This is a genomic window from Cryobacterium sp. TMT2-4, assembly GCF_004402575.1.
Lineage (GTDB): Bacteria > Actinomycetota > Actinomycetes > Actinomycetales > Microbacteriaceae > Cryobacterium > Cryobacterium sandaracinum.
The window spans coordinates 1-44,023 of sequence record NZ_SOGE01000018.1 but is presented as its reverse complement, the minus strand read 5'-3'; the positions used below and the strand labels follow the sequence as shown (position 1 = coordinate 44,023).

Here is a 44,023-nt window from a genome sequence, read left to right as displayed (position 1 = left end):
ACGCCCTCATCGCCCTCGCCATGCTCAGCCTCGGCGGCCACAAACCAGTGCTCCCCGGCCGGGTTTAACCCACAGAAGCAGCAGGAGAGCCGAGATTTTACCGATTTCGAGCCCAAACGGATGTTCTGGGCCGGTTCTGAACAAAATCTCCGTCGAATTCGTTCGGCCGGGGGCCGGCGGCGGATGCTTCGCGATGGGTCGGGAGGTTGGGGCGCCTTCAGGCTGAGCCAGCAGCAGCCCCAGCAACAGCAACAGCAACCTCAGCCTGCAGCGGAAGCGCCCGGACGCTCTCGAAGCGGCGCAACTCCCCGTCGATCGGATCGGTGAAGGTCACCTCGCTCGCCAGGAGCTGCAGCGGGCGGGTGAAATCGTCGAGTGCGACATCCTGAACGACCGGGTACACCGGGTCATCGATGATGGGGATCCCTAGGCCCAGCATGTGCATTCGCAGCTGATGGGTTTTTCCGGTGCGCGGCGTCAGCCGGTAGACGCCCGTGTGCTGCAGAACGGTCTCCAGTTCGATCAGCGACTCGGCATTGGCCGGGTCGTCGGTCACCTCGGCTTGCCAGTGGCCGCGCCTGCTCGTGAGGTGGTTGCGCACGGTGACGGGCAAATCCAGATCCGGCCGCAGCGGGGCCAGCGCCCGGTAGGTCTTTTCGACCTCGCCGCGTTGGAACATCGATTGATACTCCCCACGCCAGCGCCGCTCCGTCGCCAGAACCACGAGGCCCGATGTCACCCGATCCAGGCGATGCAACGGCGAGAGCTCGGGAAGTCCCAACTCGGCGCGCAAGCGCACCACCACACTCTGTACAACGTGTCGGCCGCGCGGAATGGTCGAGAGGAAGGCCGGCTTGTCGATCACGACGAGTCGAGCATCCCGATGCACCACGTGGATGGTCCCGGGCACGACTGTCTCATCGGCGAGATCGCGATGAAACCAGACAAAGGTACGCGGGCCATAGAGGTCGCTGCCCACGACCAGCGCGCCCGACTGATAGGCGAAGCGTTCCCCGGCCAGAAACCCGGCGACATCGACGAACTCGGCGAGTCGCTCGAGCAACCACGCACCCATGGTCGGCCACGGATGCGGCCCGGCCCGGCCCCCATCCGGCGTGCATACCCAGGCAGCGTCAAGCCCGTGGCGCTGTGGCAACGGGGAGGGCGGTGGCATTCACCGATCGTACGCCGCCCGGCAACCGCCCCACCAACTCGGAGACACCGGCGGCGAGCCGAAGCACATGACTGCGAAACCCTACAGGTAGTATGTGAATCGCACCCCAACTACTAGATGTGGTTCTTTCGCCCGACTCAGCGTCCCGCCCGATTGCCGTGGGTACCGACCCAAGGAGATGGCAGCGCGTGCTGAAAATGGAAAATCCCGGCGCAGGAAACCTCACTACCGAGCATGCTCTGGGCGCGCTCATGGTGGCCAAACGGGACGGCCGCCTGCTCGCCTTCGACAACGCCCGCATCTACGCGGCACTGGCCAAGAGCTTCACCGAGGTGAACGGCGAGTTGACCCCGCTCACGCACCGCACCATCCGTGACCTGGTCGCTCGCGTCGACCGCGAGATCGCCTCGCGCTTCGCGGTCGACATCAAGATCTACGAGGTGCAGAACATCGTGGAACACGCCCTGCTGGACAGCAAGGAGTACGACGCCGCCGAGGCCTACATCAACTACCGCATCCAGCGGGACTTCGCCCGCAGCAAGGCCACCGACATCAACCACTCGATCATAAAACTGATCAGCAAAGACGAGTCGGTCGTCAACGAGAACGCCAACAAGGACAGCGACGTCTTCAACACCCAGCGCGACCTGACCGCCGGCGCGGTGGGCAAGGCCATCGGCCTGAAGATGCTGCCCCCGCACGTCGCCAACGCCCACCAGAAGGGCGACCTGCACTTCCACGACCTCGACTACCACCCCTACGCGCCGATGACGAACTGCTGCCTGATCGACTTCACGACGATGCTGAGCCAGGGCTTCCGAATCGGCAACGCCGACGTCAACCCGCCCCGGTCGATCCAGACGGCGACGGCCCAGATCTCGCAGATCATCGCCAACGTGTCGTCGAGCCAGTACGGCGGATGCTCGGGGAACCGCATCGACGAAGTTCTCGCCCCCTACGCCGAGAAGAACCTCGAAAAGCACCTGGTCGACGCAGGCAAGTGGATCGCGGATAAGTCGCAGCACCGGTCCTATGCCGAGGAGAAGACCCTCAAGGACATCTACGACGCGATGCAGAGCCTCGAATACGAGATCAACACCCTGTTCACCTCGAACGGGCAGACCCCCTTCACCTCCCTGGGCTTCGGCCTCGGCACCAGCTGGTTCGAGCGAGAAATCCAGAAGGCGATCCTACAGATCCGGATCGAGGGGCTCGGCAGCGAGAAGCGCACGGCAATTTTCCCGAAACTGATCTTCACCATCAAGCGCGGCCTCAACCTTGCACCGAACGACCCGAATTACGACATCAAGCAGCTTGCGCTGGAATGTTCCACCAAACGCATGTACCCCGACATCCTCAACTACGACAAGATCGTCGAACTCACCGGCAGCTTCAAGGTGCCGATGGGCTGCCGCTCGTTCCTGCAGGGCTGGACCGACGAGCAGGGCAACGACGTCTCCGAGGGTCGGATGAATCTCGGAGTCGTGACGCTCAACCTGCCCCGGATCGCCCTCGAGGCCGCCGGTGACAAGGACAAGTTCTGGAGCATCCTTGCCGAACGGGTGAGCACGGCGCGCGACGCCCTGCTCTTCAGAATCGACCGGTGCAAGGAAGCGACCCCGGAGAACGCCCCGATCCTCTACATCTACGGCGCCTTCGGCCAACACCTGAATACCGGTCAGCCCGTCGACACCCTCTTCAAGAACAAGCGCGCCACCGTTTCCCTCGGCTACATCGGCCTCTACGAGGTGGCCGCGGCCTTTTACGGCGGTGACTGGGAGTCCAATCCCGAGGCGAAGGACTTCACCGTCGAGATCCTGCGCACGCTCCATGGGCGCACCCAGGAGTGGAGCACCGAGTACGGCTACCAGTTCAGCGTGTACTCGACGCCGAGCGAGAGCCTGACCGACCGGTTCTGCCGACTCGACACCGCGAAGTTCGGCGCGGTGGCAAACCTCACCGACAAGGACTACTACACCAACAGCTTCCACTACGACGTGCGCAAGAGCCCGACGCCGTTCGAGAAGCTGGACTTCGAGAAGGTCTACCCGGCGTACTCCTCCGGCGGGTTCATCCACTACTGCGAATACCCGATCCTGCAGCAGAACCCCAAGGCACTCGAGGCGGTATGGGACTACTCCTACGATCGCGTCGGCTATCTGGGCACCAACACTCCGATCGACCGGTGCTACGCCTGTGGCTTCTCGGGCGACTTCGACGCCACCCCGCGTGGGTTCGAGTGCCCCGAGTGCCACAACGCCGACCCGATGACCTGCGATGTCGTCAAGCGCACCTGTGGCTACCTCGGCAACCCGCAGGCCCGCCCGATGGTGCACGGCCGGCACACCGAGATCACCTCCCGGGTCAAGCACATGCCGGGCGCCACCGGCATCCGTGGGGCGGATGCCGCGGCATCCGTCGCCGTGGATGCGTAACCCCCGGCCCGGCGAGTGGCTGTCGGAGAAACTGAGCCAGCGGTACGTCGGCGACTACAAGCCCTTCGTCTTCGTCGACGGCGAGGGGGTGCGGTGCAGCCTGTACCTGTCCGGCTGCCTGTTCGCCTGTGAGGGCTGTTTCAACGAGGCCACCTGGAGTTTTCGCTACGGGCAGCCGTACACCCAGGAACTTGAGGATCGGATCCTGGCCGATCTCGGCCAGGAGTACGTACAGGGCCTCACCCTCCTCGGCGGGGAGCCGTTCCTCAACACAGGGGTGTGCCTGGCCCTCCTCGACCGCGTGCGCCGGGAGTTCGGCACGTCGAAGGATGTGTGGTGCTGGACCGGCTACACGTTCGAAGAACTGTTGCGGGAGAGTGCGGACAAGCTGGCCCTTCTCGGCACGATCGACGTTCTGGTCGACGGTCGGTTCGAACTGGCCAAACGCGACCTCAAACTGCAGTTCCGGGGCAGCAGCAACCAGCGGATCATCGACGTTCAGGAGTCCCTGGCCAGTGGACAGGTGACGCTGTGGGGCGGGCTCACGGACGCGACCGGCACCTTCGAACAGATCGAGAAACGGAACCTGATCTAGGTCAGAACAGCGGCCAGGGCACCGCGGGCATGTCGCCGCGCGGCGCCGGGAACCGCCCTTCAGAGCGCAACCGGTCGCAGCGTGCAGCCAGTGCGGCGATCTCGGCGTCGGTGAGCAACCCGGCGAGGATGTCGCCGAGCTCGCCGGTCAGCTGCGCACTGACCCGGTCGATCCCGTCCAGCTCGTCGGCGATGAGCTCGTCGCCCAGCCAGCCCCAGAGCACGGTGCGCAACTTATGGTCGACGTGAAAGGTGAGGCCGTGGTCGATGCCGTGACGGTGCCCGTCCGGCATCGCCAGGATGTGGTCGCCCTTGCGATCGGCGTTGTTCACGATTATGTCGAACACGGCCATGCGTCGCATCGCGGCCGAGTCCTCATGGATGAGGGTCACCGCACGATTGTGCTCGTCCCGGCCGTCGAAGACGCGACGCCAGCCCGGGGTCGGCGCGGCTTCCCACGGGACGAGGTCGACGGCATCCTGATCGGGATCGGTATGCTGCCACAGCTGCACCATCCCCTGGCCCATCGGGCCACCCCGCAGCCAGGTCCGAGGCACGACGTTCCAGCCGAAGGCCTGCGAGACCAGGTAGGCCGCGGCCTCGCGGTTGGCGAGGTTGCCGTCGGGAAAGTCCCACAACGGATTCTCGCCGGCGATGGGCTTGTAGACCACCGTGAATCCGCCGATAGTGCCGAGGAAGGTCGCGTTCGAGGCCGTCGTGATGCGTCCCGTGAGCTCGAGCTCACCGTCGAGCTCACCGTCGAGCTCACCGTCGAGGGCGGCATCGTGCATCAGGGGCTGCCGGGGAGGGTGCAGGTGTGTCCGTCGGCGTCGATGGGGTTGCCGCAGAGCGGGCAGAGGGGGCGGCCGGCCCCCACCACCTCGCGCGTGCGCTTGGCGAAGGCCCGGGCGGTACCGACGGGCATCCGTACCAGGAGCATCTCCGCCGGCTCCTGCATGATCGCGTCGAGCAGATCCTCGTCGGGCACGTCGTCACTGGCCGGATCGACTTCCACGAGCGGATAGGCCTCAAGCACAACCTGCACGGTCGAGGGGTCCCAGCCCAGGCTCATTCCGCCGGTGCGGAATTCCTCCGCGACGGGCTGATCCAGCGGCTCGTTGTCAACGAGTTCGACGGGGGTAGTGCTTGGGATGCTGAACGGGTTGCCCTCATGGCTCATCAGCTGGTCGAGCATCTCATCGATTTTCTCGGCGAGCAGCGCGGATTGTTGTTTCTCCAGGGCGATGCTCACAATCTGAGCTCCGGTGCGCACCTGCAGGTAGAACGTGCGAGAACCAGGCGGACCGACGGTGCCGATGACGACACGATCCGGCCAGGCAAACTCATGGACGATTGTGGGCATGTGGGTATTTTAGGCGACCGTCGTGTGCGGCGCCTGACCAGCCCCGCCACCCACCGGCGCGTCGGCCAGAGGGGCGCTGGCGCCGAGCCAGGCGAGGTCGCCGGCATCCGTGTTGATGGCGTGCACGCTCGGCCGGCTGGTGCCGAAGCGCACGATCGAAACGGATGCCGGACCCACGTTGATGCGCTGAAAGAGGTCGAGGTGCATGCCGAGCGCATCGGCCAGAACGGACTTGATGATGTCGCCGTGGCTGACCGCCACCCACACCGCGCCCGGACCGTGCTCGGCCTCGAACGCCGCATCGTGACGACGGATGGCCGCGACCGACCGGGCCTGCATGGTCGCCATCGACTCTCCGCCGGGAAAGGTGACGGCCGACGGCTGAGACTGCACTGACGACCAGAGCTTCTCCTTGGCGAGATCGCCGAGGGCTTGGCCCTGCCACTCACCGTAATCGCATTCGGTGATGTCCTCCTCCACCGGCGTCACGAGCGAGCCGGCCTGCTGATCCAGGATGAACTGAGATGTCTGCCGGCAGCGCTCCAGAGGACTCGACACCACGCCGACCAGCGGCACCACGGCCAGGCGCTTGGCCGTGAGGGCGGCCTGGTCCTGCCCGATCTGGTCGAGTCGAACGCCGGCAGCGCGGCCGGCCAGCATTCCGGTGGCATTTGCAGTGGTGCGGCCGTGCCGCACGAGGATGACTGTGGCCATGGGTACAGCCTAGACAGGCAGGGTGGGAACGGAGCCCGGCCAGACGATCTGATGCTTGAGGAAGCCGGATGTCACGTCGCGTCCTCCAAGCTGACCGCCGACACCGTCCACGCGGTGCAGTCAGCTGGTCTCTCCGTGATTCAGTCGGTCGGGTCGGTGATGAACCCCTCGTCGATCATCCAGGCATAGGCCACATCAGCGGGTTCCTTCCCGTCGACGTCAACCTGACGGTTCATGCCGCGCAGAACCTCGTCGGTGAGCTTGGGCGAAATACGAGCGAAGATCTCTTCCAGGCCGGGGGTGGCCTCGATCGACTCGGTGAAGAAGACCGGCGCGACGTTGTACGCAGGGAAAAACGCGAGATCGTCGATCAGGACTGTGAGGTCGAGCGCGTCGAGTCGACCGTCGGTCGTGAAAACCTCGCCGAAGTTGCAGGCGCCGTCGTCGGTCGCGCTGTAGATCGCACCGGTGTCGTAGATTCCGATGTTGCCATTGGGCACCCCGTCAGCGGCGCCACGTTCGAGTCCGTAGTGGGCGAGCATGGGGTTCATGCCGTCCGGCCGGGAGTTGAATTCGGATTCGACGCAGAAAGTGCGATCCTCCACCGGCAACGCGGCGAGTTCGGACATGGTCGTGATGCCGCCGAGCTCGGCGACCGCCTCACTGCGCACAGCCAGGGCATAGGTGTTATTCATCGGGGCCGGTGCGCCCCAGGTGATGCCGTTCTGGATGTCGATGTCATACACGGCTTGCCACATTTTGTCTTGGTCGGCGATCGACTCATCCTGACCGAGGTAGGTCAGCCACGCGGTTCCGGTGTATTCCCAGAGCATGTCGGCCTGACCAGAAAGAATCAGCTCGCGGGTCGGCTGGCTGCCGGGCAGATTGCTGAGGTCTGTGACGTCGAATCCCGCGGCGGTCCCGGCGAGCACCGCGATCTTGCCGAGCAGTAGCTGCTCCGTGAAGTTCTTGGACGTGACCGTGAGGTCGACGCCCTCGGCGCCCTCGAGCGGGATGATCGACCCAGGTCCGACCGCGGGAACGTACGAGGTTGCCGGCTTCAGGCCGCAACCGGTCAGAGCGACTGCGGACAGGGTGAGGAGACCGGCTACCACCCCCCAGCGGCCGAGGGACGAGAGGCGGGTGCGAGAAGACGAGCGATACATCTAGAGTCCCTTCGGGCGGGCGATGTGTTCCACAACGCGGCCGACCCAGTCGATGAGCAGGGCGAGCAGAGCCACGAGCAGCGCTCCGGTGACGAGCACGGGGGTGAGGCTGAGATTGACGCCCGTGGTGATCAGGATGCCGAGTCCGCCGCCGTTGACGAACGTGGCCAGGGCCGCGGTGCCCACCAGCAGAACGAGAGCGGTGCGCACGCCCGACAGCATGACCGGAACGGCGAGCGGGAGCTCCACCCGAAACAATACGGCGGCGGAGCTCATGCCCATGCCTCGTCCGGCCTCGATGAGGCGGGCGTCGACCTGCTGCAGGCCCACCATGGTGTTGCGCAGCACCGGAAGCGCGGCGTAGAGCACGAGACTCAGCGTCGCGGCCCAGAAGCCGAAGCCGACCCAGAACGCGAGCAGCACGACGACGCCGATCGCGGGGGCCGCCTGACCGAAGTTGGCGATGGCGAGCACCGGAGCGGTCAGAAACCGCAAGGGTCTGCGGGTCAGGGCGATTCCCAAGGGAATCGCGATGACCAACACGATCACCGCGGCGAGCAGGGTGAGCTGGATATGCTCCACCGTGTAGACCCAGAGCGCGCCGGGAGCGAGGGTGGTGAGCACGATCGGCGACAGGTTGGCCGTCAGCAGCCAGATCACGAGCGCCAGGAACGCGAGCAGGATGCCGGCCAGCTGGTAGACCAGTCCCCGCCAGGATCGCCACACCGTGCGCGCACGGCTGACCGGTACGCCGGTCGCAGTCGGGTCGCCCGGCGTTTCAACGGCGGAATCGCCGCCGGCAAGGCCCGCCTCTGTATGCGGGGTGCGGGTACTCACTGAACGGACCGCGCGTCAGCGCCGCTGGGATCGGTCTCGATCAGGTCTGCCTCGGCGGCAGACACCTGCGCCTGGAACAGGCCGGTGTTCAGCCCGACGGGGGCCTGGTCTGACTCAAGCACGGCAGCGGACTGTGACCGGGTGATGGCGTCCATCACGGTTTGAACGTCGATGACGCCCTTGAACATGTCGCGGCGGCCCGTGACGAGCGCGGCTCCGGCGCTCGAGACGAGCATCGTGTCGAGCGCGTCATTGAGCGTAGCCCGCTTGCCGACGAGCGGAAGTTTCGGGTCGGGAACGTCGCTGATGACCTCGAGGCGGCCGAGCTGGCGCGCGGAGAGCCACTGGATGGGTCGGCGACGCTCATCGACGATGACCGCGTGGCCGTGGCCGGTCTCGACGACGCGGGCCAGCACATCCGCTGCCCGTTCACCGGGTTTGCCCACGACGGCGTCGCTGAGGCTGACCTCCGCCACCCGGGTCAGGGTGAGCTGTTTGAGGCCGGCGCCGGACCCGATGAAGTTTTCGACGAACTCGTTGGCCGGGTCGCCGAGGATGCGTTCCGGAGTGTCGTACTGCACGAGCTGGGCACCCTCGTTGAAGATGGCGATCCAGTCGCCGAGCTTGACGGCCTCGTCGAAGTCGTGGGTCACGCAGACGATGGTCTTCTGCAATTCTTCCTGGATGTTGATCAGTTCGTCCTGCAGGCGCAGTCGGGTGATCGGGTCGACGGCGCCGAAGGGCTCGTCCATCAGAAGCACGGGCGGGTCGGCCGCGAGGGCGCGCGCCACGCCGACGCGTTGCTGCTGGCCGCCGGAGAGCTCCTTGGGGTATCGGTCGCGGTAAAGCGCCGGGTCGAGGGAAACAAGCTCGAGAAGCTCGTCGACGCGGGCCGCGATGCGGGCCTTGTCCCAGCCGAGCATCTTCGGCACGATGCCGATATTGGTGGCGACTGTCATGTGCGGGAAAAGTCCTCCGGCCTGAATGACATAGCCGATGCCTCGGCGCAGGGTGTCGCCGTTCATGTCGGTGACGTCGTCGCCATCGACGACGATGCGCCCCTCGGTCGGTTCGATAAGCCGGTTGATCATCTTGAGTGTCGTGGTCTTGCCGCAGCCCGAGGGACCGACGAGCATCACGATCTTGCCGGCCGGGATCTCCATGGTGAGACCGTCGACGGCGGGGCGCGCCTGGCCGGGGAACCGCTTGGTGACGTGGTCCAACAGGATGCTTGCACCGGTGATGCCGGTGGGGGTGACGGATTCTTCGGTGCTGCTGGATTCAGCAGGGTTGGATGCAATGTACTCAGACACGGATACCTCGAGGTGTGGTCAGGCGGCCGAGGCCGACGAGAAGGAGATCAAGAATAAGGGCGAGCACGACAACGCCGATGACGCCCGTCAGCACTGACTCGAGGGAGTTGGCGCCGCCGAGTCGGGATAGGCCGGAGAAGATGAATCCACCCAGGCCCGGGCCGAGGGAGTATGCGGCGATCGCGGCGACACCCATGACCATCTGAGCGGATACCCGAACGCCCGTGAGGATGATCGGCCAGGCGATCGGCAGTTCCACCTGCAGGAGCGTGCGAAACCGGCTCATGCCGATGCCGCGGGCGGATTCCACGATCGATGGAGCGATACCCGACAGGCCCACGACCGCGTTCCGCAAAATGGGCAGCGTGGCGAAGAACGCCACCACGACGACGGCCGGAAGGACACCGAAGCCGAGCGGCGCGATGAGCAGTCCGATGAAGGCAAACGACGGGATGGTCAGGCCGATGGCCGACACCGAGTTGGCGATCCCGGTGAGCGCGGAACTGCGGTAGACGAGTGAAGCCAGCACGACGGCAATGACGGTCGCCAGGATCAGGCACTGAACGACAAGACTGAAATGCTGCCAACTGCTGAATAGGATCTGCTCATACTGATCCCCTAGAAAGTCCAACACATCAAAACCTCTTCGAGTCGAGAACACACTGATTCACCGCCACCGGCACGGGCGCAATGGGAGGCGCGGATGCCGAACTGGATGGGGACGCAGGCTGTGAGCCTTCGGTGAGGGTTGCTGAGCATTCTCGCACGGCCACCCCCCTATTGCCGCAGCGAGATATAACGAACCGGTGTGCGCCTGACTGGCCGACTGGATGCTCCTCTAGGGTGTGAACACCGTTTACGTCAGGAAGCAGCTGAATGAATTTCGATCTCGCAGGCAAGACCGCCCTCATCACCGGCGCCAGCTCGGGCATCGGCAGTCACTTCGCCCGAGCCTTCGCCGCGACGGGGACGAGCCTCATTCTGGTGGCCCGCCGAACCGAGAAATTGGAGGCTCTCGCATCCGAATTGCGCAAGCAGAACGGGATCGACGTCCACGTCATTTCGCAGGACCTGAGCGAGCCCGGCGCGGCCGCCGCGGTCGAGCACCAACTCCTCGACCAGCAGATCACCGTTGATGTTCTCGTGAACAACGCCGGCTTTGGAACCAATGCGCGCCTGGTCGACGAAGACCGAGCCCGCCTTCACGCGGAAATCGCTCTGAACGTCAGCACGCTGGTCGACCTGACGGCTGCCTTCCTGCCGGGCATGGTGGCCCGAGACTCGGGCATCATCGTGAACATCGCCAGCACCTCGGCGTACCAGCCCGTGCCCGGGATGGCGGTCTACGCAGCCACGAAGGCGTTCGTCCTGTCGTTCACCGAGGCCGTCTGGGGCGAGACCCACAACACCGGAGTGCGGGTTTTCGCGGTGAGTCCGGGGTCCACCGACACTGAGTTTTTCGACATCGCCGGTTCGCAGTCACCCGGCAAGCGAGTGCCGGCCTCGAATGTCGTCGACGTGACCCTGGCTGCCATCAGCGCCAGAAAATCGGTGCCGTCCGTGATTGTCGGTGCGCGCAACAGAATCACCGCATCGCTCGTCACGTTCATCCCGCGCAGAACGGTGATCACACTTGCCGGTTCGATCTTCCTTCCCCGGGGCTAGCCGATCGGTCTGTGGCTTTCCGAAGGTCAGATCCAGTGCCAGGTCGAGAGCAAATTCGGCCAGGGCACCATCGGCCGGCTTTCGCCTCGCGGGGCACTTCTGACGCCGCCGCGGTGAAGTGAGCGACCGGGCGCGCGTCGTGACCTCGAGGCCGACGGCAACCCCGCATCCCGCTTTTCGTTCTGACCAGACATAGGCATTTCAGTAACCGAAATGGCGTTCCACGCAGTCGGGACTAGAGCAGCGGTCCGCGCCGCGCCGATAGCCCGGCGAAGAGGGCGTGCAACAGCGGGAGCGCGGACACGGCTACGAGCACCGTTCCGAGCACGACATCTTCGGCACGAAGCAGAATGCCGCCGATCAGCAGAGCGGCGAAGAGGATTGCCGAGACGATCTGACGTGCGGTTCGCTCGATGATGACCAAGCGACGCTCGATCCGGGGAGTCTGCACCGAGACGGTACCATCGTCGAATCGCGTCGTGAGGCTGTCGAGCCGCTGGGGAAGCCGCGCGATGATGGCCGCAACCGACGCCACTTGCTTCGCGGTCGCCTGCACCACGTTCCCGCCCTCGGCGCGGATCAATTGGGCGGAATATGGCTCGACGGAATTCCAGATATTGAAGGCGGGGTCGAGCGAACTGCACATTCCCGAGGTCAGCGACATCGCGCGCACGATGAGCAGAAAGTTCTCCGGAAGCTGAAACGGCAGCGAGCGCACCACATCACCGAACTCGATGGCGAAGGCGCGGAACTCGCGCGGGTCGACATCCTGCAACTCGGCGAAACCCATCCCGCCGAAACGGGCGAACAGCTTCGTCATCGCGCGCTCGAGTTCGGCGGTATCAGCGGACGGCAGGAGCACACCCACTTCGCGGATGCCGTCCACCATCCCCTTTCCGTCCCGTGACGCGGCGGCGATGAGCAGATTCACCAGGCCCCGACGCAGGACATCGGGCACGTCGCCCATCATCCCGAAGTCGATGAAGGTGAACTTCCAGGCCCGGCCGTGGTCCGCTCCGGGTACATCGGCGGCGAGCGGCGTGACGAAGATGTTTCCGGGGTGCGGGTCGGCGTGGAAGTAGCCATTGACGAAGAGCTGGTCGAACATGACCGCCGCGAAGTCCTCGGCAACTTCTGACGGGTCGATTCCGGCTGCCCTCAGCCCGTCGACGTCGTTGATCTTGATCGCGGTCACGTCTTGGAGGGTCAGCACGCGCCGCGTGGTGCGCTCCCACACCAATTCGGGAACGCTGACCCGGGGGTCGTCTGCGAAGTTCCGCTCGAACCGTTCGGCGCTTGCCGCCTCGTGCAGGTAGTCGATCTCCTCAAGACTCGTGATCGCGAACTCCTCGACCAGGGCGGGCATGTCGACGCGATCCGAAACGAGACGCACGTGGCTGAGCCAGCGGGCAACACGTCGGAGAGCGCCGAGGTCGACCTCGACGATCTCGCTGATGCCCGGCCGCTGAATCTTGACGACGACGTCGAGCAGGCCGGTCTCGGCGGCATCGAGTTCCGACAGCCGAGCGCGGTGCACCTGACCGAGGGATGCTGCGGCCAGCGGCGAGGGATCGATGTAAGAGAACGCACGCTCGAGCGTCACACCCAGCTCGGCTTCAGCGACGGCCTGGATCGCCGGAAAGGGCACCGGCGGAACCTCGTCTTGCAGACCTTCGAGCTCTTTCGTGATCTCCGGCGGCAGCACGTCGAGGCGCGACGACATGAACTGGCCGACCTTGATCATGAGGCCACCCAGGTCGACCGCGAGCACGTGGAAGCGCTGCGCGATGTGCTGCAGTCGCGCCGATCTGCTTCGTGCCGCGACCCGCGCGAGCCCGACCCGCGGGAGAAGGACCTCGTAACACCACGTCTGCGCCAAATACAGGGCGGCGAACCGCAAAATCCGGCGGTAGCGGGCACGCAAGTCCGCGACGTCGGTCATCTGATCTCCGTGATGCCGACGTGCTGAGGGCACTCGGTCAGTCCTGGGCGAGGATGGCGTACAGCTTGCGACGCGCCTCATCCAGGATGGCGACAGCCTGCTTCACCTGCTCCGGGTTGCCGGATCGCGCGACCTGCGCGGCGGCCTGAGCCAGGTCGATGCCGGCCTTGGGCAGCGCGGCCGCCCGCCCGGTGTCCCGAGCGCTCTGGGCCTCCCACGGGGCCGGCTGGTCGGCCATGGCATCCGCTACCCCGCGGCCTTCGTCCGTGAGCGAGTAGGTCTTGCGACCGTTGGACTCCTCGGCGTTGATGAGGCCCTCGTCCGCAAGCAGCTGAAGCGTGGGATACACCGAGCCGGGGCTCGGCTTCCAGGCGCCATTGCTGCGTTCCTCGATCTCATGAATGATCTGGTAGCCGTGCATCGGCTTCTCGGCGAGCAGCGCAAGCACCGCCGCACGCACGTTCCCGCGTGCCATTCTCGGACCGGCCTTGCGGTCGAACTGTCCGCGCAGCTGCTCCATGGCATCCCACATTCCGCTGGGCCAGCCCTCGCCAGCACCGCCCCGGCGTGCCCTGAACCCGTCACCCATAAATGAACCACTCATGATGTCCTCCTCAGCGCCGAAGCCATCCGGCTCGACGATAGTTAACGATATATCGTTCGCGACGTGATGGCGAAACCAGGATCAATCTTCTTTCCACCGTCTGGGAGGCGCCTGTGCCCACCCTGCCGCGCGGTAATGTTGACCCCATTGCCGTCGCCTTGCACCAGGACGACGCCCCTGAATCCGAGGAGAACCAGATGTCCGTCGGCCTGCTCGCCGTTGTCGATGACATACTCACCGCCGCTCTCAAAGCTAGCGCGAAGACCGCAGGCGTCGTGATCGACGATGCGGCCGTCACGCCTCAGTACGTTCAGGGACTGTCACCGGCGCGCGAGCTTCCCATCGTGTGGCGGATCGCTCTCGGTAGCCTGTTCAACAAATTCGTCATCATCATCCCGCTCGCACTACTCCTCTCCGCCTTTGCGCCGTGGGTGTTGCCGTGGCTGCTGATCATCGGCGGTACCTATCTGTGTTTCGAGGGTGCGGAGAAAGTCACCGAGTGGTTCGGAGTTCATCACGGCACTGACAACACTGAGATGCGAGATGAGCGAAAGCTCGTCTTCGGTGCTATTCGCACCGACCTCATCCTCAGCACAGAGATCATGCTCATCGCACTGGCGGGTCTCGATCCCGATTTTGGCATCTGGATGACGCTCGGCGCCTTGGTCGTGATCGGCCTGGGGATGACGGCGCTCGTCTACGGTGCGGTCGCCCTGCTGGTCAAGATCGACGACATCGGGCTGACGCTGATGAAGCACCCGGTACGACGGGTCAGACGCACCGGCGCGCGCATTGTGCGATCGATGCCGGCCGTGTTCCGAGTGATCAGCGTCATCGGCACGGTCGCCATGCTGTGGGTAGGAGGCCACCTGGTGATCGTGAACCTGAACGACACGATCTGGAGCGTTCCCTACGACGTTCTGCACGCCGTGACGCAGGCGGTCGAACCTGCCGGACCCATCATTGCCTGGGTCACCGACACCGCGATGTCGCTCGTTTTCGGGCTCATTCTCGGCCTGATCATTGTCGCGGCCCTGTCCGGGATCTCGCGCCTTCGCAAGCAGAATCGGTCCCACCGCGTAACGGCCTGACCCCGTCGCCGGCTGGCAAGCCGCAATCAGCATGAAACGAGGATGTCCCGGTGCAGTTCTCCCTGTGGGTGGCCCTTGTCGGCGCGGGCACTCTGATCAGCTTCACGCCCGGTGCGGGGGCGATCAACACCATGAGCAACGCTCTCAACGCGGGCTTTCGCCGCTCCATCTGGGGAATCCTCGGCCAGCAGGCCGCGCTTCTCATCCACATCGTGATCGTGGCACTCGGTGTCGGTCTGCTCGTGGCCGGTTCTCCGATCGCCTTCAACGTCATTCGCTACGCGGGTGCCGCCTACCTCGTCTACCTGGGCATCCGTCAGTTTCTGGCCAAGCCGGAACTCGATGGCGAGCGCACCCGGACCCTGAGCGATGAGCCCCGCTGGTCGATGTTCCGACGCGGGCTGTGGGTGAACATGCTCAACCCCAAAGCGATCGTGTTCTTCCTCGCGTTCCTGCCTCAGTTCATCCGGGTGGACAGGCCGATGCCGACCCAGTATCTGATCGTCGCGGCCACCGTCGTTGCGATCGACATTCTGGTGATGTGGTTCTTCTTCGCCGGAACAGCGCATTCATTCGCGCGATTCACCCGCGACGATCACGGCCAGCGCGTGTTGAACCGTGTCTTCGGTGTGCTCTTCGTGGCTGTCGGCGTGCTGCTCGCGGTCCTCCACTGAGGAGTCCAAACCACCGGTTGAAGGTGTTTTTCGCAGCCGGGTGAGCAGCCGAAAAATCACACACCAAGACCACTAGGCTGTTCGAAGATCGTCCCATTGGCACCTCGGACGTGATCGAGCGCAAGGAGCACAGATGACGCCTGCCGTGGACGCCGACCTCGTGATACTAGGTGGTGGACTCGCCGGTCTCACGCTGGCCGCCCGGCTGGCCCGAGTACGTTCTGGTTTGCGCGTCGTGGTGCTGGAACCCCGCACGGCCTATCAGGACGACCGCAGCTGGTGCTTCTGGCGACCGGAACAGCACGACCTGTCACACCTGGTCTCACGAAGCTGGAAGACCTGGACCTTTTCGGATGCGGCGGGCCTCACCGTTCGGCATCGGGTACCCGGGCTGGCCTACCAGTACATTCGGGGCAGCGATTTCTACGCGAGCGCGCAGGCCGACATCGCCGAGTCTGCGAACGTCGACCTGCGCCTCGGCGTGCACGCCCAGACGGTCGACGCAGTCCCCGGCGGCGTTAGGGTTGAGACGAGCGCGGGCCCCCTACTGGCCCGTCAGGTGGTTGACACCCGACCACGGGCCGCCGAGTCGATGCTCTACCAGAGCTTCGTGGGCTTCGAACTGGAGCGTGAGCATCCGTTGCCGTTCGAGCTCGGCGAGGTCACGCTGATGGGGTCGCTCGACGCCGACGCTGAGGGTTTGAGCTTTGTGTACGCCCTGCCGCTCGGCCGGAACCGCGCGATCGTGGAGTGGACCCGCTTCGGCACGGCGCCGATAGAGCGGGAGCGCCTGGTCGGCGAGCTCGACGAGGTACTCACCGGGCTCGGCCTGGCCGACGCCCGCCGGGTGCGCACCGAGGGTGGCGTGCTGGCCATGGGTCTGGGCCGGCAGACGGCGTCGCCGATCCCCGGGGTCGTGCACGCCGGCAATGCCGGCGGGGCGCTGCGGGCTGCCTCGGGCTACGGGTTCCTGCGCATTCAGCGCTGGGCTCAACTCTGCACGGAGAGCCTGCTCGCTGGCCAGGGGGCGGTGGGCCACCCAGACGAACCTCGGGCGAGGCGCGCCTTCGATCGCATCTTTCTGCAGGCCGTTCGGGCGCATCCGGAACGCACCGCGGAGTATTTTTTCGCCCTCGCCCGCGGCGTTGCCCCCGCCGCGCTGGTGCGCTTTCTCAGCGACGGCGCCCGACCCACGGACTACGCACGCATCATCGCGAGCCTGCCGTGGACCCCTTTTCTTGCCCAGGTGGCCGCGCCTGCGGCGTTCAGCCCGGCACAGACCCTGCCGGCCACCAGACCGACGCCGACCACAGAAACCAGCGTGCAGCGATGACCGATCAGACCACTCCTCCCCGTAGCGAGGCCGCCCGCGTCACGCCGCGGCGGCGGCGCGTGCCCGCCGAGACGGTGGTGTTCTCCAGCCTGGCCCTGGTCATTCTGGCCGTGGTCGGACTGGGCATTCCCATGCCCTCGCCCACGGTTCAAATCGTGCTGCTGGGCATCCTCGCCGGTGTGCTGGGCCTGCCCCACGGCGCTCTCGATCCACTGATCGCGCGCCGGGCTGGGCTGTGGCGCACTCCGCTGGGCTTCGCCGGGTTCAACGCGGTCTACATTCTGGTCGTGGTCGGCGTGGTGCTGCTCTGGCTGGTCGCGCCCGTGCTGAGCCTGGTCGCGTTTTTGCTCGTGTCGGCGCTGCACTTCGGCTCCGATTGGAATGCGGACCGGTCGGTCGGGCTGCGTTTTCTCGCCGGATTCGGGCTGCTCACCGTGCCGGCGCTGTCGCATCCTGACCAGGTCAGAGCAATCTACGTGGTGCTGTCCGGTGACGGAGGCGCAGTGGTGGCCAGCGTGCAGGAGTGGCTCGGGCCGATCGCCGTGGCAGGTCTGATGATCGCTGCCCTGGTCGCCCTGCGACACCGGCCGAGCGAGAGCGTTGAGATCGTGCTCGCCACAGTGCTCGGCCTGGCCACAGAACCGCTGGTCTTCTTCGTGCTGTATTTCTGCGCACTGCACAGTTTTCGGCACTTGAAGGGAGGATTCCAGGAGGAGCGGGGCGGCGGACGGCAGACGGCCCTCCTGGTCGTGGTCTACACCGTGGTCCCCCTCCTCGCGGTAGCGGTCTTCCTCGTCGCGTTCGGCCCCGGCGGCGTTCTCAGCGAGCAGATCCTGCAGCTGGTGTTCATCGGTCTGGCAGGGCTCACCGTGCCGCACATGATGGTAGTGACCTACGAAATTCGTCAGCGACGAGCAGCTGGTGCGGTTCTGCTGTGACATCTCCTGCCCGTGCCGAGCGGAACTGTGGTCAGCACTGCGTCGCCCACCAGGGTGATGCCCCCATTCGAGGAGGTCCAGATCTCGGTCGGCTTGCTCGCCTTAGTCGATGACGTACTTCCCGCCGCCCCCACGGCGAGTGCTAAGACCGCAGGAATCGTCATCGACGACGCGGCCGTCACCCCACAGTACGTTCGGGTTTTCACACCGGCACGCGAACTCCACGTTGTCAGGCAGATCGCACTCGGCAGCCTGTTCAACAACTTCATCATCATCCCGCTCGCACTGCTCCTTTCCGCATTCGCACCATGGGTGTTGCCGTGGCTGCTGATCATCGGCGGCACCTATTTCTGCTTCGAGGGTGCGGAGAAAGTCACCGAATGGTTCGGCGCCCACCATGAGGCTGACGACACTGAACCGCGGGATGAGCGAAAACTCGTCTTCGGCCCTACTCGCACCGACCTGATCCTCAGCACAGAGATCATGCTCATCGCACTGGCGGGTCTCGATCCCGATTTCGGGACCGGTTTGACGCTCGGCGCCCTGGCGGTGATCGGCCTCGGCGCGCGCATCGTGCGGTCAATGCCGGCCGTGTTCCGGCTCATTCTGGGCCTGAGCATTGTCGCGATCTTTTCCGGAGTGTCGCACTTTCTGGAACGGAATCGGACAGACCGCGTAGCGGCCTGATGAGAGCCTCGTGGGCGTCGGCGTGCTGCTCGCCGTCATCCACTAAGAATCTGAGGATGCTTCTGCGTCTACCCGGGCTGCGAATTCCTCCATGCCTGTGGCGATGTTCTCTTGTCGAGAGTCGTCATCTTCGGGGTTGTCAGGAGCGTCATACGGCCAAGACATGTACACGTTGGGGTCGATCACGAGGAACGCGGCCAGCGAGCTGCTCGGGATCGCTTCATAGTCGCGCACCTGCTCGTCTGACTGGTCCATGCCCATCCAGGCGATACCCGTGTTTTCTGGCAGGACAACCCAGCCTTGACCGCGGAACACCTCGGCGAGATCTGGTGGGACGCTGGCATGCACCTGAGCGAAACCGCGGGTGGTGAGGGCCGGTGCGAGAGTGTTGAGGAGTTCCCGGCACACCTGCGCGGATCCACCGGTGATCAGCAGCTCGAAGACGGCGGTGCCGTGATCGCTGACGATTGCATCGTCGATGTCATCGTCGGTGGAGTCTTCGTCGAGCTGATTTTCGTCAACGTAGCTGTCCGGTTCGGTGACAAGAGCGCCGAGAAGCCGGCCGTCATCGGTTTCGGCGACGAGGGCCAAAGCCATGGACTCAATTTGGAGTTCGATGGTGTCGTCGAAATAGATCTCAGGCGCGTCATCGACTTCGGCCTGCGGGTGTTCAGCGAACAACGCGACGAAAGCGGTCCGATGCTTCTTATTGAGGCGTCGGACTCGGAAGCTCAGTTTCTCGCTCATGCTTGAGCCTCTCGACGATGTTCTGCGTGCTGTCATGCTCCGGTATCGGAACAATCGAATTTATCATGCGGGCCAGAGCAACATTGGCACTCCGCTCCACACCCCCGCTCGTCCTGACGCTCATCGTCAGGGAAGCATACTTCCACTTCTATTTCTTGATCTCGTGCCGAGACGAAGAGTTTTCGCATGGCGCCAAGGTAGCCCGCTGCCAATGAACGTGGCTACTGTGGCGAGACGTTCGTCTTGCGACCCGAGCGGGGCGAGAAAAACAGAATCGAGACCGATCATGGGAAAACTCGACGGCAGGATCGCGCTGGTGACAGGCGGTTCCGTGGGCATGGGCGCGGCGGATGCGACGCTGCTGGCAGCAGAGGGAGCCCGGGTCATCGTGGCCGACATAGCCGATGACGCCGGACAGGCGCTGGCGGATTCGATTGGCGGCGTCTACCGACACCTCGACGTGGCAGACGAGGCGCAGTGGAAGCAGGTGGTGGCCGACGTCGACTCCACCGTCGGTCACATTGACATCCTCATCAACAACGCCGGAATCGTCGCGTTCACGCCTGTTGCCACCACAGAGTTGGAGGAGTGGAACCGCGTCATCGGCATCAATCTGACCGGAGTCTTTCTAGGCATCCGCTCGGTCGCTGAATCAATGAAAGCTGCCGGCGGAGGCGTCATCGTCAACGTGTCGTCCACCGCGGGAATCATGGGCTACTCCAACCTGAGCGCCTACGTTGCCAGCAAGTGGGGAGTGCGCGGACTTACAAAAGCCGCGGCCCTGGATCTCGGCGCTGACAACATCCGCGTAGTCTCGGTGCACCCTGGCGGCATCCGTACACCGATGACCGCGGGTATGGAAAGTTTGGAGATGTACGCGGGGCAGCCGATCCCGCGCATTGGCGAGCCTGAGGAGGTGGCGAAGCTGATTCTGTACCTGGTCGCCGACGCAACCTACTCCACGGGCACCGAATTCATCGCCGACGGCGGTGCGACGGTTGGGCAAGTCCTGAACGTGTGAGCGTCAGGTCGCCGGTTTCGACCCCTGCGGAGTGACGACCACCTTGCCGAACGCACGCCCTTGTCTGAGGGCAGGGACGCCCATCCGGCGCCCGGTCAGCGGGCCAAGCGCAACGCCGATCGTCGCGACCCCAAAAGCGTGGGCACTGCTCCGCCAACGCAGAAATAGCGGCCGTCCGGAGCAAGCGCCTACCGTGACTGAATAGTCCAACTCGACGATTTGCTGCTTCAGTCGCTTTGTCTCGGCCTGCGCGTCAGAAGCCGTTTCCGAAAGGATGGCACAACACGGTCGGGCAGATGATGGGATTTCGATGGGAAGTTTTTTTGGGATTTTCCATCTTCTCGGTATTGCGGTTTGCTCTCCGTGCCGCTTGGATGCTGGAGATGAACGGTTCTCATGTCCCGAGTCAATGACGCGCCGGTTGTGGCGGTTCCCGTCTCCCGCGCGACAGGGGTTATGGTCGCGGTGCTCCGCGTCAGTGTTGCACTGATGTGGATCCAGAATGTCGCCTGGAAGATCCCTCCGGACTTCGGCCGAGCACAGGAGAACGGACTTTACTTCTGGGCGAGCCAGGCGATCGCCCATCCTGTTCTACCGCCCTACTCCTCACTCGTCGAAGCCGTCATCCTGCCCAATATCGAGGTCTTCGGGTGGTTCACCCTCCTCGTCGAAGGCGGACTCGGGGCTTTTCTGCTCATCGGCCTCGCCGCGCGTTTCTGGGCTGTCGTCGGCATCGGCCAGACCCTGGCAATCACGCTTTCAGTACTTTTCGCCCCGAACGAATGGCACTGGTCGTACTATCTCATGGCGCTCGCTCACCTCGCGATCTTCGCGACCGCAGCTGGGCGAAGCTATGGAATCGACGGTGTCCTTCGCCAGCAGTGGGTGCAATCCTCAGGGCGCGCGGCCCGACTGATGATGAGGCTGTCATGAGGCGATCACCAGCCGGCTCGAGCGCCTTCGACCGCGCTAGCGTCCTTCTCGGCCTGGCCTCACTTGTGTTTGCGGGCTTTGTGTTCGGCGCCCAGCTTCCGACCGAATTCGACTTCGTGCACATCGGGGCAACTGGTGCTGTCGTTCTACTTGTGAGTGGCACACTCGCCATCGCCGGCGGTGCCACTCGGCGCCCCGCGCTCTACGCTGCCGCCGGTGTTCTGCTGACCGTCGCCGCGCTCGTGCAACTCGCAGGGCTCGCGGCGTCTTTCAGGCCGCTGGGGGGCGACGCCTCTACCATGGCGGTCACCGGTGGTCTCGGCCTCGGGCTTCTCATGCTCGCCCGCGCTGTCCGTTCGCTCATTCGCACCCACGATTCCGACGAAAGGTAAGCCGTAATGGACCTGAATTCACGCGTTCAGCCCGTGCTCGACGTTGCACGAACTCACGCCCACGCAGTAGATGCGGATGGGCGTTTTCCACATGAGGCCGTCGCGGCCCTGCGCGAGTCCGGTTTGCTCGGACTCACTCTGCCCACTGAGGTTGGTGGTCTTGGTGCGGGGCCACGCGAGCTCGTCGAGGTCATCAGCCAGCTTGCGGGAGCGTGCGGGTCGACCTCCATGATCTATCTGATGCATGTGAGCGCTTCCATGCCCGTCGCAGCCGCACCGCCAGCGGGGATGCCCGCACTCCTCGAGGATCTCGCCAGCGGTCGCTCTCTTGCCTCCCTCGCGTTCTCTGAAGCGGGTTCCCGCTCACACTTCTGGACTCCGGTGTCGCGCGCGACCTCGACGTCAGACGGAATGCATATTTCGGCGAAAAAGAGTTGGGTGACCTCCGCAGGCCACGCGGATGTCTACATCATCTCTACCGGGACTGCGGATGCCGAGACCGTCGACCTGTTCGCGGTCCCGGCAGATAGCCCGGGGCTCAGCGTTGACCGGCCGTGGAGCGGTATGGGATTGCGTGGGAACTCCTCGAGCCCGATGACCATCGACATGGATTCTTCCGAGGGATTCCGTCTCGGGACGGCCGGTAGCGGATTCGGGCTCATGATGAGTTCTGTTTTGCCGTGGTTCAATCTCGGCAACTCGGCTGTGTCTATCGGGCTCAGCCGTGCGGCCGTCGACGCAGCGGTGAGGCATACGGTGGGAACCCGGCTGGAGCATCTCGACCAAAGCCTGTCAGCGCTACCGACAATTCGGGCGCAGTTGGCGAAGATGTCAATCGATCTCGCGAATGCGAGCGCGTACCTTGATCGGGCCGCTGGTCGCGTGGCTGACCCGCAGGAGGATACCCCCCTATTCGTGCTCGGCAGCAAGGCATCATCGAACGATGCCGCACTGCGAATTACGGATGCCGCGATGCGCGTCTGCGGCGGTGCGGCGTTCTCGGAGCACCTGCAAATAGATCGGTACTTTCGCGATGCCCGCGCGGGCCACGTGATGGCTCCGACATCCGATGTGCTCTATGAGTTCTACGGCAGGGCGATCACTGGCCGCCCACTTTTCGACGCCCCGGAAACCGTCGCGGCACCCGCCGCCCAAACTCGTGACACTGCCTCTACGGGTGCTGCAGCGTGAGTGCGCCCCTGATCATCGGCTCCGTTGCGTACTCTCCCAATGTCGTACCCATCTGGGAAGGGATGCGAGACTACTTCGCCGAGACCTCAACGCCGATCGACTTCATGCTGTTCTCAAATTATGCGAGTCTCGTGGACTCCCTCATCACGGGAACAATCGATCTCGCGTGGAATACCAACCTGGCCTGGGTGCGCACTGTCGCCCAGACGGATGGAGCATGCCGTGCACTCGCGTCCCGGGATACGGACCTTGTGTTCCAGACGGTGTTCGTCGCCCGAGCAGGCAGCGGTTTCACCGGGCTGGAGAGTCTTCGTGGACGTCGACTTGCCCTGGGGTCACGCGATTCAGCGCAAGCCGCCATCCTTCCCGTACATTTCCTGCGTGAGGCGGGGATCGGCGAAACGGATGTCGATCTCACTCGCATCAATAGCGATGTCGGGAAACACGGTGATACTGGCAGGAGCGAACTCGACGCCCTTCGCGCGGTGCTCGAGGATCGGGCGGATGCTGCGGCGATCGGCATCAACACGTGGCAAGCGATCGGTCGCGGTGAGCTCCTCCCCGGCGCGTTCGAGTCCTTCTGGATCTCCCCCGAGTACAGCCACTGCACCTTCACCGCCATGCCGTCGCTGACGATCGACCGGTCGGACGAGTGGGTGGCAAACCTATTCGCGATGGACTGGGAGAACCTCGAACATCAGCGAATCCTCGAGATGGAAGGCCTGCGGGCGTGGGTGTCGCCGAAACTTGACGGGTATGCCTCGCTCATCGCGGCCGTGCGGGAACAGAAAGTATCGGACCGATGGTGACCGCGAGCCCTCCGGTAGGCGCGGGCCTGCTCCTCGACCTGGTCGAGAACGTGAGCCGGGTGGCAACAGGCCGTACGGCTTCTGTCGACTTCGGGACATGCGATCGGGAGGCCGCCCTGGAACTCATCTCAGCGTGGTGCCTTTCGAGTGGGAATGAGATCGTCAGCATGGTGGGGTCGGCCATCACCGTGCTCCACGGCCGCTCGCCCGACCCGCTCGCCGGGCTCGATCCCGGTCAGCTCCCAGGATCCCGGGTCTGGGTATATACCAATTTCGATTGCAATCTGGCTTGCGACTATTGCTGCGTTCGGTCGTCTCCGAAGGCAGAGCGGAGAGCCATCGGAATGGATCGAGTCCGGCAGATCGCGCACGAGGCTGCAGATGCCGACGTCAAAGAGCTCATCCTCACCGGCGGAGAGCCGTTCTTGCTGAATGACCTCGACGAGTTGGTCAATGCCTGCACGAACAAACTGCCCACGACGTTGCTCACCAACGGCATGCTTTTTCACGGCAGGCGGCGCGAGCGCCTGCGTCGAATGGACCGCTCCCAGCTCGTGCTGCAGATCAGTCTCGACTCTGCCACATCCGAGATCCATGACAGCCACCGCGGCTCCGGGTCCTGGGCCAGGGCCGTCGCGGGCATCCAAATCGCACACGACGAGGGATTTCGAGTCAAGGTCGCAGCCACTTTGCCGGCCGACCAGATGCACGAACTCGCGCCGTTTCACGCCTTTCTCGATACTCTCGGTATCCTGCGGGACGACCAGGTAATCCGCGCACTCGCCCACCGCGGAGTCGCTGAATCCGGCATAGAACTGACCGTTGACTCGCTCATACCCGAGGTGACGATCACCGCCGACGGCGTTTACTGGCATCCCGTTGCCGCCGACCACGACGACCAATTCGTAACGGAAAACATCTTCCCGCTTGCAGATGCGATCGCTGAAGTGACCCGCCGATTCATCGCGCATCGCCGTTCCGCCAACGCAATCTCGGAATGGTTCCCCTGCGCGTGACCGTATCGGCTCGGCGAGCATCCGCGTGGTCTCGGTTCACCCGGGCGGCGAATTCAGGTGGTGTGTGCAACACCGGTTTGATTTGTTCGATTCGAGATTGGTGTGGCGAGGACTTCTGCGGGCGTTCGGTAGCCGTGGCGTGTGCGGGGCCGGCGGTTGAGCTCGGCGGCAACGTTCTCGAGGATCCCGGACCCTCCGGCCTCTGGTGAGACCCTCCGGCCTCTGCGGTCGCTGTGTTGCCCGCCCTTACCGCAACGCGGTGGCAACTTCCAAGCGCAACGATCCACGACCTTGAACGTAGAGTGCCTGGTAGATCGTCTCGTGTGACACCTGCATCTCCAGATTCTCCGGATGCTCGACTTTCAGTCGACCCGCAACCTGTTCCGGGCTGAACCGATCGGTGAGCATCACGGTGACCTGTTCCCGTAACGCTAATCCGTCCAGCTTCCGGGCTCTTGGCCGCCGAGCCCTTGCCCAGGTCTGCTCCTGCGCGAGCGAGGGCACGTAGCGGCCGGCGGCCTGGTTGCTGGTCACCTCCCGACTGATCGTCGACGGCGCACGGCCCAGTGCCGCTGCGATGCGACGCACCCCGTGACCCCGGGCGAGCTGGAATCCGATCTCTTCTCGCTCTCGCAACGATCAAAGTCCGACACGGGCGACACTGAAATCCTGAACCGGTGATGGCAGCACCTTCTGATGCTCGCTTAACCACCGATACCCAGTAGGACGCGACACCCCCGCGGCCTGCGCCGCGACGGCGACCGACAGCCCCGCGTCCACCCCCTCCCAAAGCCCCGTCTTCCCGGTCCATCTTTCCAGTACAGAGGACGTCCATTCTCCCTGGAAAAGCTAGCCCCAGCGCCACGAGTGGCCTACCTTGGGTACGAGCGGAATACCCCGGAGGCCAATTCGCTACCGCCGTATGTCGGCGGGCACCGCTATCGAGTAAGGAAGCTCACCGTGGCATACAACGTCGCCCAGAAACTCATCGCGTCGCACCTGGTCTCCGGGGAGATGGTGCCGGGGACCGAAATCGGCCTGCACATCGACCAGACCCTCACCCAGGACGCGACCGGGACCCTGGTCATGCTGGAGTTGGAGGCGCTGGGACTGGATCGCGCGCGCACGGAGGTTTCCGTGCAGTACGTCGACCACAACCTGTTGCAGGCCGACAGCAAGAACGCGGAGGACCACGACTTTCTCCGCTCCGCCTGCCAACGGTTCGGCCTGTGGTTCTCGAAGGCCGGGAACGGGGTGTCGCACCCCACGCATATGCAGCGGTTCGGCATCCCCGGCAAGACGATGGTCGGCTCCGACAGCCACACCCCGGCCGCCGGCTCGCTGGGGATGCTGGCCATCGGCGTCGGCGGCACCGAGGTGGCCCTGGCCATAGCCGGCGAGCCCTTGTACATCAGGATGCCCGAAATCTGGGGCGTGAAGCTCACCGGACAACTGCCGCCGTGGACCAGTGCCAAAGACGTCATCCTCGAAATGCTGCGCCGGCACGGCGTCAAGGGCGGCGTCAACCGGATCATCGAATACTACGGCCCCGGCCTCGCCACCCTGACCGCGATGGATCGGCACGTGATCGCCAATATGGGCGCCGAACTGGGCGCGACCACCACCGTTTTCCCGGCCGACGCTCAGGTGCAAACCTTCCTGCGCGCCGAACAGCGCGAGCAGGATTTCACCGAACTGCTCGCGGACGAGGATGCGACCTACGACGTGACCGGGGAGATCGATTTGGCTTCTATCGTGCCGTTGATCGCGCTTCCCAGCTCGCCCGGCAATGTCGTGCCGGTGCGCGAAGTGGCGGGGCGCCCGGTGGGACAGGTCGTGATCGGGTCGTCCGCGAATCCGGGCCTGCGCGATTTCGCGATCGTGGCCGCGATCACGAAGGGGCGGCAGTCATTCCCCGGCCTGTCCCTCGACGTGAATCCCAGCTCCCGGCAGATTCTGCAGGACATGACCATTATGGGGGCCACCCTGGATCTGATCGGGGCGGGGGCTCGACTGCATCAGTCCGGCTGTATGGGCTGCATCGGCATGGGCCAGGCCCCAGCGAATGGCAGCATCAGCCTGCGCACGATGCCGCGCAACTTTCCCGGCCGCTCGGGCACCCAGGAAGACTCGGTCTACCTATGTTCGCCGGAGACGGGGGCCGCCGCCGCGCTGACGGGACAGATCACCGATCCGCGGGACCTGCCCGGGCTCTTCGGCTTGGAATATCCCCCGATCACACTTCCGGTGGTGTCGAGCGTGAACCTGGCGATGCTCGAGAAGCCCTTACCGCCGGAGGAATCCATAGCGGTGCACCTGGTCAAGGGCGAAAACATCTCCTCGTTGCCGGTCTTCGGACCGCTCTCCGAGCACATCGAGGCACCTGTCGCCCTGATCGTGGGCGATGACATTTCGACGGATGAGATCCTGCCGGCGGGTGCGCGCGTGCTCCCTTTCCGCAGCAACGTCCCCAAGCTCGCCGAATTCACCTTCGACCAAGTCGACCCGACCTACCCGACTCGCGCTGCCCAAACCCGAGATACGACCGGCCACATGATCGTCGCCGGTGCCAACTATGGGCAGGGCTCCTCTAGGGAGCACGCCGCGATCACCCCGCGCTTCCTAGGATTAAGGGTGGTGCTGGCGGTCTCGTTCGCACGCATCCACTGGCAGAACCTGGCCAACTTCGGCGCGCTGGCGCTCCAGTTCGCGGATGCGGCCGATCACGATCGCATCGCGCAGGATGACGTGCTCGTGCTCGACGGGATTCGTGAGGCTCTCTCGAACGGAACGGAGATCCTCGTGCGCAACACAACCCGTGATGAGGTCTACTCCGTGCGCCACGAACTCTCGACCCGGCAGATCGAGATGCTCCTCGTCGGTGGCCTCATCCCGTGGCTGCGCACCCGGAGCGCGCGCCGAGCCGCCGTTCCTGAGGAAACCAAATAGGCCAGCGCAGTGTCATTTTGCGGCAAATTTTCATTCTGTGACGGTAACCGCATCCAGTGCCCGACCATCTCAATGTCGCATGTGACGGTGAGTGCCAGACCAGCCACGAGGGCGTGTCCGTCGCCGGTGATGCCGGCCGGGGACAGTCGCTCATCGTCTGGGCCTTCACTGAAGGTCGCGCCGCAGCAGCAGCCGTCGATCGTTTCTTGGAGGTGAGACGCAGCTGCCCTCCCCAAGCCAACGGACCACCCCTTCGCCATCTAATTGACTTTCAACCCAACCGCGGCACTATGCGCCTAGACCGTGCGGAAAACGGAGATCAACAAGCATGAGATCCTCGAAAATCAGCAGACTCCACGCGCTGTCAGCGTGGCCGGCTCCGAACTGAGAACGGGCGGCACCGACCAGCCACGCGCGGCAATCACAGCACCGTTGACACGCGCACAGCGGTAGCGGAGCATGAGGGAAATGGAAGTTGAGAACGACATGCAAAAGAAGTCGCTCACCGCACTCGTGCGCCACCATCTCAATCACGCACGGGACGCATCCAGCGGTCGCAGCGCGGAGACCGTTTACGGCGGCCACGTGCACGTCCTCCGGCAAACGCTGATCGCGCTCCGTGCCGGGCGACGCCTTGGAGAACACGACAACCTGGCTGAAGCAACCGTGCAGGTCCTCGAGGGGCGGGTCGTTCTCACCTCGGGTGGCGCATCGTGGTCTGGATGGCGCGGGGACCTGATCACGATGCCGCCGGGCCGCAACTCGCTGGAGGCTGTCGAAGACGCGGTCATCCTGCTCACCGTGGCGAAGCTCATCGCTCCGGCGCGGCGTCCTCCGCCGATTGCACTCGGCAAGCCGACGGCAGATGGGGGCCGTGACGGGACGACCGAGGGGACGGACACCATCGTGCTCGACGCCCGCACCATCCCGCACGCCATCCGGCACGCGGCCGTCTTCGGCGCGCTCGACGCCGTTGTGCCGGGGTTCGCCCTGGACGTGATCGAACCGCACGACCCCCAACGGATGCTGGCGGAACTTCAGCAGAGCCAGCCAAACACTTTCGACGTGAGCTACATCGAACGAGGCCCGGAGCTCTGGCGGGTGCGTTTCAGCCGCGCTTAACCGACAGAGCCGACCGGTGAATTCGGGGAAGTTGTTGGTGGCCAGGAGGCGTTCGATCTCTTGGCGGCCGTCATCGCGCCAAGTGAGTCCGTTCCACTCCAAATATTTCCCCACCTTGACCGCCAGAATCGTCAACAGTACGCGGCACGCTGAGGAGCAACCAAACCACCCGCATTTCCAGTCAGGAGAACCGAATTCCCGTGGAGTAAACGCGATGGGGAGACCATCCCCGCGGATGATCTCCCCGGAAACCGTGTGAATGGCGACTAGCTGAAGGAATCTCCACAGGCGCAACTGCTGCCCGCGTTCAACAGTGGAGACCCAGGCAGATCAGTCACCAGCTGCGGATCGATTTTCCGGGACAGCCCGAGATGAACGTCGTGCACGAAAGTATCTATCGGGCTCTGTATTCGCCGCACGCAAACGGGCTCTCCCGGGGAATGGCCCGTCACCTCCGAACCGGGCGCCGCGGGCGTCCGACCCACCGTCACACGACGAAACGGCGTTCGAGGTTCTCCGGCCCGCTGCTGGGCGAGCGCCCCGTTGAGGTCGACACCCGACTGGTTCCCGGCCATTGCGAAGGCGACCTCGTCTGCGGAACCTTTAACCGTTCAGCCATTGCGACCCTCGTGGAACGCACCACTGGCATGCTCCTGCTCCTGCTCGTGCACCTGAACGGCAAACGCGACGCCGCCACCGTCCGTGAACGCGTCGGTCAGGCCATGTCAGGGCCGCCGGCGCACCTACGAAAATCATTGACCTGGGACCAGGGTTCGGAAATGGCTGAGTGTCTGCAGTTTCAGACCGAGACGAACATCCCGGTCGCGATGATAATTTCCTGGTGTCGGGATATCTCCGCTCCCTGATCCCAGGTCGTCGAGCGGCACAGCCTGCGTCGCGACGGCCACCGACAGCCCCGCGTCCAACTCCTCCCAAAGCGACAAACGAACGCTCAAAGGCGACAACGGTCGAGCCAACAACAACACCCCACAGAACTCAGGGTGTTGCGCTCACCACCTGAACTCGCCGACGACCTCATTGGCGTGATGTCCACCTTGCCGACGGCACGCCCTTCTCGGGTCATCATTGTCGACGTAGCGTAGGCGGGTGATTCCCGGCGGCACGGCCGACAAGCTGCACGACCCCTCGTGCAATTCATCGCGTCGCTGGCCGCCGGGGTTACCTGCATCTGGGGTCAGGAAGACGATGTGGAGCGCTCCTGTTTATGGGAGGACATGCCCAGCGGTCGTGAAGAGGCGGTACCACTCCTCACGGCTGAGCGGAATTTCGGACCCTGCGGCAGACTCCACCACTCGCGCGGGCTTGGTCGTCCCCAGGACCACCTGAATGTTGGCCGGGTGCCTGGTGATCCAGGCGACCGCGATCCCCGTCGGCGTGACCCCGTGGGCGGCGGCGATGTCATCGAGGGCGTCATTGAGCGGGCCGTAATTCTCCCGGTCGCCCACGAACACGCCGTCGAAGATGCCGCTCTGGAATGGCGACCAGGCCTGCAGGGTGATGTCGTTCAGTCTGCTGTACTCGAGGAGCCCGTTGTCGCGGTCAATCGACTGGTCCAGCCCTGCCATGTTGGCAGCAACTCCCTGCGCGATCAACGGCGCGTGGGTGATGCTCAGCTGCACCTGGTTGAAGGCCAGCGGCTGGTTGACCGAACGCTTCAGCAGTTCGATCACCCCGGGCGTCTGGTTGGAGACACCGAAGTTGCGCACCTTTCCCGCGGCGTGCAGCGCGTCGAACGCCGCAGCAACATCCTCGGGCTCGACCAGAGTGTCCGGACGGTGCAGCAGCAAGATATCCAGGTAGTCGATGTTCAGCGCCGCGAGAGACTCATCGACCGAGCGGAGGATGTGCTCCTTGGAGAAATCGAAAAAGCCCTGACGGATGCCGACCTTTGACTGAATGATGACCGCCTCGCGCTCTGCGTCCGTGAACGTGACCGCGTCACCGAACCGCTTTTCGCAGCCGTGCGCGCCACCGTAGATATCGGCGTGATCAAAGAAATTGATGCCGGCATCCCGCGCGGTGCCGACGAGAGCGCGGATCTCCTCATCGTCCATGTCCGAGATCCTCATCATCCCGAGAATGACATTGGATGCCTGCAGATTTGTACGCGGAGGGTTGTATATCTTCATCAGACCATCCTGCCCTACTTCGAATTTCTGCCAGCTCGCGCTCAAAGAAAAACCAAGGGAGAAGAGGGAGCCGAAAACCGAGTGAACTTTGCACCGTCAACGGACGCATGGAATCGTCAAAAGTGGTCGAGAGCGTGTTGGATCTGTCTTCACAAACAGCACTCATCTTGGGCCATCGCCTAGGTGGTGGTGAACCGATCTACTCGAAGAAGGTTTTCTGAGAAAGACCGGCGGCGTTTGCGGACGAGAAGAAGTCCCGTCAGGAAGAGCAGAGTCGCGAGAATTATCGGTTGGCCAGGGTCGGCGCCCGTGGCTGCGAGAGATCGACCAGCATCGACTGGCGGGCCGCCTACCACGCCGACCTTCACTGTGACAGTGGCGGTGTCGCAATTGCCGTCAACGTCACAAACTTTGTAGGTGAAGGAGTCGGTGCCGGTGTAGCTGGAGTCGGGCGAATAAGTTACCTCTCCGACATCAGGGTCAACATCGACGGTGCCGTGGCTGGGTCCGGCAACGATCGAGACCGAAGTCGGGTCAAGATCACCATCACGGTCAGTGTCATTTTCGAGGACATCGATGACTACTGGTTTGCCGGTAGTCGTGGTCACGTCGTTGTCTGCAGCAACTGGTGGCGTACTGGTTGCCGGAGGAGCCGTAACCCTGACTGTGACGATTGCGGTGTCGCAACGGTCTGTGGTGTCGCAGATCTCATACGTAAACGTATCGGTCCCCGTGTACAACGAGTCCGCGGTGTATCTGATCTCACCAGAAACAGGGTCGACCGAGAAGGCACCGTGTGATGGCGCCACAGTCACCGACACGGTCGTGACATCGAGATTTGCGTCGACGTCCGAATCGTTGTCCGCGACATCAATCACTAATGTGACACCGGAGACGGCCGGCGAGCTGTCATCAACAGCCACCGGCGAAGACTGAACCACCGGAACTGCAGTGACGTTGAGGGTCACCGTGGCGGTGTCACACACCGGTCGACCATCACAAATGCGGTACTCGAACGAGTCCGAGCCGACATACGAACCCGACGGCGTGTACGTGACAACACCCGTGGTCGCGTTGACCGACGTCGTCCCGTGGGCAGGCGGTGTCGTGACCACGACCGATGTCAGATCCAGGTCGCCATCAACATCAGTGTCATTCGCCGGAACATCAACCGTACGGGCCACCCCAGAAGTCGCCGCAAACGGCCCATCATCAACAGCCACCGGCGAAGACTGAACCACCGGAACTGCAGTGACGTTGAGGGTCACCGTGGCGGTGTCACACACCGGTCGACCATCACAAATGCGGTACTCGAACGAGTCCGAGCCGACATACGAACCCGACGGCGTGTACGTGACAACACCCGTGGTCGCGTTGACCGACGTCGTCCCGTGGGCAGGCGGTGTCGTGACCACGACCGATGTCAGATCCAGGTCGCCATCAACATCAGTGTCATTCGCCGGAACATCAACCGTACGGGCCACCCCAGAAGTCGCCGCAAACGGCCCATCATCAACAGCCACCGGCGAAGACTGAACCACCGGGTTCGTGGCGGTGACGGACTTGGTATACGTGCCGAGATCGGAGTTGTAGTGGTACGAGGAGCCCGAATAGTCGTAGATGTTTGCATTGACAAGACCGGTACCTGGAGCTTTTACCAAGGCCGTGACCGTGACCACGATCGAGTTGCCGCCTGCCTTGCCCGTCCCTAGACAGGACCTGTAGGACCCACTTGTCGTAACCGGGTCCCATGTGCACGCGTTGGCGTAGAAACCGGCGGTCGGCGGACCGCCGGCCCCTGTTTCTGGCTGCGTATAGGTGCCAGTCACGGACAGAATTTCAAAAATGGTGCCGTCAAGTGAGGGCCCAGCGGACAGCTGCTCGTAACCCTGTGTGGCAGTCTTTCCCGTCAGTGAGTAGCTGACTGTCTGACCGACAACAACATTTGTCGGTCCTGTCACGGAGGTCACTGCGTTGCGGTTTTGAGAGACGAGCTTCTCAACGTAAATCTCGCGTGTCGTCGGGGTGCTCACGGTGGTGACTCCCGGGGCCGCAGCCGAAATCGTGAAGCCACGTTTGGCGTTGTAGGCCGCCGCATCGCGTGTGATCTCGACCGTCCACCATAGCTTCGTGCACGAATTGGCAGCGATAGCGGGAACACTTTTTGTCGCAGTGCTGTCGAGATTGATGTAGGTATTGGCAGTCGTCCAATTCCATGCCACGTCAACACCGCTAACCGCCGTGCCGGTTACGTTGCATACCTTGGCACCAACCGAAAACTGGTTGGGCCCTGACGTAACACTGTTGCTGTCCAACCCGACGACGTTCCACTCGGTGGGGGTGATCGTTAGCGAATTAGTAGCGGCAGAAGCGGGTGAAACGCACACAGCGAGAATAATGGCGCTCAGGGCCGTGATCGCACCAACGCGAAATTTGACAGGAATCAAGACAGGGGCCTTTTGCTAGTCGGGTTTCTCGAGGGTGCAAGTTCCTCCGAGCAAGACCATGCCGCCGCTAGGTGTCGGTGGCGAGATCTTGAAGATCCTGTCAATAAGGGTCCGGACTGTACATACCCCAGTTAGGGACTGTGCGGAAGCCGGATTGAGCCAAACACATCGCATCCGACGAGACCGGTGGAACACCGCTACGGGCCCGACGGTCTCGGTATGGGCCACATACTGCCCGAGGGGGGCGATTCGCTTAGCATTTAAGATAATCCGACGCGCGTGAACAGGGGCAAACTTGAACCAACCTCCGAGCGATCTCAAGACTTTTTTCGACCGGGCCGATTGGATGCGCAACTTCAGCAAGCCGTCCGAGCCCGAGTACCCGAATCCGTTCGACCCGGCACAATTGAACCATGACCCCGCTCCCCCGCAGCACCCCCGAGGCCGAGGGAATCTCCTCCGCCGCCATTCTCGATTTCATCGCCGCGGCGGAGGCGCAGCTCGAGACCCTGCACAGCCTCATGGTCGTTCGACACGGTTGCGTCATTGCGGAGGGCTGGTGGTATCCCTTCGCGGCGCAGCATCCGCACCTCATGTTCTCGGTGAGCAAGAGCTTCACCTCGACCGCCGTCGGGCTCGCCATCGGCGAGGGCCGGCTTACATTCGACGACCTCGTCGTCGACCTGCTACCAGACGACCTGCCCAAGCAGATCCACCCGCGCCTGGCCGCGCTGACTGTGCGCCATCTGCTCACCATGACCACGGGGCATCCGACCGATACGGTGTCCCTCGCCGACGACTCGCACGGTGACAACTGGGCGCGCACCATCCTGGCCCAGCCCCTCGAGTTCGCGCCGGGCACCCACTACGTCTACAACAGCGGCGCGAGCTACCTGCTCTCGGCGATCCTGCAGCGGCTCACCGGAGAGCGTCTGTTCGACTACCTCACCCCGCGGCTGTTCGACCCGCTCGGCATCATCGGCGCCACGTGGGAGTCCTGCCCGCGCGGCATCGACGCCGGCGGCTGGGGGCTCTCCCTCACGACCGAGCAGCTCGCGACCTTCGGCCAGCTGCTGCTGCAACGCGGCGAATGGAACGGCACGCGACTCGTGCCGGCGGAGTGGATCGACGAGGCCACCCGGGTGCAGGTGGACACGTCGGGCACCGAGCACGACGTCGACGGCCGTCAGGGCTACGGCTACCAGTTCTGGCGGAACCGGCCGACCGGTTACCGCGCTGACGGAGCGTTCGGTCAGGTCTGCCTCGTGCTTCCAGAAACGGATGCCGTGGTTGTGCTGACTGCGGCGCTCCCGACCGCGCAGCGCGCGCTCGATCTCGTCTGGGAACACCTGCTGCCCGCTTTCACCGACCAGCCGCTCGCAGAGATACCGAGTGGACTTGCCGGAAAGCTGGCGGGCCTCACCCTGCCGACCGTCGTGGGCGAACCCACGTCACAGACGGCGGCGCGGGTGGCGGGCGTCCGCTTCGACTTCGACGATGCGGACGTGACCGCGGTAACTTTCGAGCCGGGACTGCTCACGATCATCCGTGGCGGCGTGGGCCGGCGGCTAGCCTTCGGCCACGGCGAATGGGTGGCATCCGCCGATGCCCCGGTACTGGCGAGCGGCGCGTGGGTCTCCCCCAGCACTCTGGTCGTGCGGGCGCACAACGTGGGCACGCCGTTCTCGCGCACGTACACGCTCGAGTTTCGGGATGACGCGTTGACCCTCGACATCGAGCAGAGCGTGGCGTTCGGGGATCCGCCCCCTACTCGCCTGGTCAGCCGGTAGCTGTGCAGATCCCCGTGGTTCCGTGCCTGAACGTGCCTGCATGATGGCGATCGTGAGGAGACACGGCCAACTACACGGCGTTCCGTATGAATCCGCGCAGATAGGCGCGAAGGGCTGGATCACAGACATAGACGATTTCGTCGCGGACTGAAATTTCGTCCATGCCGCAAACCTAGCAGTGTCGAGTTCCATCGGACTTTGGCGGCGGATGCGAGGCCTTCCAGCGAAGCCTTGCCGCTGGCCAACTTCAGCCTGCCCACAATCGCCACTTATGGGTTCCGGGCCCGGAAGCCCCGGCGCGCTAACCCGGAACGACCCGGCCGCTACCCCTCGATCCCGAGCTTCATGGATCCGCCAACCACATCCCGGTCCCCCAGCGGCTGCGTCGGCCGTGCATTGTGACTGTGTGCGCCTTCAAGTGTGCCGATCTGCTCCGCCAACATCGAGATCGGCGTGCTCGTCACGACCCACTGCACATCCTCGGTGCACGGCGGTGTGGTCAGACTGCCCGAGTACTCGTAGTTGTCCAGCGTCCGCGGCAGCACGGCCGCGATATCCATTGTCACGTCCTCGTCGTCAGCCATATGCGTGGCCCTGTCGATGAACGGCGCCAGGACGCCGGATGTTTGCCTCTCGGCCACGAGGATGCCCAGTACCAGTGGATTGCCAGCCGCATCCGCGTGCACCAGGTGCAGCTCGGCCGCCGCCGGCTGGCCGTTCACGGTGTGCTCCGACGGCACGTGGGCGTGCATCTGCTGCAGACTGTACTCGTCGCCGGCGAAAGTCAGGGTCTCGCCCTCGCCGTCGGCCTCGAACTCCACCGCGTGCCCGGTGTCGAACACATCGGCCTCCGCGTCCTCCGCGCTCAGCTGGATGACCGAGCTCGGTGCGGGCATGGTCGCGGGCAGGTCGATCGGGGACTGGGCGGTGCCCGCGCCGCAGGCCGCGAAGCCGGGGTCCACCTCCGCCCACGATGCCGGTCCGCTCGCGCCGTCGCAAGACCATCGCGCCGGCTCCGCCACCGGTGGCTTGCTCGACTCCGGCGCGGGCTGGGCGCAGCCGACAAGGGTGATCGCGGCCACCATGAGCGCTGAGGTGATGAGCCAGGGTCGTGCGGACATGGGAACTCCTGGAAAACGGCATAGAAAAACGCCACACCGAACATGTGGCGTGACCACTCTTGTGACAGAGCTGCTTTCCCGAATTATCCTCTCGCTGCACCCGGTCTACGGTCACCGCCGATCTCCTGCAGTGCGAAAGCACCTCGCCTGAAATCCCCGCGCCCCTGCCGGACATCCCTCAGTATGAGAGTTGTGACCGACACCGATCGCGAGAAGCGGATGCGTAACCTCGCCGTGCTCGTCGTCGACCCTGTGCGCCGCTATCTGCACCGCCGCACCGACGCCGCGACGGCCGACGACGTGATCGGCGACACTCTGCTGGTGTGCTGGCGCCGCCTCGACGAGGTGCCCGACGACGCACTTCCCTGGGCGATCGTCGTCGCTCGACAGTGCCTCAGCAACGCTCAACGCGCCGAGCGCCGGCGCATCCGTCTCATCGGCCGCATCATTGCCATCGACCCGCCGCCGGCCGCTGCGGACGAGAACCCCGCAGCATCCACCGTCGATGGCGCCGCCAAGACGGCCCGCGTGACCACCGCCCTCGCCGGCCTGCGTCGAAACGACGCGGAGATCCTGCGGCTGTGGGCATGGGACGAGCTGAAAAGCACGCAGATTGCCGTCGTGCTCGGCATCAGCGCGAACGCAGCGGCGATCCGCCTACACCGTGCGAAGGCTCGCCTCAAGCAGGAGCTACTGAAATCCGGCGACCCGACCGGACATGTACCGTACGACGAAGGGAGCGAAGATGCACGACGATGACCGTGCGCTGCGCGATCAGCTGCGCGCCGCCGATCCGGCCCGCACGCTGCCCCCTGCCTCGCCGACATGGCTCGACCACAGAATGGAACAGATCATGACCGACCAATCCCCTGACACCACGACCGTCACCCCCACGGCGCCGCGACGCGCCTTGCGGCGGTGGATGCCGGTGGTCGGCATCGCCTCCGGCCTCGCCATCGCCGCCGCAATCGTCGTGCCCCTCGTCGTCGGCGGCCCGGAGCCCACCGTCGAGGCGTTGCAGCCTCCCATGGACGGAGGCCTCGCGAGCGGCAGCTGCCTCAGGCTCGAGCCGGCGGCCGTCGCGGCGCAGGAGCATGCGTTCGCCGCGACGGTGCTGCAGATCCAGGGCGACACCGTTCTGCTGGAGGTCAGGGAGCGCTTCGCTGGCGACGTCGCCGACCGCGTGGAGGTAACGCAGGTCGACGCGATGACCTCCGACTTCTCGGGCGTGCCCTTCGTGGTCGGCCAGAGCTACCTCGTCGGCGCAGTCGATGGAACGATCACCGGCTGCGGCGTCACCGGGGCCGACAGCGCCGAGCTCCGCGCGGTCTACGACGCAGCGTTCCCTGGCTGATCCACGCCCGCGAGAGCGGATGACGGGACCGGTGCCGGAATCGTCACATCTGGTTTCGGACCCCGCAGCGGTCAGTGCGACCGTTGTGGCGCGCCCCGGAAAAGAACGAGTTTGCCGGATGCGATCGTGACTCACTACTGCGCCGGGATAATCTCCTGGCCGATCAACAACGATGCCCGACCGACCGGTCGGTTTGCATCTAGAATGGTCCCATGGATCGTCGGTCACTTATTCTCAGCGCAGCCCGAAACCTCACTCTCGAGCGCGGTGTTGTGCCGTCCTTGAATAGCACCGCGAGTGCTGCGGGGGTGTCAAAGGGCGGACTGATCCATCATTTTCCTTCGCGCGCGGCTCTTGTTCAGGGCTTGGCCATCGGGGCGTTGGAGGAGCTCGACGTAGCGATGCTTGCGGCGTCGATGGAGGGCCGGGCGGCGGAAGCCTGGCTCAGGCTTTCCGTGCCGACGGGTGATGACGTGGCTCTGTTCCGAGCTTTAGCGGTCGCGCACCGGGCGGTCGAGTCGCCGGGTGATGACGTCGCTACCGCCGCGCAGGAAGCCGGCTCTCGGTGGGAGGCCATGATTCAGAAGGAAACGGGCGACGTCACACGCGCGCGGGTGATCCGCCTCGTCGGTGACGGACTCGCAGCCAACGTGATCGCCGGCATCGAGCCTGCCCCCACCCCCGCACAACTCGACGCACTCCTCGACGCCCTGATCCCTCGACCCGGTGGTGCGTCAAGACAATGAGTGGAGCGCTACTGGGCGCGATTGCCGGCCTAGCGGCCCTCGACGCCTTCAATCCTGCGACCATCGTCGCCGTCACACTCATCCTGCTTGTTGCACCCAGTCGGCCCGGACTAACGGCACTGGTGACCATTCTCGGCGCGGCCACAACCGTGTTCGTGGCGGGTGCAGCACTGTTTCTCGGCGCTAGCGCAGCCGCAGGCGCCGTCGGCGGCATTGTGCTCGCGCTGCGCTATGTCGCCTTCGGGGCAGCGGGAGCCGCGGTGGTTATCGCTGGCGTTCGACGCTTCCGAACCCGACCCCGCAAACCCATCGAACTGCCCACGTGGTTTACCCCGTGGACTGCATTCCCTTTTGGCGCACTACTCACGGCCGCCGATCTGCCCAACGCGTTCCCCTACTTCATCGCTATCGAAAGGCTCCTCGACGCGCAAGCCAGCACAGGTGAAGCGCTCCTGGTGCTGGCCGGGTATACGGTCATCTACTGCCTACCCTGCCTAACGCTCCTAGTCATCGGCCTGCTCTCTCGCCAACGAACCCATGCGCTCCTGGCCCGCATCACCAACAGACTCGGAACCGGAGACGTCCCAGCGTCACATCCGGCGGCGATCGCGCTCATGACCCTTGGTCTCTTCGTCGGGACTCTGCCTCTCTGGGCTCTCAGCTAACATCGTCCGCCCCTTCTTTCTGGGTCTTCATCCTGTCTGGCCATTCGCGACGCATGGGTCCACTACCTCCTCGGTAGCTTCATCGAAGTGGTACTTCTCATCGCCATTGCCGTAACCGCATGGAAGTGGCCGCCGACTCAAGTCGCATACTCACCGACGTAGGCAACCAACGCGAAGAGCCCGCGTCACAGTCCCACGGACATCCACTCGCGGGAGCAACGACGCCGGGTGCACTGTGCTTGCTGCGCCAATTCCATGAGCGCGGTTGATGTTGCCGGAGATGGGCACTAAATTGTGGATTCCCTGAATTTAACCGTCGTCTTCACGCTTTTCTCCAGTCCAGCCAGTCCATATTCGACCTCACTGCCAACAAAGGGGATGTCCCTTGGATTCATTGAGAAGGCTCACAACCGTCGCACTCGCGGGGTTATCCGTGTTCGCTTTGGCCGCCTGCGGAACCGGAACAGCAGTAACCCCCAACGCGTCCGACGCCAGGGCGAGGTTAGCTCCAGCGGTCGCAATCGTGCCGACAACGGTCGCGTCTGGCGCATTCAGTGAGACGGCGCAGGTCTCCCTTGGGAAGGACGGGGCGCGCTCTACGGCCGGCGCGGCCGGAAGCGGTGACGTGTACTTCCCCAACGCCGGCAACGGCGGGTACGACGTCCAGCACTACGACCTTGCCCTTCGCTACACGCCGCCGACGGAACCCACGGTCCTCACAGGCCGCCTCAGCGGCGTCGCGACCATCACACTCCGCGCGAAGCAGGATCTGCAGTCGCTTAACTTCGACTTACGCGGCCTCGACGTTTCGTCGGTCCGGGTGGACGGCAAGGCGGCGGCACACGGGAAAGCGCAAGGCAAAGACAGCGCCGAGTGGTCACAGAAGCAGGACAATGCAAACCGATACTGGGAACTCACCGTTGAGCTGCGGCCGAAGCTCGAAGCAGGACAGACGACGACCATTGTCATTGAATATGGCGGGATCACCGGGCGGCCACTAGACACCACCGGGGCCCTTTACGGGTGGGTCACCACTGCTGATGGCGCGATGGTGGTCAACGAGCCCGATGGAGCGGCGACCTGGTACCCCGTGAACGACGACCCGGAAGACAAGGCAACTTACAGGTTCCGCATCACGGTGCCGGCCGGTAAGACAGCTGTGGCAAACGGGCTGCCCGCCGGGGCGCCCAAGACAAAGGCCGGCTGGACAACATGGACGTGGCGGGCATCCGACCCGATGTCCAGCTACCTGTCGACGGCGAGCGTAGGCGACTACGCCTTGTCCCGCGACGTGAGTCCGGACGGTCTGCCGATCATCAATGCGATCGACGATGGAGTGACGGGCGCGCCTCTTGCAGAAACAGCGGCGGCACTCGCGCTGCAGCCCCAGATGATCACCTTTCTGGAGGCCCAATTCGGGCGATACCCGTTCGAGTCGTTCGGCGCCATTGTCGACGACGACTCGGTCGACTACGCCCTAGAGACTCAGACCCGCCCGGTGTACTCCGAGGTCGCGGACGAAAACACAGTGGTGCACGAACTGGGGCACCAGTGGTTCGGCAACTCTGTGACCCCGGCTGATTGGAAGGACATCTGGCTGAACGAAGGCTGGGCGACCTATATCGAGTGGCTCTGGGCAGAACATCAGGGCACCGCATCAATTTCCAATCAGTTCGCCGACACGGTGGCATACCTGGACGCAAACGACGGCTGGGCACTCAACATCGCAGACCCGGGTCGCGACAGCCTCTTTGCGAATCCGGTCTATCTGCGAGGCGCGGCTACCCTGTACGCATTGCGCGCGAAGATCGGTGACGACGCGTTCTTCGCCGGCGCCCGCTTGTGGCTGACTGAGTACGACGACTCGAATGCGACCACTGCGGACTTCGAAGCCGTAATGGAAGAGAGCTCAGGCCAGCAACTCCAGACTTTCTTCGACGACTGGTTGCGCGAAGGCGACCGCCCGGCAATGCCCTAGCCACCAGCGCAGTCCCTGGCAAGGAGAACCCGAAGGTTCACGGCTCGATGTGCCCCGAGCAATCGAGCCCGACTGACTTCATGCGCCCGGACAAAGTGAAACACACAGCGTTCGAGACCATCCGACACAGGTGAACACAGAAAAACAGCCGGAGCTACGGCGCTGAAGAAGAACTCGCAGCCACACGAAACCGCAAGATCCACTCAAACCAGAAATCGTTCCTGAGAAGCCTCAGGTGCGATTTCTTTATATTTGCCTTCACTGATCCGGTTGACCGACGACTCTATCCAGTAGCGCTTGCCGAGGTTGGTCTTCCGGCAGCGTCAGGCCTTCACATCTCCGCGCCATCCGCCGTCGGAGGTTCCCTTCGCCTCGATGAACTCCTTAAAGTTCCTGAGGTCTTTTTTAATGGCGTGATCGTCGATACCGAGAGCGGCCCCAGCCTTCTCAAGCAGCCCTGTCGCCTCCCAATCAAGCTGTACCGTCACCCGTGTCTCGTTCGCGGCCAACTTATGGAACGTGACAACTCCCGCGTGGTCAACCTGCCCGCCGGTGCTGTTCCAGGCAACACGCTCGTCAGGGTGCTGCTCGGTTATCCGAGCCTCAAACTCGCGCTCCACGCCACCGACTTTAACCTTCCACTCGGTGAGAGTGTCGGTCACCTGCGTGACGGATTCAACAAAACTGAGAAACTTTGGAAACTCCTCGAATTTTGTCCACTGGTTATACGCGACGGTAACGGGAACGTTGACGTCGACAGTCTCGATGGCGTTGGGCATGATGACCTCCTAATGCGAATTCGACGGATGAAATAGTTTCTGCAATCCCATTCACAGTACCGAAGGCTAATCCAAGGTCAACCCGGGTAAGGAAAAACTCGCGGGAACGAGAAGGTTCCTGTGCGCGGAACCTCAGCAGCGTGAACAGGCGATGGGACGGGCTGAACGACGGGCGAGGGAGACTCTTCAGAATCTCTTTCGGTCCCAGGGCGAAGGGCGACCAAAATGCACTTCAGATCGATGACGATCGCGGCCGTGGGGCTAAGCGACGTCGCCCCGGCACCCAACTCTTGCATGCCGTGCAGAATCGCCTCGACTGCCGCTACGGCGGCATCAAGGGGCGCGCTATCACGCGGGCCATCGTCCGGGGCACGCAAGGTTTCTGCGACTGCGTGCAGGGCATCGCTGAGAACCGGAGGCAGTTCGGGCGGCAGCTCAAGGGGAATCGGTTTACCCCAGATCATGCCCGCAAAAACCTCGGTCAGGTTGCGCACGTGAAAGGTGACGTTCTCCAGGGCCGCGAGGTACTCCTAGTCAACAACAAGATTTCTGCGGTTGAAACGAGCGCGAGGGTTACCCTTACGACTCTCATCGGCGCGTTGCACAGCCGACCTGACGTCTCGTGCCGCGTCCGTGAGTGCGCTGCCCCTGGTCGCCCGGAGTTCACGCTCGGGAGGCCAACTCCCAACCAAGGCCACGCCGATATCGCTGAGGTGCGTGGCGAGGGTGCCTCAAAAACTGCTCAACCGCTCGACCTCCGCCCACAGTATGCCATCGCATGCTTCCGATAAGGGGGCTGAGGCCGATGACCAGCCAGATCGTCTAAACGCTGGGCTCGCTCAGGATGAGCACGGCCCCGGCGAGGGCGATTCCGAAGGCCAGCCCAGCGAGGGTTTGTAAAGCGCTGCGGAGCGAACGCATGAGGGTTGGGTGCATGCTCAGAAGTGCGCCCAGCGGCGCGTAGTACCGCAATTCCTGAGCGTTTCCAGGGAGGAAAGGGAACGGTGTCCAGGCAATCGCCACAGCAACAGAGATCTCGGTGATCTGGAGGAATCGCGGAGGTTGGAGACGACGACGAACCGACGTCACCGTCTCATGCCGCTGCATCTCTTGCGCTGCTCATTCAAAAAATTGTTTCGCGTGACGTTGAGACCAGATCAACTTCTGAGATGCTCTGAACGCTCGTTCGCGCGTTGCTCGCCAGGAATGCATACGATAACCAAGTGACTTTGCCGAACGGATTTCATCTAGCGAACCGAGAGTTCTTTGCCCGCGAGGTGCTCAATGTCGCACCCGAAATTCTCGGCTGCATCCTTCAACGCACCGATGACGACGGCATTGTGACCATTCGAATTACCGAGGTCGAGGCGTACGCGGGTGAACGCGACCCCGGCGCACACGCCTATCGGGGCCAGACGAATCGGAACAAGACAATGTTTGGTCCCGCCGGGCACCTCTACTGCTACTTCACCTATGGAATGCACCACTCGCTGAACCTCGTCGCCGGACAACCAGGACAGCCATACGGTTGTCTCATCAGGGCGGGAGACGTGATGGGAGGTGCCGCCATTGCCCGCAGCCGTCGAGAAAGCAAACCACGAAAAGTTCCTCTTCCCAGTAGCAGTTTGGCGCGGGGCCCAGGCTGCGTTGCCCAAACCTTCGGGGCAACCCTGGCAAACGACGGTGACGATCTTTTTGGCGGACAGTGGAAGTTTTTCGTTCCGGATGATGGCCTGGTGTTACCCCACCGAACCGGACCACGCGTTGGCGTCAGCGGACCCGGCGGCAATGCGACGAATTTCCCCTGGCGATACTGGTTAGCTGATGCGGCATCCGTCTCAACCTACAAACCAGGCCGCCCGTAACCGTGGCTCGCCGTTTGTCTGCATTGGTGGTCACGAATGGCTAGATTTTCGTCAGGGCCTCGCCCTTGTGCATCGCCACGTGGTCGGTCGTGTCGCTCGTGATCTCGTACTGCGGATCATCGGGACTGCAGCGGTGAGTGTGCCCTTTGTATTCCACGTCTATCGTATGAATTTTCGCGATGGTGCCGTGCACATGGCCGGCCTCGGAGTTCCAGCGCACGTGATCGCCGACTGAGAATTTTTTTGTCGTTGGTATGCCTTCCACTGCCATAATCTTGCTGGATCTTTCGAGCGTATTCGCTGCACCATCTTGCTTCGAATTGGCACCCTCGGGTTTCACTCTTCCGGTGGATACCAGAGGCGGTTACCGTCGACTTTCGCGAAGCTGGTGAGGGTGTGGGGCTTGGTCGAGGTCAGG

General features: G+C 63.8%; 44 protein-coding genes and 3 pseudogenes. 26 read left to right on the top strand and 21 right to left on the bottom strand.

The genetic code is table 11. The annotated features are described in order from the left end of the window. Positions 1-217: 217 nt before the first annotated feature. Positions 218-1,063: a pseudouridine synthase gene (locus E3O54_RS05730; RefSeq protein ID WP_241976762.1), complete on the bottom strand. Its 846-nt coding sequence runs from the start codon at positions 1,061-1,063 to the stop codon at positions 218-220. 308 nt (positions 1,064-1,371) lie between these two features. Here E3O54_RS05730 and nrdD point away from each other — a divergent pair, with 308 nt between their 5' ends. Then, a complete protein-coding gene (gene nrdD / locus E3O54_RS05725) occupies positions 1,372-3,609 on the top strand; it encodes an anaerobic ribonucleoside-triphosphate reductase (protein WP_134401144.1) in 2,238 nt (745 codons plus the stop codon). Further along, complete coding sequence (gene nrdG / locus E3O54_RS05720; RefSeq protein ID WP_134401141.1) at positions 3,602-4,204, top strand: anaerobic ribonucleoside-triphosphate reductase activating protein; 603 nt, start codon at positions 3,602-3,604, stop codon at positions 4,202-4,204. The genes nrdD and nrdG overlap by 8 nt, the downstream gene beginning before the upstream one ends. Position 4,205: 1 nt before the next feature. On the opposite strand, the gene E3O54_RS05715 is transcribed toward nrdG, so the two are convergent. From E3O54_RS05715 to E3O54_RS05685, 7 genes are all read right to left on the bottom strand, one after another. Then, on the bottom strand, positions 4,206-4,994 hold the full coding sequence (locus E3O54_RS05715) for an SCO1664 family protein (protein ID WP_134401140.1): 789 nt from the start codon (positions 4,992-4,994) through the stop codon (positions 4,206-4,208). Then, positions 4,994-5,566, bottom strand: coding sequence for a DUF3090 domain-containing protein (locus E3O54_RS05710; RefSeq protein WP_104101569.1), 573 nt, complete (start codon positions 5,564-5,566; stop codon positions 4,994-4,996). The genes E3O54_RS05715 and E3O54_RS05710 overlap by 1 nt, the downstream gene beginning before the upstream one ends. 9 nt (positions 5,567-5,575) lie before the next feature. After that, positions 5,576-6,280 (bottom strand): histidine phosphatase family protein, encoded by a 705-nt coding sequence (locus E3O54_RS05705; RefSeq protein ID WP_104101572.1) that lies wholly within the window; start codon positions 6,278-6,280, stop codon positions 5,576-5,578. Between the two features lie 140 nt (positions 6,281-6,420). Beyond that, positions 6,421-7,446 (bottom strand): glycine betaine ABC transporter substrate-binding protein, encoded by a 1,026-nt coding sequence (locus E3O54_RS05700; RefSeq protein ID WP_134401139.1) that lies wholly within the window; start codon positions 7,444-7,446, stop codon positions 6,421-6,423. Continuing rightward, positions 7,447-8,172, bottom strand: coding sequence for an ABC transporter permease (locus E3O54_RS05695; protein ID WP_104101721.1), 726 nt, complete (start codon positions 8,170-8,172; stop codon positions 7,447-7,449). Positions 8,173-8,279: 107 nt separating this feature from the next. Next, entirely contained in the window at positions 8,280-9,527 is a 1,248-nt protein-coding gene (locus tag E3O54_RS05690) for an ATP-binding cassette domain-containing protein (RefSeq protein ID WP_104101723.1), read from the bottom strand. A gap of 61 nt (positions 9,528-9,588) precedes the next feature. After that, on the bottom strand, positions 9,589-10,230 hold the full coding sequence (locus E3O54_RS05685) for an ABC transporter permease (protein WP_104101578.1): 642 nt from the start codon (positions 10,228-10,230) through the stop codon (positions 9,589-9,591). Between the two features lie 242 nt (positions 10,231-10,472). Between E3O54_RS05685 and E3O54_RS05680 the strand changes: the two genes are divergently transcribed. Beyond that, complete coding sequence (locus E3O54_RS05680; RefSeq protein WP_134341959.1) at positions 10,473-11,261, top strand: SDR family oxidoreductase; 789 nt, start codon at positions 10,473-10,475, stop codon at positions 11,259-11,261. A 235-nt stretch (positions 11,262-11,496) separates the two neighbouring features. Here E3O54_RS05680 and E3O54_RS05675 read toward each other — a convergent pair whose 3' ends face one another. Then, positions 11,497-13,203: an AarF/ABC1/UbiB kinase family protein gene (locus E3O54_RS05675; protein WP_134401138.1), complete on the bottom strand. Its 1,707-nt coding sequence runs from the start codon at positions 13,201-13,203 to the stop codon at positions 11,497-11,499. Between the two features lie 37 nt (positions 13,204-13,240). Then, positions 13,241-13,807, bottom strand: coding sequence for a PadR family transcriptional regulator (locus E3O54_RS05670; protein WP_104101585.1), 567 nt, complete (start codon positions 13,805-13,807; stop codon positions 13,241-13,243). Positions 13,808-14,004: 197 nt separating this feature from the next. Between E3O54_RS05670 and E3O54_RS05665 the strand changes: the two genes are divergently transcribed. From E3O54_RS05665 to E3O54_RS05645, 5 genes are all read left to right on the top strand, one after another. Then, positions 14,005-14,898, top strand: a complete 894-nt coding sequence (locus tag E3O54_RS05665) for a DUF808 domain-containing protein (RefSeq protein ID WP_104101726.1) — start codon at positions 14,005-14,007, stop codon at positions 14,896-14,898. A gap of 50 nt (positions 14,899-14,948) precedes the next feature. Further along, on the top strand, positions 14,949-15,572 hold the full coding sequence (locus E3O54_RS05660) for a LysE family transporter (RefSeq protein ID WP_134401137.1): 624 nt from the start codon (positions 14,949-14,951) through the stop codon (positions 15,570-15,572). A 133-nt stretch (positions 15,573-15,705) separates the two neighbouring features. Continuing rightward, the gene (locus E3O54_RS05655) at positions 15,706-16,905 is read left to right on the top strand and encodes a lycopene cyclase family protein (RefSeq protein WP_134401136.1); all 1,200 of its coding nucleotides are present in this window, start codon (positions 15,706-15,708) and stop codon (positions 16,903-16,905) included. Further along, complete coding sequence (locus tag E3O54_RS05650) at positions 16,902-17,843, top strand: Brp/Blh family beta-carotene 15,15'-dioxygenase (protein WP_104101593.1); 942 nt, start codon at positions 16,902-16,904, stop codon at positions 17,841-17,843. Before E3O54_RS05655 ends, E3O54_RS05650 begins: the two co-directional genes overlap by 4 nt. Positions 17,844-17,900: 57 nt before the next feature. After that, entirely contained in the window at positions 17,901-18,530 is a 630-nt protein-coding gene (locus tag E3O54_RS05645) for a DUF808 family protein (RefSeq protein ID WP_370247392.1), read from the top strand. Between the two features lie 42 nt (positions 18,531-18,572). On the opposite strand, the gene E3O54_RS05640 is transcribed toward E3O54_RS05645, so the two are convergent. After that, complete coding sequence (locus tag E3O54_RS05640) at positions 18,573-19,277, bottom strand: hypothetical protein (protein WP_134341958.1); 705 nt, start codon at positions 19,275-19,277, stop codon at positions 18,573-18,575. A 286-nt stretch (positions 19,278-19,563) separates the two neighbouring features. On the opposite strand from E3O54_RS05640, the gene E3O54_RS05635 reads away from it, so the two are divergent. From E3O54_RS05635 to E3O54_RS05610, 7 genes and pseudogenes are all read left to right on the top strand, one after another. Further along, positions 19,564-20,298: an SDR family oxidoreductase gene (locus E3O54_RS05635; protein ID WP_104101598.1), complete on the top strand. Its 735-nt coding sequence runs from the start codon at positions 19,564-19,566 to the stop codon at positions 20,296-20,298. A 396-nt stretch (positions 20,299-20,694) separates the two neighbouring features. Further along, the gene (locus tag E3O54_RS05630) at positions 20,695-21,231 is read left to right on the top strand and encodes a TQO small subunit DoxD (protein WP_134401135.1); all 537 of its coding nucleotides are present in this window, start codon (positions 20,695-20,697) and stop codon (positions 21,229-21,231) included. Further along, a complete protein-coding gene (locus E3O54_RS05625) occupies positions 21,228-21,623 on the top strand; it encodes a hypothetical protein (RefSeq protein ID WP_104101606.1) in 396 nt (131 codons plus the stop codon). The genes E3O54_RS05630 and E3O54_RS05625 overlap by 4 nt, the downstream gene beginning before the upstream one ends. Before the next feature lie 6 nt (positions 21,624-21,629). Then, positions 21,630-22,217: pseudogene (locus E3O54_RS17315) on the top strand (acyl-CoA dehydrogenase family protein); the annotation flags it as partial. Next, positions 22,218-22,814: an acyl-CoA dehydrogenase family protein gene (locus tag E3O54_RS16830; protein ID WP_233191444.1), complete on the top strand. Its 597-nt coding sequence runs from the start codon at positions 22,218-22,220 to the stop codon at positions 22,812-22,814. After that, positions 22,811-23,623, top strand: coding sequence for a phosphate/phosphite/phosphonate ABC transporter substrate-binding protein (locus E3O54_RS05615; RefSeq protein WP_104101612.1), 813 nt, complete (start codon positions 22,811-22,813; stop codon positions 23,621-23,623). The genes E3O54_RS16830 and E3O54_RS05615 overlap by 4 nt, the downstream gene beginning before the upstream one ends. A 50-nt stretch (positions 23,624-23,673) precedes the next feature. Next, entirely contained in the window at positions 23,674-24,639 is a 966-nt protein-coding gene (locus tag E3O54_RS05610; RefSeq protein ID WP_198411435.1) for a radical SAM protein, read from the top strand. A 246-nt stretch (positions 24,640-24,885) separates the two neighbouring features. On the opposite strand, the gene E3O54_RS05605 is transcribed toward E3O54_RS05610, so the two are convergent. The 3 genes and pseudogenes from E3O54_RS05605 to E3O54_RS17305 all read right to left on the bottom strand — a co-directional run bounded on the left by E3O54_RS05605 (position 24,886) and on the right by E3O54_RS17305 (position 25,419). Continuing rightward, positions 24,886-25,173: a hypothetical protein gene (locus tag E3O54_RS05605; protein ID WP_241976761.1), complete on the bottom strand. Its 288-nt coding sequence runs from the start codon at positions 25,171-25,173 to the stop codon at positions 24,886-24,888. Positions 25,174-25,179: 6 nt separating this feature from the next. Continuing rightward, positions 25,180-25,275, bottom strand: a pseudogene (locus tag E3O54_RS17310) (helix-turn-helix domain-containing protein); the annotation flags it as partial. A gap of 3 nt (positions 25,276-25,278) precedes the next feature. Beyond that, a complete protein-coding gene (locus tag E3O54_RS17305; protein WP_370247382.1) occupies positions 25,279-25,419 on the bottom strand; it encodes a helix-turn-helix domain-containing protein in 141 nt (46 codons plus the stop codon). 180 nt (positions 25,420-25,599) lie between these two features. Between E3O54_RS17305 and E3O54_RS05600 the strand changes: the two genes are divergently transcribed. The 4 genes and pseudogenes from E3O54_RS05600 to E3O54_RS05585 all read left to right on the top strand — a co-directional run bounded on the left by E3O54_RS05600 (position 25,600) and on the right by E3O54_RS05585 (position 29,576). Beyond that, positions 25,600-27,588, top strand: coding sequence for an aconitate hydratase (locus tag E3O54_RS05600; RefSeq protein WP_134401133.1), 1,989 nt, complete (start codon positions 25,600-25,602; stop codon positions 27,586-27,588). A gap of 71 nt (positions 27,589-27,659) precedes the next feature. Next, positions 27,660-27,856, top strand: a pseudogene (gene gltD / locus E3O54_RS16825) (glutamate synthase); the annotation flags it as partial. Between the two features lie 200 nt (positions 27,857-28,056). Then, positions 28,057-28,710 carry a DUF2249 domain-containing protein gene (locus E3O54_RS17300; RefSeq protein ID WP_134341952.1) on the top strand — a complete coding sequence of 218 codons (654 nt, stop codon included), beginning with the start codon at positions 28,057-28,059 and terminating at the stop codon, positions 28,708-28,710. Positions 28,711-28,988: 278 nt separating this feature from the next. Beyond that, entirely contained in the window at positions 28,989-29,576 is a 588-nt protein-coding gene (locus E3O54_RS05585; protein ID WP_134401132.1) for an IS30 family transposase, read from the top strand. Positions 29,577-29,933: 357 nt separating this feature from the next. Here E3O54_RS05585 and E3O54_RS05580 read toward each other — a convergent pair whose 3' ends face one another. Both E3O54_RS05580 and E3O54_RS05575 read right to left on the bottom strand, forming a co-directional pair. Continuing rightward, the gene (locus E3O54_RS05580; protein ID WP_104171202.1) at positions 29,934-30,860 is read right to left on the bottom strand and encodes an aldo/keto reductase family oxidoreductase; all 927 of its coding nucleotides are present in this window, start codon (positions 30,858-30,860) and stop codon (positions 29,934-29,936) included. Between the two features lie 179 nt (positions 30,861-31,039). After that, a complete protein-coding gene (locus E3O54_RS05575; protein WP_134401131.1) occupies positions 31,040-33,307 on the bottom strand; it encodes an Ig-like domain-containing protein in 2,268 nt (755 codons plus the stop codon). A 413-nt stretch (positions 33,308-33,720) separates the two neighbouring features. Between E3O54_RS05575 and E3O54_RS05570 the strand changes: the two genes are divergently transcribed. Continuing rightward, entirely contained in the window at positions 33,721-35,097 is a 1,377-nt protein-coding gene (locus tag E3O54_RS05570) for a serine hydrolase (RefSeq protein WP_134401130.1), read from the top strand. A 323-nt stretch (positions 35,098-35,420) separates the two neighbouring features. Here E3O54_RS05570 and E3O54_RS05565 read toward each other — a convergent pair whose 3' ends face one another. Beyond that, on the bottom strand, positions 35,421-36,218 hold the full coding sequence (locus E3O54_RS05565; RefSeq protein WP_134401129.1) for a carbonic anhydrase: 798 nt from the start codon (positions 36,216-36,218) through the stop codon (positions 35,421-35,423). A 192-nt stretch (positions 36,219-36,410) separates the two neighbouring features. Between E3O54_RS05565 and E3O54_RS05560 the strand changes: the two genes are divergently transcribed. The 5 genes from E3O54_RS05560 to E3O54_RS05540 all read left to right on the top strand — a co-directional run bounded on the left by E3O54_RS05560 (position 36,411) and on the right by E3O54_RS05540 (position 40,961). Beyond that, on the top strand, positions 36,411-36,977 hold the full coding sequence (locus tag E3O54_RS05560; protein WP_134401128.1) for an RNA polymerase sigma factor: 567 nt from the start codon (positions 36,411-36,413) through the stop codon (positions 36,975-36,977). Continuing rightward, positions 36,964-37,572, top strand: coding sequence for a hypothetical protein (locus E3O54_RS05555; RefSeq protein ID WP_134401127.1), 609 nt, complete (start codon positions 36,964-36,966; stop codon positions 37,570-37,572). The genes E3O54_RS05560 and E3O54_RS05555 overlap by 14 nt, the downstream gene beginning before the upstream one ends. A gap of 212 nt (positions 37,573-37,784) precedes the next feature. Beyond that, positions 37,785-38,318: a TetR/AcrR family transcriptional regulator gene (locus tag E3O54_RS05550; RefSeq protein WP_104101666.1), complete on the top strand. Its 534-nt coding sequence runs from the start codon at positions 37,785-37,787 to the stop codon at positions 38,316-38,318. Beyond that, positions 38,315-38,983: a GAP family protein gene (locus E3O54_RS05545; RefSeq protein WP_104101668.1), complete on the top strand. Its 669-nt coding sequence runs from the start codon at positions 38,315-38,317 to the stop codon at positions 38,981-38,983. Before E3O54_RS05550 ends, E3O54_RS05545 begins: the two co-directional genes overlap by 4 nt. Positions 38,984-39,608: 625 nt before the next feature. After that, entirely contained in the window at positions 39,609-40,961 is a 1,353-nt protein-coding gene (locus E3O54_RS05540) for a M1 family metallopeptidase (protein ID WP_233191446.1), read from the top strand. A 323-nt stretch (positions 40,962-41,284) separates the two neighbouring features. Here the strand turns inward: E3O54_RS05540 and E3O54_RS05535 are convergent, their stop codons facing one another. From E3O54_RS05535 to E3O54_RS05525, 3 genes are all read right to left on the bottom strand, one after another. Further along, positions 41,285-41,740 (bottom strand): SRPBCC family protein, encoded by a 456-nt coding sequence (locus E3O54_RS05535; RefSeq protein WP_104101671.1) that lies wholly within the window; start codon positions 41,738-41,740, stop codon positions 41,285-41,287. A gap of 77 nt (positions 41,741-41,817) precedes the next feature. Then, positions 41,818-42,234 (bottom strand): hypothetical protein, encoded by a 417-nt coding sequence (locus E3O54_RS05530; RefSeq protein ID WP_134401126.1) that lies wholly within the window; start codon positions 42,232-42,234, stop codon positions 41,818-41,820. Between the two features lie 328 nt (positions 42,235-42,562). Next, on the bottom strand, positions 42,563-42,763 hold the full coding sequence (locus E3O54_RS05525) for a hypothetical protein (RefSeq protein WP_134401125.1): 201 nt from the start codon (positions 42,761-42,763) through the stop codon (positions 42,563-42,565). A 200-nt stretch (positions 42,764-42,963) separates the two neighbouring features. Here E3O54_RS05525 and E3O54_RS05520 point away from each other — a divergent pair, with 200 nt between their 5' ends. Next, positions 42,964-43,605 (top strand): DNA-3-methyladenine glycosylase, encoded by a 642-nt coding sequence (locus tag E3O54_RS05520; protein ID WP_104101678.1) that lies wholly within the window; start codon positions 42,964-42,966, stop codon positions 43,603-43,605. Between the two features lie 40 nt (positions 43,606-43,645). Here E3O54_RS05520 and E3O54_RS05515 read toward each other — a convergent pair whose 3' ends face one another. Beyond that, positions 43,646-43,945 (bottom strand): DUF2945 domain-containing protein, encoded by a 300-nt coding sequence (locus E3O54_RS05515; protein ID WP_370247375.1) that lies wholly within the window; start codon positions 43,943-43,945, stop codon positions 43,646-43,648. Between the last annotated feature and the right edge of the window lie 78 nt (positions 43,946-44,023).

Bases quoted from the DNA above. Each gene is read 5' to 3' on its own strand.
- nrdD (WP_134401144.1), top strand. From the start codon at position 1,372: ATGGAAAATCCCGGCGCAGGAAACCTCACTACCGAGCATGCTCTGGGC.
- nrdG (WP_134401141.1), top strand. From the start codon at position 3,602: ATGCGTAACCCCCGGCCCGGCGAGTGGCTGTCGGAGAAACTGAGCCAG.
- E3O54_RS05715 (WP_134401140.1), bottom strand. From the start codon at position 4,994: ATGCACGATGCCGCCCTCGACGGTGAGCTCGACGGTGAGCTCGACGGT.
- E3O54_RS05710 (WP_104101569.1), bottom strand. From the start codon at position 5,566: ATGCCCACAATCGTCCATGAGTTTGCCTGGCCGGATCGTGTCGTCATC.
- E3O54_RS05705 (WP_104101572.1), bottom strand. From the start codon at position 6,280: ATGGCCACAGTCATCCTCGTGCGGCACGGCCGCACCACTGCAAATGCC.
- E3O54_RS05700 (WP_134401139.1), bottom strand. From the start codon at position 7,446: ATGTATCGCTCGTCTTCTCGCACCCGCCTCTCGTCCCTCGGCCGCTGG.
- E3O54_RS05680 (WP_134341959.1), top strand. From the start codon at position 10,473: ATGAATTTCGATCTCGCAGGCAAGACCGCCCTCATCACCGGCGCCAGC.
- E3O54_RS05675 (WP_134401138.1), bottom strand. From the start codon at position 13,203: ATGACCGACGTCGCGGACTTGCGTGCCCGCTACCGCCGGATTTTGCGG.
- E3O54_RS05670 (WP_104101585.1), bottom strand. From the start codon at position 13,807: ATGAGTGGTTCATTTATGGGTGACGGGTTCAGGGCACGCCGGGGCGGT.
- E3O54_RS05665 (WP_104101726.1), top strand. From the start codon at position 14,005: ATGTCCGTCGGCCTGCTCGCCGTTGTCGATGACATACTCACCGCCGCT.
- E3O54_RS05655 (WP_134401136.1), top strand. From the start codon at position 15,706: ATGACGCCTGCCGTGGACGCCGACCTCGTGATACTAGGTGGTGGACTC.
- E3O54_RS05650 (WP_104101593.1), top strand. From the start codon at position 16,902: ATGACCGATCAGACCACTCCTCCCCGTAGCGAGGCCGCCCGCGTCACG.
- E3O54_RS05645 (WP_370247392.1), top strand. From the start codon at position 17,901: ATGCCCCCATTCGAGGAGGTCCAGATCTCGGTCGGCTTGCTCGCCTTA.
- E3O54_RS05640 (WP_134341958.1), bottom strand. From the start codon at position 19,277: ATGAGCGAGAAACTGAGCTTCCGAGTCCGACGCCTCAATAAGAAGCAT.
- E3O54_RS05635 (WP_104101598.1), top strand. From the start codon at position 19,564: ATGGGAAAACTCGACGGCAGGATCGCGCTGGTGACAGGCGGTTCCGTG.
- E3O54_RS05630 (WP_134401135.1), top strand. From the start codon at position 20,695: ATGTCCCGAGTCAATGACGCGCCGGTTGTGGCGGTTCCCGTCTCCCGC.
- E3O54_RS05625 (WP_104101606.1), top strand. From the start codon at position 21,228: ATGAGGCGATCACCAGCCGGCTCGAGCGCCTTCGACCGCGCTAGCGTC.
- E3O54_RS16830 (WP_233191444.1), top strand. From the start codon at position 22,218: ATGACCATCGACATGGATTCTTCCGAGGGATTCCGTCTCGGGACGGCC.
- E3O54_RS17300 (WP_134341952.1), top strand. From the start codon at position 28,057: ATGGAAGTTGAGAACGACATGCAAAAGAAGTCGCTCACCGCACTCGTG.
- E3O54_RS05580 (WP_104171202.1), bottom strand. From the start codon at position 30,860: ATGAAGATATACAACCCTCCGCGTACAAATCTGCAGGCATCCAATGTC.
- E3O54_RS05570 (WP_134401130.1), top strand. From the start codon at position 33,721: ATGACCCCGCTCCCCCGCAGCACCCCCGAGGCCGAGGGAATCTCCTCC.
- E3O54_RS05565 (WP_134401129.1), bottom strand. From the start codon at position 36,218: ATGTCCGCACGACCCTGGCTCATCACCTCAGCGCTCATGGTGGCCGCG.
- E3O54_RS05555 (WP_134401127.1), top strand. From the start codon at position 36,964: ATGCACGACGATGACCGTGCGCTGCGCGATCAGCTGCGCGCCGCCGAT.
- E3O54_RS05550 (WP_104101666.1), top strand. From the start codon at position 37,785: ATGGATCGTCGGTCACTTATTCTCAGCGCAGCCCGAAACCTCACTCTC.
- E3O54_RS05545 (WP_104101668.1), top strand. From the start codon at position 38,315: ATGAGTGGAGCGCTACTGGGCGCGATTGCCGGCCTAGCGGCCCTCGAC.
- E3O54_RS05535 (WP_104101671.1), bottom strand. From the start codon at position 41,740: ATGCCCAACGCCATCGAGACTGTCGACGTCAACGTTCCCGTTACCGTC.